This is a genomic window from Streptomyces sp. CB02056, from assembly GCF_001905545.1.
Taxonomy (GTDB): Bacteria; Actinomycetota; Actinomycetes; order Streptomycetales; family Streptomycetaceae; genus Kitasatospora.
Genome location: NZ_LIPD01000022.1, coordinates 57,672 through 115,342, shown reverse-complemented (window position 1 = coordinate 115,342; position 57,671 = coordinate 57,672). Strand labels below are relative to the sequence as shown.

Sequence of the window (57,671 nt, the reverse complement as noted above, 5' to 3'; positions counted from 1 at the left end):
CGTCGCCGTCGCCGAGAGCCACCCGCCGTACTTCCCGCCCGGGCAGGACTGGTACTACTCCAACACCGACTACATCCTGCTCGGCATGCTCATCGAGCGGACCACCGGCCGCAGTTGGCAGCAGGAGGTCGAACGCCGCATCATCCGGCCGCTCGGCCTGCACGAGACCACCATGCCGGAGAACGACCCCACCGTCCCCGGCCGCCACACCCGCGCCTACGCCAGCATGCCCGGCGGCCCGGTGGACATCACGCAGTTCAACCCGACCATCGCCGGCCCGTCCGGCGCCGGCATCTCCACCACCGCCGACCTCGCCACCTTCCTCTCCGCCCTGCTCGGCGGACGACTCCTCGGGCCTGCCGAACTCGCCGAGATGAAGCACACCACAGGCCTCGGACGCGGCGCCGACTACGGCCTCGGCCTGGAGCGCACCCCCACCCCGTGCGGAGTCTTCTGGGGCCACCGCGGCGACAGCATCGGCTACAGCAGCACCATGCTCGCCGACGACACCGGACAGCGCCAGGTCGTGCTCTCCCGCAATCCGTACGACCCTGCCGGGATGCCCGCCTCCGCGGCTGCCTTCAATGCCCTCGTCACCGCTGCGGCCTGCGCCGGCCGGACGGCCCAGGATTCCTGACAGGGCGTTGGCCCCGACGGTCCTCACATCCGGGCTTTCAGCGCGTCGACCTCGCAGCCCGGCGCGAAGGGGTCGAAGCCGTGCTCGATCAGCCAGCGGACCGCCAGCAGGCTCCGCAGCGACCACCACGCGTGGATCACGGCGAGGTCGACGTCGACATCGGTGCCATAGCCGGCGATGACGTCGTCGAGGTGCTCCTCGTGGCCGAGCGTGAAGGTGGCGAGGTCGTACAGGGCGTCGCCCTGCCCGGCCTCGGACCAGTCGATGATGCCCGTGACCTCGTCGCCGTCGACGAAGACGTGTGCGATCTGCAGGTCGCCGTGCGTGAACGCCGGGGTCCACGGCCGGAACGCGGCCTCGGCGACCCGGCGGTTGCGGGCGACCAGGTCGACGGGCAGGACACCGCTCGTCACCAACACCCCGCACTCCTCGTCGAGTTCAGCCTCCAGCGCGGCGACGCTCCGGCCCGCCCGGCCGGGCCGGGGCGGCAGTGGCGCGTCGTGCAGCTTCCGGATGGCGGCGCCCGCCGCCGCCCACGCGGCCGGTGACCCGGTCGACGGCCCGCCGAGGCGCCCGAGCGTCGTCCCGGGGACCGCGGCGAGCGCGAGTACGGGCGGCTTGTGCCACAGCACCTCGGGCGTCGGGACCGGCGCGAGGGACATCGCCTCGACCTCGCGGTCGATGCGCGTCTGATCGGCGTCCACCTTCAGGAACACGTCGCCGACGCGCAGGGTCGCGCGCTCGGAATGGGCGACGACGACTTCGACCTCATCCATGGGCGACCAGTATTCCGGGGATCACCGCCGCCGTCGCCGGATTTACCGTGTGTGATCCGCCAACACCAGCCCTGTTGGCCGAGTGTGACGTGCTGTCCGGAAGCGGCTCCGGACAGCGCATGCGGGCCGGGCCTCGATCCCTGTCAGCCTGTCGCGAGCGCGAACACGATCAACGCCAGGAACAGCGTCAGGACCAGCGCCGGCAGCGCCGCGATGCCCAGGAATACGTAAGCGGCCCGCTTGGCGGCAGGCGTGCCGTGCTCCCTCAGAGCGGCGAAGCAGACCAGCGCCACCGCGACCACCGGCACCGACCAGAACACGACGAACATCCCATCCGGCATCTCCACCCCTTGCCACGCCGATGCGGGCCGATCGTAGTGCGATCCTGCCGGGGCGGCATTGCGGTCTGGTGCTTGCCCGGAAGCGGGATTCGGTAGGACGTTGCCTGTGGCACGCTGGCAACTCACCGACGAGCAGTGGACGTTCATCGAGCCCGGGCGTGCATGACACAGAACGGCTGCCGGTGCACAAGTGCCCGGGGGGAGGGCCGGCCCCGACAAACCGGGACGGCCGGTCGATCTTCGGATCGACCGGCCGTTTCGTCTTCCGTGGATGCCGGTCAGGTGGCGACGACGGTGGCCGCGGCCCCGCCGCGGTCGAGCTCGGCGTCGTAGATGTGCACGACCACGTTCACCGAGGACCTGATCCACGTGTCACCGGGCGAGGTGACGCCCACCGGAATGGTCACGGTCTCCCCGCCGGTGCAGGGGAGCTGGACCGAGCCGACGCCCGACACGGCGGATTGCGTGGCCTGGACGGTGATCTTGACCCAGTCGAATATCGGGAGGCACCGGTAGGTGACGGAGACGTTCAGTATCCGCCCGGCATCCGCGACGGTGGCGCCGTTGACGCCTATGGAGAGTCCTCCGGCGCTCGCGGGCGCGGCTGCGAGGACCGTGCTCGCCATGGCAAGGGCGGGGACGGCCAGGAAGCGGGCGAACGTGGTACGGGTAGGTGCGCTCATGACAACCTTCTCTCCGGCAGTGGCAACGGACGGGATGGGGTGATCCAGGGGAGCTTCCGAGCCCCCCATGCTGCGGTTCGCCACTGACCCGGGAGTCAGAAGAGTTGTGGATGTCCGGAATGACACCGCGATGTGGCGTGGAGCCGCCCACAAGCTCAGGATGACTCGATGAACGTCCTTTGCTCGTCGGCGAGTTGATCACGGCATCAGACGGCCTGAGCCTCGATCGGTGCGGCCGACCTGGCGGCCTGCTCGATCTTCGCGAAGTAGGCCGCACGGGCTTGCCCGTCGATCTGCTTCGCGTGTTCGGGGCGCATGCCGGTCCGGCCGTCGAGGCTCTCGCGGAGGATGTCGGCGTGCCCGGCATGGCGGTTGGACTCGCCGAGGACATGGACCATGACGGCGAACAGGTTTGTGCCGGCATGAGGCTCCGGCCACCACGGCACGTGGCCCGGGGCGTCGAGGGGGAGTTCGTTGATCGTCGCGTCCGAGTGTTCCCATGTGCGCTGGTAGAACCTGATGATCTGATCGCGGGTCTCGTCCTCGGTCGCCCACAGATCGCCGCCGTCGGAGTCCTGCCACCGGGGCAGCGGTTCCGGGGAAGGGCGGTCGAAGACCTCGCCGAAGTACCTGGCCTCGACGGTGGCCACGTGTTTGACCAGGCCGAGGAGGTTGGTCCCGGACGCTGTCAGAGGTCGGCGGGCGTCGTATTCGGACAGGCCGTCGAGTTTCCAGAGCAGCGCCTCGCGGTCCCGCCGCAGTCGCCCGTGCAGGTTGTCCTTCGCGAATTCATCGATCATGCGCCATGAGGCTGCCATGGACTGCTCGTGGTCTCAAGATCCCGTACGCCCGGCAGCGCCGTGGCCTGGCCCTGGCCGCGGCCCTGACCTGCTGCAAGAAGCCCGCGAGACGTGCCACCTGAGACAATGTCCGTACATGCGGGACGGTCGTCGAACAGGCGGCGCGGAACGGCCGAGCTCGTCACCGTCATCGGCAGGCTCTCGGTCGACGACTCGGTCATCAACTACAGCGACACCTTCGTACTGGCGTACGTCGGAAAGGGTCTCGCCAACACCCAGCACATCTTCCGTACCGTCACGGCCTGAGACGACGGACGACGAGCCGGCGGGGTCCGGCCCGCCCCGGCTACCCCCCCCGCTGACGTACACCGTCGGCGGGAGCGACCTGCTGCCGCCCGTCTGACCCCGAGGGGAGCATCGGTGGGCGGGGGCGGAAACCGGGCACCGGCGTGGCGATGAGTTTTCCGGCTCCGGAAGGTCTACATCTCGACCGGGACGACCACCTCACCCCCGCCGGGAGCACAGACATGGGCCTCATCCAGATCGAACTGTTCGCGACCCTCGACCTCGTCGGGCAGGCGCCCGGCGGACCTGACGAGGACCCGGAGGGGTTCCCGTACGGCGGCTGGCAGGCACCCCTGCTGAACGAGGTCACCGGCGCGCAGATCCTCGCCGCGTACGAGGGCACGGACGCCCTCCTGCTCGGCCGGCGGACGTACGACCTCTTCGCCTCCTACTGGCCGCAGCAGAAGGAGGGCGAGATCGCCGAACTCTTCAACCGCGTCCCCAAGTACGTGGCCTCCCGGGGCACCCCCGAGCTCCCGTGGGCCGGATCCACGCTGCTCGGCCCGGACCTGGCCGGCGCGGTGCGCGAGGTCCGCGACCGGCACCGGAACGTGAAGGTCGTCGGGAGCCTGAACCTGGTGCAGACCCTCCTGCGCGAGAAGCTCTTCGACCGGCTCGACCTGTGGGTGCACCCCATCGTGCTCGGCGTCGGGAAGAAGGTCTTCGACGACGGCGCGGTGCCCACCAACCTCACGCTCCTCGAACCGCCGGTGGCGGGCGCGCAGGGCACCGTGTACCTGCGCTACGGGCTCGCCGAGGGCACGCCGAGGACCGGCGACATGAGCCTGCCCGACCGGGGCCTCGGGCACGACGACGACGCCCGGTGACCCGGGATGGCCACCGTCTCCGTCAACGGGACCGCCCTGGGCGTCGAGTCGTTCGGTGACGAGGGCGCGCCGCTCGTCCTGCTCGCGGGCGGGCCGACGATGCTCTCCTGGCCTGACGCGCTCTGCCGACGCCTCGCCGCCGGCGGGCGCCGCGCCGTGCGCTACGACCTGCGCGACAGCGGGGAGTCGACGACGACGGACCCGCGGGCACCCGGCTACACCCTGCGCGACCTCGCCGCCGACGCGGCGGCCCTCGCCCACGCGCTCGGCGGGGCGCCCGCGCACCTCGCCGGGACCGGCGTCGGCGGGATGGTCGCCCAGGTGGCCGCGCTCGACCACCCGGGCGCGTTCTCCGCGCTCACCCTGGTCAACACCCGCGCCGTCGCCCCCGGCCCGCCCGACGACGACCTCCCCGACCACGACCGGGCGACGATGAGCCGCCTGTTCGCCCGCCCGGCGCCCGACTGGAGCGACCGCGCGGCGGTCGCGGAGTTCGCCGCCACCGGCGCGGAGATCCTCGGCGACGACCCGATCACGGCCCGCGCCGTCGCCGCGCGTATCTGGGACCGCACGCCCGGCACCGCGCCCCCGGTCCAGACGGCCAACCACCTGGGCACCGTGTTCGCCGGGCTGGACTGCACACCCCGCTGGCGCGAGCGCCTGCCGGGGATCGGGGTACCCACCCTCGTCGTCCACGGCCGCCGCAACCGGTTCTTCCCCGTCGGCAACGGCGAGGCGACCGCGCGCGCCATCCCCGGGGCGCGGCTGCTCGTCCTCGACGGGGGTGCCACCGCGATCCCCGACGCGGCGGTCGGCACGGTCGCCGAGGCGATGCTCGCGCTCGGATAGCGGCAAGCGCCGGCGGTTGGTGGGCGGTGCACCCGCGGAGCGGCTGCGCCAGGCGCGGGAGGGGACCGGCGGGCCGATCGGCCGAGGCGGGCCGGAGGATCCGTACGGGCGCGCGTGGACGGCGGGCGCCGGAGCGATCAATCCCGGACGGAAGGGTGGGATGACGGCCCGTCGGGGGTGCTAGAACCGTCGACGGCTGTGAACGCCCACCGGCGAACGCCGCCCCCCGTACCGTGCAACTCCTCGACGAGGGAGAAGACATGTCCGTCGCACGAACCGTACGTACCGCACGCACCGCGCTGCTCGCCGCCTTCGCCGCGCTCACCCTGCTTCTCAGCGGGGCCGTCACCGCGGCACCGGCCACCGCCGCCACCACGGGGCTCGACGACACCTGGGCCTGCTCCGTCCCCTCCGGCTACGTCTACGAGGGGGTCGTCTTCAGCCGGACGTGTAGCGGCGGCGGCAGCTGGAACTCGCCGCAGTACCACCTGCGCACGCCCGTCGACGGCCTCACCGCCTGCTCGACCGCCCCGGGCTTCACCTACGACGCCGCCGGCTCGTCCACCACGTGCAGCCTGACCCAGGGCGTCCCGTCCACCACCTTCCACCTGCGCGTCCCGGTCAGCGGCATGTGGGCGTGCAGCGTCCCGAGCGGCTTCACCTACAGCGCCACCACATCGAACCTGGACTGCGCCACCGTCCGCAACGTGCCGACCACCAAGTTCCTCCTGGCCCGCTGACCCCAGGCCCGCCGACCGGCTGACCCGCCGACCCGGACCGCCCGTGGGTGGCGGTCCGTGCCGCACGTGCAAGAGGTGATCCGGTCGGCGAGGACGTGCTCTCGCCGACCGGATCACCTCAGTGGTGCGTGCTCAGTGGTCCGTGCTCAGGGGGCCGTGCTCAGTGCGGGGGCGGTCAGAAGATGAGCTTCCAGCCGTCGAGGTGGCCGGAGTCGCCGCGGTACGTGTCCTGCATGCGGAGGCGCCAGGTGCCCTTGGCGGGCTGGGCGGAGGCGTCCACCGTGTAGGTCTCGATGACGTTCTCGCCCGAGTCGCTGAAGCTGCCCTTCTTCAGCGAGTACACCGTGCCGTCCGGGCCGACCAGGTCGATGACCAGGTCGCCGCGCCAGGTGTGCTTGATGTCCACGCTCACCTTGAGGTCGCTCGGCGCCTGGCCCTGGAGCCGGTCGACGACGATGTCGGAGAAGACCGCCGGGCCGCCGTCCGGGATCGGCAGGGAGGTGCTGTTCGTGAAGATGCCCGGGGAGACCCGCCAGGTGAACGTCGTCGACGTCCTGCCGCGGTGGGAGCTCTGGGCGGTCACGGTGACCGTGTAGGTGCCCGGGAGGGCCGGGACGCCGGTGACGCGGCCGGTGACCGGGTGGAGCGTCAGGCCCAGGGGGAGGCCGGTCGCGTGGTAGGTGACGATGCCGGGGTTGAGGTTCGAGGCCTCGATCCCGAGGTCGGCGGAGGTGCCGATCGCGGTGATCTGGTTGGTGACGGGTTCCAGCAGGAGGCCGTCGACGACGCGCGGGCCGACGTTGATGGCCGCCCAGGCGTTGGCGGTGTTCTGGTACGTCGTGGTGTTCTTCCCGTACAGGTCGGCGGCGGCCTGGAGGGTGGCGGTGCGGGCGGCCGCGTAGTTGGTCGACGAGGTCATGTAGGTGGTGAGCGCCCGGTACCAGATCTTGGCCGCCGCGTCCCGGCCGATGCCGGTCACCGGCAGGCCGTCGGAGGTCGGGGAGTCGTAGGCCACGCCGTTGACGGTCTTGGCGCCGCTGCCCTCGGAGGCCAGGTAGAACCAGTGGTTGGCCGGGCCGGAGGAGTAGTGGACGTCGACGGAGCCGACGTCGGCCGACCAGTAGTCCCTGGAGCGGCCGTCCTTGGAGGGCTTGTCCATGTAGCGCAGCGGGCTGCCGTCGCCCCGGATGTCGATCTTCTCGCCGACCAGGTAGTCGCCCTTGTCCTCGGGGTTGTCGGCCCAGAACTCGATCGCGGCGGCCATGATGTCGGAGGTGGCCTCGTTCAGGCCGCCGGACTCGCCGCTGTAGACCAGCTTCGCGGTGGCGGAGGTGACGCCGTGGGTCATCTCGTGGGCGCCGACGTCGATCGAGGTCAGCGGCTTGACGTTGCCCGCGCCGTCGCCGTAGGTCATGCAGAAGCAGGCGTCGGACCAGAACGCGTTGACGTAGTTCTTGCCGTAGTGGACCCGGGTGTAGGCGCCTACGCCGTCGTCCTTGATGCCGTTGCGGCCGTGGACGTTCTTGTAGTAGTCCCAGGTGAGTTGGGCGCCGTAGGCGGCGTCGACGGCCGCGGTCTGCCGGTTGGCGACGGTGCCGTCGCCCCAGGTGTCGGTCGGGTTGGTGAACAGCGTCCTGGTGCCGCTGGTGCCGTTCAGGTCGTAGGTGCTGTGGCCGCCGCGGGTGTTGTCGGTCATCGCGAAGCCGCCGGCGACCGCCGAGGTGCCGATGGTGACCTGGCCCGAGTACTTGCTGGTGCCGACGCCGGTCTCGATGCCCTGGTACTCGAAGATCTTCTTGCCCGTGTCGGCGTCGGTGATGACGTGCAGTTCGGACGGCGTGCCGTCCTCCTGCGTGCCGGTGACCACCGTCTCCCAGGCGAGCCGCGGGGTGCCGGACGCGGCCCAGACCACCTTGCGGGCGTCGTCGGCCGCCGCCTCCGTGACCTTCGCGCTCCCGGCGCTGTCGAGCGCGAGGCCCTTCGCCGCGTCGGCGCTCTCCTTGGGAGTGGTGTCGACGGCGATGTCCGCCTCGGTGGCCTTGGTGACGCCCCTGGTGGTGCCGTCGGGGGCGGTGTGGACGACCAGGTCGCCGCCGAGCACCGGGAGTCCGTCGAAGGTCCGCTCGTAGCGGGTGTGCAGGCTGCCGTCCGCGTCCTTGGTGACGCCCTTGACGACCAGCGCCTCCTTCGCGTCCAGGTTCAGCGACCTCGCGGTCTTCGCCAGGGACGCGTCCGCGGAGGCCAGCAGCTCGCCGCGCTGCTCGGGCGACAGCTGCACCGGCATCGCGCCGGCGAAGGCTTGGACCCCGGCGGGGGCCTCGGCGGGAGTCCCGGCAGGAGTGTCGGCGGCGGCGACGCCGGGCGTCAGAGCGGCCACGACCATCGCGGCGCCGACTAGCAACGCGCCCGCGGCGGTGGACTTTCGGGGGGATCGAGTCACACGGAACTCCTTCTGCGACGGCCCGGGTACGGGGGGCCGGAGTCAGCCGGGCGGCCTGGGGTGACGCCGCCCGGTAGAGCTGGTGGTTCGAATGAGATGGGAAGGAACAGTGTCATTTTTGGTCTGAACGCGTCACCCTTTGTGCAACAAGTTGGCCGAATACCTTCGCCAATGACGTAATGGGGAGGTAATTCTTCGCCAGAAGGCGAGCAATGCGGGGGGAAAACCGGTGCACCGCGCTGTCGTGGGTACCGGCGCGACGCCGTGGCAGACTCGGCCCATGACGATCTCCCTGCCCGAGCCCGACCAGCAACTCTCCGACCCCAGCGAGCTGTTGCTCGACTACCTCGACTACTACCGCTCCGTGATCGGCGCCAAGACCGAGGGGATGTCCGACGCGGAGCTGCGCGCCAGCCGGCTCCCCTCCGGATGGACCATGCTCGAACTGCTGAAGCACCTCGTCCACATGGAGCAGCGCTGGCTGCGCTGGGGCTTCCGCGCCGAGCAGGTCCCGGCGCCCTGGGGCGACCGGGGCCCGGAGGACCGCTGGTACGTCGGACCGGAGGAAACGGCCGCCGAACTCCTCGCCGCGCTGCACGCGGGCGGCGAGCACACCCGGGCCGTCGTGTCGGGCACGCCCCTGTCCACCGTCGCCGCACCCGGCGGCCGCTTCCCCGACGACGGCACCCCGCGGCCCACCCTGGGCTGGATCCTGTTCCACGTCCTCCAGGAGTACGCCCGCCACGCGGGGCACCTGGACATCGTCCGCGAGCTCACCGACGGGGCCACCGGCTGACGCCCGCCACCGGCTGACAGTCGCAGCCGGCGGGCGGGGTGCGCCCGCCGGCTCAGCCGGCCAGGTGGGCGAGCAGCGCGTCGCCCGCCGGGTAGGGGCGTTCGGCGGGGAGGAGCTGCCGGGCGGCCTCCAACTCCCCGTCTCGCACCTGGTCGTGGACCGCGTGCGCGAGCGCGGTGACGTCCTCGACCGCGACGATCCACTCCTCCGCGTACCGCTCCGCCGCCTCCCCGGTCAGGCCGAGCTGGAGCGACCGGTGGGGCAGCGGCCGAAGGTGCAGATCGCGCTCCGGATCCCACTGCACCCGCGCCGGGGACCTCTTCAACCGGCGCTGCCAGGAGGCCCGGTCGGGGTGCAGCCCGCGCTCGTAGTGGGACAGGCAGCTGTTCCGCAGCGCCCATTCGAAGCCCTCGCGGGTGATCTCGACCGCCAGCACGGTCTCCTGGCCCTCCTTCCTCGCCCACCCGCAGCGGTACATCATCCAGAGGAACGACGGCTTGATCCACGTCATCCGGTCCCGCTTCCACGCCGCGGGGAAGTGGCCGTCCCGAGCGGCGGGCAGCCCGATCTCCGGCGCGTACGCCTGGTAGACGGTCACCGTCGAGTCGGTGTGGAGGGCACGGATCTGGTGCTTCGGTTCTGACACGGTGACCAGGGTCGGCCTTCAACGCACCTCGCGCCAGCGATTTTCCCAGCTCGGCGGGGGTGTGTGCCCGTCAACCGCCCGCCGCGTACGGCCAGTTCGCAAACTGATCTCTAGACGCAATCGGTTTGTCATGCAAACCTGGTCCTCATGGCGACTCAACCCGTTCAGCCCTCAAGCGACCCCCGGCACCTCCTGGCAGCGACCGGGGCCGTGATCCAGCGCGTCCGCCGTGAGCAACGCGGCGCGTGGTTCCCGCTCCTGGCCTTCGCCGCCGTGAGGTTCGGCGCGATACCGGTCGTGCGGTACGGCCAGGGCCCCTGCGACGCGCCCCGCTACGGCCTGGGCGGAGTCTGCGTCAACTCCCTTCCTCCCGCCATGTGGTACTGGCCGGTGGCGCTGCTGCTCTCCTACGCCGCGATCAGCTGGTTCTACCTCCGCCGGTCCGCCCGGCTCGGCCTGGGCACCCGGATCCGGCCGTACCTCGTGCTGGGCGTCGTCCTCGCCCTGCTCATGACCGCCGACCAGGTGTGGACGGTGTCCCACCCGGGCTTCCTCGCCGACCTGTACGGGCAGCCGGGACCGCTCTCCGCGGTCGCCGACACGCTGATGAGCCCGGCCGGCACGATCGGTCTGGCGCTGCTGCTGCTCGCCTGGATCGAGCGCAGCTGGCCGCTCCTCGCCGTGACCTGCGGATACCTGATCGCCATGCTCTCCTCCGACGACCTTCCCAGCTTGTCCCCGTGGTCCTTCCTCCCCGGCGTGCTGCTGGAAGGCGGCGTGCTGCTGCTCGGCGGCGTCGCCCTCGCCCTGCTGCACCACCGGGCCCAGGGACGGTCGGCCGCATGACCGAGCACCCCACCAGCGGCCTCGACGACGTCGTCCACCAGCGCGTCCGCCTGGGCATCCTCGCGGTCGCCAAGGAGGCCCGGCGGGTGGAGTTCACCTTCCTGCGCACCACCCTCGGCCTCACCGCCGGCAACCTCTCCCAGCACCTCGGCGTCCTGGAGAAGGCCGGCCTGGTCACGATCGACAAGGGCTACGAGGGCAAACGCGCCCGCACCTGGATCCAGCTCACCAAGGCCGGCAAGAAGGCCCTGCACGACGAGATCGCGGCACTCCGGAGCCTGATCCACCGCCTCGAAGGAGCCGAGGAACCCGACGGGGGAGCCGCCTCCGGCCCCGTGGCCGCCCCGGCGCCCCACTGAGATCACTCCGGGAGGCCCCCGGACGTGCCGCAGGGCGGCAGCACCGGTTCGGCCGGTGCTGCCGCCCTGCGTGTTTCCCGTCCGGTCAGCCGAGCGGGGTCAGCTCCACCTCGTAGCGGTAGAGCCGGTCGTTCACCCAGCACGCCAGGTCGGCGCCGGCGGTGTGCCGGGCGAGTTCGGCGAGCAGGCGCTCGGTGAACCCGTCCAGCTGCCGGGCGTCGACCGCGGCGGCGCCGGAGCGGGCCCCGGCGGCGAAGGGGAGTTCCTCCGCACGGGACGACACGGTGTAGGCCACCGAGTCACCCGCGTCCTCCGACGGGGCGAGGTGCCGGTTGGGCTCGTCCTCGGCGAAGACCAGCCCGGTGCCGGAGGCGGCGCGGTTGGCCGCCTCGACCAGGGAGAAGCCCGGTGCGGTCAGTGGAGCCTCGCTCCCGAGCCGCAGGTCGACGACACCTTCCGACAGCTCCGGGAGGATCCGGTAGCTGTAGGCGTCATCGACCTCGAACGCCGATTCCGCCTCCGGCCACGCGCCGTGCAGTTCGGCGACGAGGGACCGGCAGAACGCCCGCAGGGAACCGAGGCTGTCGTCGGTGTCCTCGGTCGTCCAGTAGATGGAGACGTGGATGAAGCAGTCGTAGTCACGCTGCCCGTCGCCGGGAGGCCCGGCGACGGCGGGCCCGGCGAGGTCACCGGGATCGGCGCTCAGCCGGATCCGGAACTTCGATCCGTCCGTGCCCACGCGGTGGTGCCACGGTGCCGTGAGCGGGTCGCTGACCGGCACCAGGACGTCGGCGATCTCCTGGGCGGTGAGAGCGGGACCGGACGGTCGTCTCACCAGGATGGCGGCATCAGTCGACACGGCTCAGCACCCGTGGCCCTTGCACTTGTAGTCGCCGCCGATCCTGCCGTCGATGTGCCAGCCCCCCGGGTCTCCGGCCGCCCAGATGTGGTACTCCTGGAAGTCCGAACTCCGTCTCCGCAGGTAGTCGTCCAGGCTTGCCATGGCCGTCTTGGCGGAGTAGTCGTCCGGCATCTTGATGTAGGTGCGTACGGCGCCCTTCCCGTTGGACTTCCTCATGTTGTCGTGGACCGCGGTCGGTCCGGGCTTGGTCTCCTTGAACTCGGACGGCACCCCGTCGACCCAGGCGTCGAAGCCCTTGCCGGACTTTCCGCCGTCGTCCAGCGTCGCCTTGACATGGGAGCCGCCTCGGGCCAGTTCGAAGGCTATCGCGTACTCGCTGTTGCTGAGCGACCAGGTGGTGAGGTTGCTCCCCTTCTTGGTCAGCGTCTTGAACCGCTGTTCGTCGAAGGGGGTTTCGGACTCGTCGATCCGGTCGGCGATGTCCTCGACGTAGTTCTTGTCGACGATGTCCTGGGCCAGGTTGGCCCACTGGCAGCCGTCCCGGGCCGAGCGGTGGCAGTACTTCTTGTTGATCTCCCGGATCTTCTCCAGGTACTCGCCGATGATCGGGTTGTCCGGCTGCATCAGCCAGGCCACCCGGGCCTCGTGCCACTTCTTGCGGTTCTCCGGGCTGCCCGAAGTGGTCTTGCTCGGGGACGTCGATCCGCCGCCGCCACCGCCGCCACCGCCGCCACGGGTACTGGGGGCCTCGTCGTCGTCACCGCCGTCGGTGCAGTTGGTGACGCACTGGTCGCCCATGGTCGGCTCGTGGAACGTGCCGTTCATGCCGACCCAGCCGTGCAGCGCCATGTCGTTGCCGGAGCAGTCGTCGGCGCACATCTTGCGGCCGTCGGGGTCGCTGGTGCTGGTCGGGTTGCCGCCCGAGTAGGCGTACCCGTTCAGCTCCTTGGGGCTGGCCGGGTCGAACACCGGGTCGATGCTGAGGAACCGGCCCAGGGACGGGTCGTAGTCACGCGCTCCGAGGTGGACCAGCCCGGTGGGCTCGGTGACACCGCCCAGGAAGCCGTGGCTGCCCGACCAGGTGGCCGGTGCCGCGCCGCGCTGTTCGCCGTACGGCGTGGTCCGCTTCTGGGCGACCGCGCCGGTGGAGGCGTCGACGTTCAGCTCGGCGGTGGAGTGATGGTCGGCGACCTGGAAGGCGACCTTGTTGTCGTCGGTCCGGACGGCCGAGGCCTGCCCCAGCGAGTAGTACCTGGTGGCGACGGGCTTGGCCGCGCCCTTGGTCAGGGTCAGCTCGGTGGTGCCGAGGTAGAGCGTCCAGTTCTCGGCGCCCGGGTTGGCGCTGTCCAGGACGTGCGAGGTCAGCCGGCTGCCGCTGGGGTCGTAGAGGTACTCCGTCGTCTTCGTGCTGGTGACGGGCCCGTTCTTGACGGTGTCGACGACCTTGCCGAGCTTGCCCTCGGCGTCCCAGGTCAGCGCCTGGTCGCTGGTGGCTCCGGCGGCGAGGTCCCGGTGGCGGGCGATGGTGTTGCCCGCCGGGTCGTAGCCGGCGGTCTCGGCGAGGACGCCGGTGCCGCTGGTGCCCTTCAGGGTGTGCGGCTGGGCGGCCGTCGCGCCGGGGTAGTTGTACTTGGTGGTGACGTCCTTGGCGGGGTCTCCGGTGGTGTCGTGCCGGGTCTGGGTGTCCCGGGTGCTGTCGGGGTTGAACTGCCAGCTGGTCCAGTACGGGGCCGGGCCGCCGAGCGCCTTGGCGTCGGGTGTGGCCGGGCAGCCGGTGCCGCTCGGGGTGAACGCCTCGGTGAGCCGGGCCAGGTAGTCGTACTGGAAGCACTGCCGGTCGGTGCCGGCGCGCGAGGTGTCGGTGATCGACGTGACGTTGCCGACCTGGTCGTAGGTGTAGGCGGCCGCGCGCAGCGGGCTCGCCACGCCGTACTGGTCGGTGCGGCTGGACGCCAGCCGCTGGGTGCCCCACTCGTAGGCGTTGGTGAGGTAGAGCTGCTTGTTCGCCGTCCCGTCGGACAGCGTGCTCTGCAGCGGCTTGCTGGTCAGGCTGTAGGTCTGGCCGGTGAGGTAGCTGCTCAGACCCTGGGCCGTGGTCATCCGGGTGAGGGCGTCGTAGCCGTAGGCCACCGACTCGGCGGCGAGGTTGCCGGCCGCCGGGTAGCTGACGCTCTGCTGCTTGCCGTCGAGCCGGTAGATCGTGCCGCTGACGTAGCTCCCGGCGAGGGCCTCCTGGCCGGGGACGGACGGAACGCTGAGCGTGGTCCGGGTCGGGCGGCCCAGCGCGTCGTACAGCGACCAGGTGGTCGTGTACGGGTAGGTGGTGCCGCCGACGGTGGAGTACCGGGTCGCCGAGGAGATCAGGCCCTTGTTGCCGGATGGGTCCCAGGTCTGCGAGGTGAGCAGCGGACCCGACACGGAGCCGGAGTGCAGCTCGGTCTGCCGGTCGAGGTTGTCGTAGGCGTACGCCAGGGTCTGGTTGTTGCCGTCCCGGCTGGTGGCCAGCCGGCCGCGGTCGTCGTAGGTCTTGACCGAGGTGCCGGAGTCGGGGTCAACGGTCTTGACCTGACGGCCCTGCTGGTCGTACGTCCAGTTCCACTGCGTCCCGTACTGGTCCGTCAGCTGGGTGGTGTGTCCGGCCGGGTCGTAGCCGTACCGGATGGTGTCGTAGGCGCCGCTGGGGGAGCCCCCGCGGTACTGGCGGATCTCGCTGGTCCGGCCGCGGGCGTCGGTGACGGTCGTCGCCGGCGTGCCGCCGGTGGGCGGGGTGACGGTGACCCGGTCGCCGCCGTACTCGGTGAGCGTGGTGGCGATCGGGGTGCCGACGCCGTTGCCCGCCAGGGTGGTGGACTTGACGACGCGGCCGAGGCCGTCGAAGGCGACGGCGGTCTGGGTCTCGACGCCGGTGGCGTCCTCGACCTTGAACAGGGTGCCGGAGGCCGCGCCGGTCGCGTAGTAGCCGGCGTAGGCGAGCGCGGCCTGCCCCTGCTCGTCGTAGAAGGTGTCGGTCAGGACCCGGCCGCCGTTGTCCCCGGGGGACTGGGTCTGACGGGCCCGGCCGAGACCGTCGTACAGGGTGTACGCGGTGGCCTGGGAGCCGTCGGCGTTGAGAGCCTTGGTGGAGACGACGCGGATCTGGCCGTCGTTGTCGGTGTAGCCGAACTCGTGGTTCGGGGTCTGGCCGGTCGACTTGGAGCGGTTCGGCAGCCAGACCTTGAGGGTGCGGCCGAGCGCGTCGTACAGGCTGTCGGTGCGGCGGTTGTTGGCGTCGACGGTGTCGACGGCCTGGCCGCGCAGCAGGTCGAGGTCGGTGACGGAGACCATGGCGGTGGCGGGGTTGCCCGCGACCACCGGAGGCCCGGTCGTGGTGACCTTGGTCGGCCGGCCGTTCGCCGGGGCGAAGCCGGTGGTGGTGGTCTGCGCCAGCGGGCTGGCGGTGGTCACCGGTCCCGTGGCGCCCGTGGTGTCGAACACCGTGGTGGACGCCAGCTTGGTGGTGCTGTCGGCACGGCCGTAGGCGTCGTAGTGGGTCGTCCCGTCCAGGTAGGTGGCGCGGTTGCCGGAGCGGGACTTCAGGGTGTGCACGGTGGTGGCGTCGCCCTTGACGGGAGCCGCGCCGTAGGCCTGGCCGTCGTAGCGGGTGCGGATGTCCGACAGCACCGCGGAGGTGCCGTCCGCCTGGGTGTCGCGGTTCACGGCCGCCGAGCAGTTGGCGGCGACCATCTCGATCTGGATGCTGCCGGTGAGGATCCAGGCCGCGGTGTTGTCCGCGTACGTCGTGCGGGTGCAGGTGTCGTCGGTGCCGACCGCGACGTCGCCCAGGTCCTCGGTCTGCGTCGTACGGCCGTAGCCGTCGAACGAGGTCGCGGTGCGGGTCTCGCGCCAGGAGGCTCCGGCGCCCTTGTCGAGCGAGGTGAAGGACCGGGTCGCCTGGGTGCCGGTGAGGTTGGCGGTGGTGGTACCCCAGTCGTTGGAGCGCTTGGCGGTCTCCTTCTTCCACGGGGTGCTGACGGACTTGGAGAGGATCACGCCGCCGGGCTTGTCGTACTGCTCGCTGCGGTACTCGTAGCCGGCCCAGGCCTGGTCGTCGGTCAGGACGGTGCCCTGGCCGTCGTCCACGGTGACGCCGCGCTTGCTGTTCTTGTCACCGGGGTTGTCGCGGTCCTGGTCCATGCCGCGCAGGAAGTAGTGGTCGGCCTGGGTGGTCATGCCGGTGACGCCGCCGGTCTCGACCCGGGCGTGGGCGTAGCCGCGCCACTGGGACCAGGTCTTGAGCTTGGCCGGGGTCAGGCCGTCCTCGTCGTCGAAGTGCCAGGCGGCGTCGCCGAGGTAGCTGTAGTGGGTGACCATGTCGGGCGCGCCGCCGGTGCGGTCGGTGGCGATGACCGCTTCGACGACGTACTTGTTGAACCACTCCGTGGTCACCGGCACGTCGTTGGACGGCTGGTACATCTGCGGGAAGCAGCGGGTGGTGTTGGACTGCGGCGTGGGCAGGGCGTTCCAGTCACACGCGGCAGCGGAGTAGTTGACGTCGAGCTGGCCGCCCTGCTCGTCGGTGACGGTGCCCAGGCGCTGCTTGATGAACGGCATGCGGCCGTCACCGACCTTGTCGAGCCGGTTCGCCAACTGCTTGTAGGCGAAGCCGGTCTTCGGCAGGGTGATCGCCGGGGCGGCGGACGACCCGGTGTGCTGGATGGAGTCCAGCAGCAGCTGGTAGTCGAAGTCGGCGGTGCCCCACTTGTGGTTCAGGGTCCACGTGTCGACCGCGGCGTAGTTCCCGTCGGCCTGGAGCGTCCTGGCGGTGACGGAGGTCAGCCGGGTCCGGGTGAAGTAGGTCGGCGAGGACTGGCCGGTGCAGTCGGTGCCGTCCTTGCAGTTCTGGTCCCACGGGGTGTCGTACCAGTACTGCCGGTTGGCGTCGATCTTCGCCGGGTCGCAGAGCGCGGCGTTGGTCTCCAGGCAGCGTTCGGCGGTGCCGAAGTCGACCCGGCCCATCGGCTTGACGGTGGCCGAGTGGATGTCCTGCTGCTGCTGGCCGTACTCGATGTGGTCCAGACGGCCGCCCCGGATGTAGGGGGTGCGGTCGGAGGCCTTCAGGTTGCGGCCGTAGTTGTTGGTCTCGGGGGTGTACCAGTAGGTGATGTCGTTGCCGTGGGCGTCGACCACCAGGTCCAGGTTCCACCGCCAGCCCTGCTGGCACCAGGAGGACGCGAAGTCGGCGCCGTTGCACGGCTCGCCCGCGTTGTTGCCGTACACCGGCACGGTGTAGACGGACTTGGTCTCCGGCTTGCCCGCCGACCAGTTCGGCAGGCGGTTGTAGCCGAAGTAGTAGTTCGTGCCGTCGGCGGTGGTGGCGCGGAAGTACTCGCCGTCGTTGTCGCCGTTGCCCCGGCCGGTGTCGCGCAGGCGGGTGACCTTGGTGTTGTCGTCGCCCTTGATCCGCCACTCGTCGCCGGAGACCGGGATCAGCTCGCCGGAGTGGCCGCCGAAGCTGATGGTGCCGTTGTCGGTGCCCCAGCACAGGTCGCCCGGGCTGTTGGTGCCGGTCTTGGGCGCGCCGTCGTCCGCGCAGGCCTTGTAGCTGCGCTCGACGAAGCCGGGGGAGAGCTCGAAGCCGTCACCGGCCCAGGAGGCCTGGTTGTTGCTGTTGGCCGTCCGGCCGTCGATCGCGCCGGAGTTGTAGGACAGGCCGATCTTCGGGGTCAGCCCGCCGGGCATCGTGGTCAGCGGCATGTCGTACGACCAGCTGAACGACCCGCTGTTCAGCGAGGTCGACCAGGAGGACGCCGGGGTCAGCGGCGTGGCCTTGTAGTCGCCGCTCGGACCGGCGCTGCCGGCCGTGGCGGCCAGCACCATCGCGCCCGGCGCGGACGCCAGCCGCATTGACCCGGCCGGGGCCGTGGTCAGGGCGTCCGCGGCGACGGTCTGCTTCGCCACGTCGTTGCCGCCCGGCAGCGGGGTCTGCACCCGGCACTCGGGCAGGTCGGGCGTGGTCAGCGCGCACTCGGGCAGCCGGACCAGCTTCAGCCGGGAGCCGAAGCCGGCGCCGGCGGCCTGGGCGAAGGACGAGTAGTCGACGGCCAGGCCGCTGTTCTCGTCGGCGCCGGAGACGGTCAGCAGCAGGCCGTTGATCCCGGCCTTGGCGGCGGCGTCCTGGCCGAGCAGCTCGACCTTCGCCTTGCCCGCCGCGCCGGCGGAGGAGAGGGCGACGGGCAGCTTGCCGGCCTTGACGGCCTTGCCCTTCTCACCGGGGACATCGAGGGTGGCGCTGCCCGCGCCGGGCAGGGCGCCGTGCTTGCCGTCGACCGTGCTGACGGTGGTGTCGGCCTTGCGGCCCTTGGTCTTCGCGTCCGAGCCCTTGACGGGCTTCTCGGGCGAGACCGCCGAGGGCTTGGTGTACGGTTCCGCGGCCGCCGCGACGGCGGCCAGCGGCAGTGCCGGCAGCAGCGACCCGACCAGCGTGCCCGCGATGACCGCGGACACCCTGGTGCGGGTCGGCCTCGGCACCGACCTCTTCCTGCTCATGTGGGGAACAACTCCTCAGGGGAAAACGGGTGTGACGGACCGTGGGCCGGGCGGCAGGAAGCCGCCCGGCCCACGGAAGGTTGGGGAATCAGACGCCGGTGGAGGTGCCCAGCTCGACGTTGTAGTCGGCCAGTTTGGCGATCTGCGCGGGGCTCAGCACGCCCTGGTACAGCCAGACATCGTCCAGCTCACCGGAGAAGTACTCGCCCCAGGCGCCGGACGCCTTGGTACGGCCGAACTGCACGCCGCCGCCCGCCTCGTAGGGCTGCGGGGCGCCCGTCCAGGAGATGTGCGGGGTGCAGGACTTGTCGCCATCCGCGCAGCCCTGGTTCTCCACCTGGCCGTTGACGTACAGGGCGAGCCGGTCCGCGAAGGCGTCGTAGCTGACCGCCAGGTGCGTCCAGTTCTCCATGACGGAGGTGGCCGGAGTGTGGGTCGTCAGGGTGCGCGCCGCGCCGTTGGCGTCGGAGTCGCGGACCTCGGCCTGCCACTGACCGGTCGGCTGGCCGTTGGCGTCGTTGCCCAGGGGGTGCCAGCGCAGGGTGACCGCGCTGTTGTTGGCGCCGGCCACGGACAGCACCGTCATGTCCCGGGTCGGGACGCCCGCCGTGTTCGCCCAGCCGGCCAGGGTGAAGCTCTGGCCGGTGTGCAGCGGGACGGAGCCGGTGGCCGCGTAGCCGGTGGAGCCGTTCAGCAGCAGGGTGCCGGGGGTCTGGAACAGGCCGCCGTCGGCCTTGATCGAGGCGCCGCCGCCGAGCTGGGCGCCGGCCTTGGCCGGGCCCTCGTCGGGGGTGACGGCCGGGGCATCGGCCGGGGTGCTGGTGGCGGTGTTGAGCTTCCAGCGGCCGGCCAGCTGCGGGCGCTGCTGGACCATGGCGCCGGCCTCGGGGCCGGTGACGACGCGGTCGTAGATCCGCACGTCGTCGATCTCGCCGCCGAAGAACTCGCCGTTGACGCCCTCGCGGTTGACGGCGCCGATCTGGATCGGGCCGGGGTTGGCCCACGGCGCGTTCTGGGTGTAGTCGGACTGGCCGACGAGGAAGCCGTTGATGTAGAAGCGCAGCTTCTTCGCGGCGGTGTCGGAGACGCCCAGCAGGTGGGTCCACTCACCGGTGGTGCCGGTGAAGCACGGCACGCCGTTGATCTGGCTGCCCGCGGTGCAGGCGTCCTGCCAGGTGCGCACCAGGGTGTCGGCGGAGCTGTCCTCCTTGTAGCGCCCGAAGATCCAGCGGCCCCAGTAGGGCGAGTAGTACAGCGAGAACTCGTTGTTGTGCTGGCCGATCTGGGTGACCGCCATCTTCGGGGTGGTGTCGCCCGGCGTCGGTGCGGGCAGCTTCACCCACGCGGAGACCGAGAAGTCCCGGCTGCCGTCGACCTGCGGGCGGGTGCCGCGCAGGTAGTCGTCCGTGCCGTCCAGGTGGATCGCCTTGTCGGCGATGCCGGGGCGGCCGAGCGCGACGCCGTTGTAGGCGGTCAGGTTGTCGGTCTCGGTGGTGCCGACGGGCTTGGCGGAGCTGCCGTCCAGGTGCCAGACCGCCTTCGCGGGGCGGCCGGTGGCGAGCTGCTTGTCGGCGGCCACGTCGGCGGCCTCGGCCTTGCTCAGGGAGCGGTCCCAGAGCCGGACCTCGTCGACCGAGCCCGTCCACGGGTCGGTCCAGTTGCCGTGCCACTTGGAGCGGCCGAACTCCAGCGGGCCACGCGCGTCCCAGGCGGCGGTGACGGCCACCGGGGTGCCGGGCACGCCGTTGACGTACAGGGTGCTGGTCCTGGCGGTCGGGTCGTAGACGCCGACCAGATGGGTCCACTGGCCGAGCACGACCGGGGTGTCCGAGCTCGCGGGCTCCACGGTGTAGACGGCGTTGGTGTCCTGGGTGGAGGTCCACATCGTCCACTTGCCGTTCATCAGCCCGAGGGCGAAGCGGGCGGCCCAGTTGCCGTTCTCACTGACCGCGACCCGGTTGCGGGTGGTGTCGCCGGTGAGGTTGACCCAGGCGGAGACGGCGAAGCCGCGGGTGGTGTCCAGCACGTTGCCCTGGGTCTCGGCGTAGCCGTTGGCGGTGCCGTCGAGGGCGAGGCCCTCGGCGAGGTGGCCGGGGGCCCCCGCGGTGGCGCCGGAGCCGAGGGTCGCCTCGAAGCCGCCGCCGGTGCCGGTGACGCTGGTGCCGCTCGGGTCGTCCATCGACCAGCCGGTGCGCTGGGCCTGCCCGGTGAGCACGTTGAAGTAGTACGTCTCGGGCTGGGAGGCGTTGCCCGCGCCGTCGACAGCCCGGGCGGAGATGAAGTGGACGCCGGCGGTCTGCGGCTGGATGCGGACGGTCTGGCCGGCGCCGCCGCTGGTGGCGACCTCGTTCGCCGCGGACGGCGAGGTGTCCAGGCCCCACTGGTACTTGACCACGTCGGTGGCGGCGGACTTCAGGGTGAACTGGCCGCTCTTGCCGACGCCGTCGGTCCACGGGAGCGCCGCGGTGGCGTCCTTGGAACCCGGGTAGGCGTCCGAGGTGATCGCCGGGCCGTCCGGTGCGGAGGTGTCGACGATGAAGTAGCAGCCGGTCGGGTCACCGTCGGAGGACCACGGCCCCCACTGCGCGCCGTCCCAGGCGCGGGCCTCCCAGTCGAGCTGGAGGTTCTTCGGCAGGTCGGTCGGCAGCGGCCAGGAGAAGATCGAGCCGGAGGCCTTGAAGGTGTTGCCCCCCGGTGCGGCGTCCTCCGAGCCGGTGGACCACCAGCGCCGGCGCAGGCCGGTGCCGTCGTCCCAGCCGACCGCGAACTGCACGCCGATGGCCTCGCCGTCCGGGTCGGTGGCCCGGGTGGTGACCTGCGGCATCTTGTTGATCTTGATGCCCGGGTACTGGCAGACCGAGCCCGGCGACATCGTCATGTCGGACATCGGGATCTGGTTCGGCCGCAGGTTGTAGTACACCTGCAGGTAGGCGTCGTCGGTGAAGCGCTTCCAGGCGAGGGTGTCGCCCTCGTTCTGGGCCTTCAGACCGAAGGTGATGGTCGGCCAGCCCCAGTTGGCGGCGTCCTGGACGAGGTTCTTCACCGCGCCGGTCTCGCCGTACTCCAGCCAGCCGCCGGGGCAGTTGCCGCTCCAGCCCTTGGCGGTGTTGATGGTCTGCAGGTAGCGGCTCCAGAACCCGGAGGCGTTCTGGGCGTTCCAGTTCAGGCCGGGGGAGATGTAGCCGGTGCTCCACAGCTCGACGGGCCGGGCGTCGCAGGAGTACGACCAGCTCTCGTAGGTGCCGAAGGTGGCGCCGAGGATCTGCTTGCCGACGAACGGGTTGGACACCTGGAAGAAGGCGCGCTTCACGTCGGTCGGCGCGCAGCGGGAGGTGTCGCCGCAGTAGCCGACGCCCCAGTCGTGGACGTAGCTGCTGTTGTACGTGAAGTGCCAGTACGCCTGGTTCGGGTAGGTGCGCGAGACGCCCGCCCAGTCGCCGGCGTGCGGGGTGTTCCACGCCGGGTCGATCATCACCGGGTAGACCGTGTCCGGGGCGTCCAGCATCGCCTGGTCGGGCGAGAGCAGCAGGGCGTCCTTGGGCAGCTCGACCTTGAGGCGGGTCATCTTGGCGCCCTCGCCGGGCAGGTCGCCGTAGCCGGCGACGGCCGGGTCGGTCGGCGCGGGAGCAGCGGGAGCAGCGGGAGCGGCGGGAGCGGCGGGGGCGGCGGGGGCCGCGGCCTCGGCTTGCGGTGCCGCCTGCGGGGCGGCCTTGAACGCCTTCGGCGCGGCGGGTGCGGCGGGCGCGGCGGCCGGGGCACTCGGAGCGGGCGCGGCGCCGGCCGGCTTGGAGGAGTCCCACATCACCGGGACGGGCGCCTCGAAGACGGTGCCGCCGCCGGAGGGGTCCTTGGCCTTGAGGGTGCCGTCCGCCTCCTGGCCGACCGTCAGGCCGTTGCCCTGGAGGCCGAGCCGGAGCTGGTCCAGCTCGGGGTTCTTGGCGGCCTCGGCGGTGTGCACCACGATGACCTGGGTGAACCCGGTCTTGGTGGCGGACAGCTTCAGGTCGACGTCCGGCAGGATCGACGCGTACTCGGCGGTGGCGCCGTTGACGGTCGGCTTGGGCAGCGGCTTGGGCCAGCTGAGCTTCAGCTCCTTGCCGGCCCGGGCCATGGTGACCAGCGGTGCGGTGCCGCCGCCGGAGAACGTCAGGTCGGCGGTGGAGCCCTTGGGGGCGATCGCGCCGCCGGGCAGCGTCCGGAGGGTGGGGTCGAGGTCGACCCAGGCGCCGTTCTTGCGCACCCGCTTGGGCTGGACGTAGGTGGTGGTCTTCAGCTTGCCGTCGGGCTGGGCGACGGTGTCGCTGGTCTCGCCGCGCTTGGCGAGCACCTCGACCGGCTGGCCGGTGCGGGCGGCCTCCTGGACGGCCAGGGTCTCGGCGGTGTCCTGGGGCTCCGTCACGCCGGGGGGAGGTGTCCCTCCGGCGGCGGCGGCGGGCACCACCGCGGTCGCGGCGAGCGCGACCGCGGCGAGTGCCGCGGCGAGCATGCTGCCCGACCGTCTTGCTGCTGTTCTCACTGTGCGTAAGCTCCGACTTCCGGAATGTGGGCGAAGTTTGAGCGGATCTTTATGGACACCTAAAAGAGCTGTCAACGCTTCATCAGAAATGCATGAGAAAAGAGCCCTTGCTGCGGCCCTGTCAGACGGGGGGCAGCTCGGGTGAAAACGGATGAACCGACCACTAGGGTGTGAGGTAAATCACGCCCCGAAGGGCGGTCGCCAGCCTGCCTCCGAGGCACGTCCGGCGGTCGCGAACGGTGACGCACGGCACCGGGGCGCCGCTCCGGCCGCCGGATCGACGACGCTCCGCCGGGCAATCTCCGCTGGTCACCACGGGTATCGCGGCGGGATCCGGGCGGCGGGCGCGAGGCGGGACGCTCGGCGGGGCCGTACGGTTCCCGGGATCCGAAAGGTCGTTCTTGCGAGGTTCGGCGCGGGAAATCCGATTCCTGCTGGCTGGCCGTCAGGTCGGATAACCAGGCTTCACCGCAGTCGAGTTGTCGGAGAAATGGGCAGAAGAATTGCCAACTCCGGCTTTCCGAAAGCGCAGAGGTGCCCCCGGAGTCTCGAACACCCGGGGGCACCTGAGGAGTTGATCGCGGCAATTCGGCCGTCGCGGCGCTACACGGCTCTCACTCGTGCAGCGCCCGCGCGCTGCCGTCGACCCGGACGCTGCCCGGCAGGGCGATGAGTTCGGGCTTGAACAGCGGCTGGGTGTCCATCGCGGGCTCCCAGGTCGCCAGCTTCTCGTCCTGGGGCACCTCGATCCGCCGGTCGGCGGCGAGGTCGTCGACCACCTTCAGCAGCAGTCGCACGCCGAGCGGCGCCAGGTGGTCGCGCCACAGGCTCTGGGCGGTCGAGCCCGGGGGCACGAGCAGGTGCTCCTGGGCGGCGAGCGGGCCGCCGTCGGTGCGCTCGGTGAGGTGGTAGACGCTCCCGCCCGTCACCTTGTCGCCGTCGCGGATGGTCCATCGGATCGCGTCCCGGCCGCGGTGCAGCGGCAGCAGGCTGGGGTGGTAGCCGATGGTGGCGAGGCCGGCCCGGGCGCGGGTCCGCCGGCCGAGGAAGGCGTGCGAGTGCGCGGCGAGGATGACGTCCACCCCGTCCGGGATGTGCATCGCCCGCAGTTCGAGCGAGTCCGTCCAGGGGATGTCCCGGGGGAACGCCCAGGCGCGCAGGCGGTCCCAGGACATCGCGTCGCTCTCGTCGGTCCTGCCCTTGCGCAGCCGGGGCGCGGCCGCGCCGACGATCTTGTGCCCCTTGTCCAGGAGGGCTTCCGCGACCTGGACCGCGAACGCCCCCTGTCCTGACATGTAGATGTTCATCCGCACTCTCTCAGTCCGGAGTGGTCGGGCGTGAAGCGCACCGGCATGGTGGAGAACCCGGTCAGGAAGTTGGACCGGATCGGCAGCGCCTCCTCGGTCTGCTCGAACCCGAGGGTGAAGTCCCGCAGGGCCTTGAGCAGTTCGGCGATCTCCACCTTGGCCAGGTACGAGCCGACGCAGAAGTGCGGGCCGTAGCCGAAGGCCAGGTGCTTGTTGGGGGTGCGGCCGAGGTCGAACTCCCCGGGCCGGGCGAAGACCCGTTCGTCCCGGTTGCCGGAGGCGTGCCAGAGCGTGACGATGTCGCCCGGCCGCAGCCGTACGCCGTGCAGTTCGGTCTCCCGCTCGACGCTGCGCCCGAAGTGCATGGTGGGCGACGCCCAGCGCAGCACCTCGTCCACGGCCGTCTCGATCGCGACCTCGCCCCGCTTGAGCCGGCGCCACTGCTCGGGGTGGGCCGCGAGGGTGCGGACGCAGTCGATCATCGTCAGCCGGCTGGTCTCGTCGCCCCCGATGATCAGGCTGTAGCAGTTGAGCACGACGTCCTCGTCGGACAGCGGCACACCGTCGACGGCGCTGCCGATCAGCATGCTGATCACGTCGTCGCCGGGTGCCTCGCGCCGCTCCTCGACGATGTCCATGAAGTACATCAGGATCTCGTTGCGGGCCATCTCGGAGTCGACCTCGTCGACGTCCTCGTCGTCCGCGGACAGCGCGGTCTTGGTGAGGCTGAGCAGGTAGTCCCGGTCCCGTTCGGGGACGCCGAGCAGGTTGGAGATGGTGGTCATCGGGATCCGCGAGGCGATCTGCTCCGCGAAGTCGCAGCCGCCGGAGCCGACGGCCTCGCGGATCCACTGCCGGGTGTTGACCCGGACGGTCCGCGCGACCTCGTCGAGCACCCGCGGCGAGAGCACGCGCTGGAGGATCTTGCGCAGCTCCAGGTGCCGGGGCCCGTCGGTGACGGCCAGCATCCGGCCGGCCCCGGCGTCGCCGCCCTCCAGGAGGGTGACGAGCACGTTGCCGCGCTGGGACGTGAAGTTCACGTTGTCCCGGTAGGTGGCCATGATGTCGTCGTAGCGGGAGAGCACCCAGAACCCCCGGCGGCCGTCGACCGGCGGGTTCCAGTGCATCGGCGCGGTGTCCCGCAGGGTGCGCCAGAACCCGTCGAGGTCGTGGTCGGCGAAGGTGGCCGGGTCGCCCAGGTCCACGGTGTCCAGTGCCGGTGTGCTCATGCCTACCAGTCCGTCCGCCAGAACCGGCGGGGCTGGAAGGGGTAGGCGGGCAGCGGCACGCGGCGGCCGGCCCCGTCCCGGTGCAGGGCGTCGAAGTCCACCTGGAGGCCGCTCACCCAGGCGGCGGCCAGGTCGGTCAGGGCCGGCGCGTCCTGGCCGGACGGCACGATCCCGTCGTCGGTGCGGGAGAAGGAGCCCGGGTCCGTGCGCGGGGCGGCGGCGGTCGAGGCGACCGGGCCGCGGGCGTCGTCGGACAGCGCCGCGATCAGCTCCTCGCGGCTGCGGACCACGGCCGCCCAGCGGCGGCCCATCACCTTGCGGCCGAGGTTGAGGGTGAAGCAGACGTCGTCCAGGCGCAGCTCCGGGCGGGCCTCCAGCCACTCCCGGAGCCGGGTGCGCTGACGGGCCAGCGCGTCGTCGTCCATCGCGGACAGGGTGGCCAGCCGGGGGCGGCCCGCCTCCTCGGGGGCGCGTCCGGCCGGTGCCGGCGGCTCCTCCAGCACCAGGTGGGCGTTGTAGCCGCCGCCGCCGAGGGAGGTGATGCCCGCGCGGCGGATGCCGGCCTCCGGCTCCCAGGCCGCGCCCTCGATCTGCGGCACGAAGGGGGTGCTGGGGAAGTCGAGGTCCTGGTTGACCTCGGTCAGGTTGATGGTGGCCGGGAGTGTCCGGTGGTACAGCGCCAGCGCGGCCTTGACCGCGCCGAAGCCGCCGGACACCACGCCGCCGTGGCCCACGTTGCCCTTGACCCCGCCGATCGAGGCGGTCGCGGTCCGCTTCCCGAACGCCATGGTCGCCGCGTGGACTTCGAGCTCGTCGGTCACCGGCAGGCCGAGGCCGTTGGCCTCGTACATGGACACGGTGTCCGGGCTGACGCCGCCCACCTCCATCGCCGCGGCGATGCACGCGCTCAGCCGCTCGGGCTGGGCCAGGCCGTACGCCATCGCGCTGACGCCGTTGTTGTTGACGGCCGAGCCCCGGACGACGGCGTAGACGTGGTCGCGGTCGGCGACGGCCCGGCCGAGCGGCTTCAGCAGCAGGGTGACGACACCGCTGGACAGCGCGCTGCCGGTGCCGTTGGCGTCGAACGGACGGCAGTGGCCGTCCTTCGACAGGATGCGGTTCTCCTCCCACAGGTGCCCGCGCGGGTGCGGCAGGCGGACCATCGCGCCGCCGGCGATCGCCATGTCGCTCTGGCCGAGCAGCAGCGACTGGCAGGCCAGGTGCACCGCGTAGTGGAAGCCCGCGCAGACGGCGGCGACCGTGACGGCCTCGCCGGTGAGCCCCATGTAGTACAGGGCGTTGGAGGTCATGCTGTCCGGCGACCATGCCAGGCTGGCCTCGATCGCTTCGGGGCCGACCGACGCCCGGTCCGGCGGGGAGCTGTAGAGCGCGGCGGTCTGCGGGTTGTTGGCGCCGTACATGCCGATCTCGGCGGTGAGCCGGTCCGGGTCGTAGCCGCCGTCCTCCAGGGACTCCCAGGCGCTCTCCAGGTAGAGCCGGTTCTCCGGGGTCATCGCGGCGGCCATCCGGTCGCTGATGCCGAACACCGACGGGTCGAACCTGTCGTACGTGTCGAGGACGCCGCAGGCCCGGACGTAGGACGGGTTGTGGATCAGGGTCTCGTCGACGTGGATGTCCTCCTTGGCCAGGAACGACACGGTCTCCCGGCCGTGGACGAGGACGTCCCAGAACTGCTCCTTGGTGCGGGCGCCGGGCGCCCGCAGGGACATGCCGATGACGGCCACGTCACCCGGGTCGTACTCCTGCTCGGGGCTGTCGGTCATGGAAGGCTCCTGCTTCGTGTGCTTCGTGTGCTTCGTGTCGGGTGGAGGTGACTCGGGTGGCTATCGGCCGGTGCCGCCGGCGCCGCGGCCGCGCAGGGCGGCGCGGCGGGCGCCGGCGCGCTGGCGGGCCGACTCGACCACCTCGGGGGTGGCGCCGCTGTCGTCGTCGAGCCAGCGGGCGAGGGAGGCGATGTCGCGGAAGCTGAACAGGTCGGGCACCCGGACGCGGCGGTCGAAGCGACGGGTCATCAGCCGGGCGAGACGGATCAGCAGCAGCGAGTCGCCGCCGAGGTCGTAGAAGGCGGACTGCACGTCGATGCCCGACGGATCGAGGTCGAGCAGCTCGCCCCAGATCTCCGCCAGCGCCACCTCGGTCGGCGTGCCGGCGGCCGACCGCGGCCCGTCGGTGCCGGCGGCCGGCGGCTCGGGCAGCGCGTCGCGGTCGAGCTTGCCGCCCGGGCCCAGCGGGAGGGCGGGCAGGAAGACGAGCGTCGCGGGCACCAGGTAGTCGGGCACCTCGGTGGCGAGCCGGCCGGTGATCGCGCCCTGGAGGGCCGGGTCCAGCCGGGGGCCGTCCTGCGGTGCGCCCTCGCCGGCGGGGACGACGTAGCCGACCAGCCGGTTGCCCCGGACGGCGGCGGCGGCCTCCCGGACCTCGGGGCAGCCGGTCAGCCGGGCCTCGACCTCCTCCAGCTCGATCCGGTAGCCGCGCAGCTTGACCTGGTGGTCGGAGCGGCCGAGGAACCGGAGTTCGCCGTCCTCGGTGAACCTGACGACGTCCCCGGTGCGGTACATCCGCTCGCCGTCGCGGAACGGGTCCGGCACGAACCGCTCGGCGGTGGTGCCGGGCCGGTTGACGTAGCCGTGCGCGAGGCCGACGCCGCCGAGGTAGAGCTCGCCGGACTCGCCGGCCGGGAGCGGCCGCAGCTCGTCGTCGAGCACGTAGACCAGGTCGGTGGTGGTCGGCGGGCCGATGGTCGGCTCGTCCGTCCCGTTCTCGGGCACCAGCCCGAACGAGCAGAAGACGGTGCCCTCGGTGGGGCCGTAGGCGTTGAACACCCGGGTGGCGCCCGTCTCCCGGTAGGCCCGGTCGGCCAGCTTGCGGCGCAGCGCCTCGCCGCCGAAGACGATCGACCGCACGTTCGGGGGCAGGGCGCCGGCGTCGAGCAGGCCGTTCATGACCGACGGGACGACGGACAGGTGGGTGATCCGGTCCGCGTACCGGCTCTCCGTCAGGTGGACGGCGCTCTCGACGAGCACGACGGCGCCGCCGCGGCACAGCGCGTTGAAGACCTCCATCACGGACAGGTCGAAGCAGACCGAGCTGGCCGCCGAGACGCCGCTCAGGTCGCAGCCCTCCAGGACCCGGTCCATCTCGGCGAGCATCGCCACGGCGCCGGCGTGCCGGACGGCCACGCCCTTGGGCCTGCCGGTGGAGCCCGAGGTGTAGATGACGTACGCGGTGTCCTCGGGCACGACCGCCACGGGCTCGGCGCCGGGCTCGGTGGCCGTGGTCCCGCCGAGCACGACCACGGTCGGGCCGGGCGGGCAACTGGCCCGGGAGGCGGGCGTGGTGAGCAGCAGCCGGGTCCCGCTGTCCTGGACCATGAAGGCCAGCCGGTCGGCGGGGTAGTTCGGGTCCAGCGGCAGGTAGCAGGATCCGGTGCGCAGGGCCGCCAGGACGGCGACGAGCAGGTCGGGGGTGCGCTCGACGCAGATGCCGACCGGGACGCCCGGGCCCGCGCCGTCGGCGAGGAGCCGCTCGGCCAGCTCGCGGGACCGCTCGTTCAGCTCGCCGTAGGTCAGCACGCCGGCGTCGGAGTAGACCGCGGTCGCGTCGGGGTTCTTGACCGCCTGGGCGATGAACTCGGAGTGCAGGGTTTCGGTCACTGCTCTGTCTCCTTGGGGAGGCCGGCCGGCGCGATGTCGCCGAGGGCCTGGTCGGGTCGGGCGATCGAGTCGAAGAGCACGGTGCGGTACAGCGCGAGCAGGGCCGTCACGGTCTGCCTCTCCAGGTAGCCCGGTTTGAACTGGACGTGGCCGGCCACCCGGCCGTCGATGTCGGCCATCGAGATCTCCAGGTCGAACTTGGCGAGGTGCCTGCGCACCTGGAGCGGTTCGAGCGGCAGCGCGGCGTCCGGGGAGAGCGTCTCGCCGACGCCGTGGAAGAGCTTGACGGAGCGGGGGAAGGCGTCCGAGGAGAGCCAGTTCACCACCACGTCGAACCACGGGGAGCGGCCCTCGGCGCGCGGCGGCTTCAGCTGGGCGGCCAGCAGGTCGAGGGGGTAGTTCATGTGCTCCAGGAGGCCGAGCGAGAAGGCGTGGACCTCGCGCAGCAGCTCGCGGAAGCTGCGGTCCCCGGCGGGGTTCGCCCGGACCAGCACGGTGTTGAGGTAGTAGCCGATCGCGGACTCCCAGCCGGGCTCGGCCCGTTGGGCGATCGCGGTGGCCAGCACCGAGTCCTCCGTCCCGGCCGCGCGGTTGAGCGTGGCGAAGAACCCGGCCAGCACGACGGTGCTGATCGACACGCCCTCGCGCACCGCGAACTCCCGCAGCAGGCGGGTCTCCTCGGTGCTCCAGCGGAACGCGAGGTCGCGGCCCTCGTAGGTGACGCCCGGCGGCCGCTCCTTGCTGGACAGGTCCAGGTGGGCGGGCGGGTCGGCGAGCTTCTCCGACCACCAGTCCAGCGCCGCCTCCGCGGCCGGCCCGGCCAGCCACTGCCGCTCCCACTCGACGAACTCGGTGTACGGGGCGACCGGCGTGCGGCCGGCCGGGTCGGCGCCCTCGTAGAACTCCTGGAGCTCGCGGATCATGATGTCGGCCGAGGCCGCGTCCGAGGCGATGTGGTGGACCAGCACCATCAGGAAGTGGTCGGACGGGCCGCGCCGCATCAGGACGACCCGCACCAGCGGACCGTTGTCCATGTCCAGCGGCTCGTGCCCGTACCGGGCCAGTTCCTCGCGGGCCTCCTCGTCGTCCAGGTCGGCGGTGTCCACCACGAGGAACTCGTACACCGGCTCGTCCAGGACGACCTGGTACGGGCGGCCGCCCGCCTCCACGTAGAGGGTGCGCAGCGCGGGGTGCCGGTCGAGCACGGCCAGGACGGCGCGCTCCAGGGCGTCCTCGTCGACCGCCGTCCGGATCCGGGCGGTCACCATGTAGTTGTAGGGCACGGCGTCCGGCGCGATCATCTGCATGAACCAGAGCGAGGCCTGGCCGTGCGAGGCCGGCGCCAGTTCGAGGCCGAGGCCTTCGGCGCGCAGCTGCTCCGGCGCCGGCGCGTCGGTGGCCTCCAGCAGGCCGCGCGCGTCCAGCTCCTCCAGCAGCTCCTCGGCGTCCAGTTCGGACAGGTCCTCCAGGAAGGACCGCGCAGGCTCGGGCTTGGGCGTGGGCGCCTGGACGGCCTGGACGGCCTGGACCGCCTGGGGCGCCTGGACCGCCTGGGGCGGCTGCGGGGCGGGAGCGGCCGGTCCGTCGGCGAGCCCGACGAAGTGGCCGACCACCTCGGCGATGGAGCGCCCGTCCAGGAACACCACCGGCGAGACCCGGTGCCCGAGGACCGCCTGCATCCGGTTGACGAGGCGGATCGCGAGCATCGAGTCGAGGCCGAAGTCGCGCAGGCCGGCGCCGGCGTCGAACCGGCCCGCCGGTACGCCCAGCGCGTCGGCGAGTTCGGCGAGGACGACCTCCGCCACCGGCCGCTCCGCCACCGTGGCCTGCGCTGGCCGCGCCGCGACCGGTTCGGCGACGGCGGCGACGGCGGCGACGGCGGCGGCCGCGACCGGGGCGGGCTCGCGGCGGGGCTCGGAGTCGATCCAGTAGCGCTCCTTCTGCCACTGGACGAGCGGGGTCTCCACCACCTCGACGTCGTCGCCGAACAGCGGGTCGAAGGTCAGCGGCAGGCCCCTGACGAACAGTTCGGCGGCGGCGCCCAGCAGGCAGCGGAGGTCGCTCTCCCCGCGCCGCATCGAGTTGACCGCGTGCACCCGGACGCCCCGGGACAGTCCGGTCTCCTCGACCGCGCCGCGCAGCGTCTCGTGCGGGCCGATCTCGATGAAGGTGGAGACGCCCCGGTCGACGAGCGCGGCGGTCGCCTCGGCGAACCGGACCCGGTCGCGCAGGTTGCGCACCCAGTAGTCGGCGTCGACGACCGGGTTCACCGCGCCGGCCAGGGCGGTGGAGTGGAAGTCGAGGCCGGGCGCCAGCGGGGCGATGTCCTTGAGACGCTCACGCAGCGGGCCGGTCAGCGCGTCCATGCCGGGGCTGTGCATCGGCCGTTCGACCCGGAGCCGCCGAGCCGGGATCCCGTCCCGGCCGAGGTCGGCCGCCAGGGCGTCGAGGGCCTCGCGCGGGCCGGAGACCACCGTGCTGGTGGGGCTGTTGACCGCCGCGACGGCCGCCTGCCCCGCGTAGGCGGCGAGCCGGGGCAGCAGCTCCGGCTCCGGCAGGTCGACCGAGAGCATCGCGCCCGCGGCGGCCTCGTGTTCGAGCAGCTGCGAGCGGGCGACCACGACCCTGGCGGCGTCCTCCAGGGACAGCGCGCCGGCCACGCAGGCGGCCGCGACCTCGCCCAGGCTGTGCCCGACCACGGCGGCCGGCTCGACGCCGAGTCCGAGCCAGACCTTCGCCAGCGAGACCTGGAGGGCGAACAGCACCGGCTGCTGGACGTCCAGTTCCTCGTACCGGGCCTGCCCGTCCGGGGCGGTGAGCCGGTCGAGCACCGAGCCGCCGCCGGCCGCGCGCACGGCGTCGTCGCAGGCGTGCATCCACTGCCGGAAGCCGGCGTGCGAGCGCAGCAGTTCGCGGCCCATGCCGGCCCAGTGGGTGCCGGTGCCGGAGAACACCAGCGCCACCCGCCGGTCGGCGGTGCCGGAGACCGTGCCGGTGACGACGTCGGGGTGCGGCCGGCCGTCGGCGATCCGGGCGAGCCCGTCCAGGACGTCCTGCCGGTCGCGGGCGAACAGGGCGATCCGGTGGGCGTGGTGGGTGCGTCGGGCGGCGAGGGTGTAGGCGAGGTCGGAGACCCGCAGGGCCGGGTCGCGTTCGACGTGGTTGGACAGCGCGCGGCAGGTGTCGGCCAGCGCGTCCGCGGTCCGGGCCGTGACGGGGACCAGGTGCACCCGGTCGGCCGCCGCGGCCTCGCCGCCGCCCGGTACGGCGTGCCGTCCGCGGTCGCCCGCGAGGAAGGGGTGGGCGGCGACGGGGAGTCCGGCCGCGTAGAGGGCGCCGAGCGAGCCGAGCAGGGTGGCGGCCTCGTCGGCGCCGCGCCGCAGCGAGGGCAGGGTGGTGACGGCCGGCAGGATCTCCGACACCGACTTGAGCAGCAGGGGGTGGGGGCTGAGCTCGACCACCGCGTCGACGTCGTGGTCGCGCAGCCTGGTCAGGGCGTCGACCACCCGGATCTCCCGGCGCAGGTTGTCCGCCCAGTAGTCCGGCCCGAGCTCCGCGCCGTCGACCGGCTCGCCGGTGACCGTCGAGATCATCGGGACGCGGGCGGTGCGCGGCCTGATGCCGTCCAGCTCGGCCTTCAGCGGGGCGAGGACGTGGTCGACCAGCGGCGAGTGCGGGGCGTGGCCCATCCGCACCCGGTGGTTGACGACGCCGGCGTCGGTCAGCCGCCGGACGAGGTCGTCGATCTCCTGCGGGGTGCCGGTGACCAGGGTGGAGCTCAGGCCGTTGTGGCCGGAGAGGGTGAGCCCGCCGGTCAGGTGCGGCCGGACCTCGTCCGCGGGGGTCATCACCACGATGCCCTCGCCGCGGCCGACGGCCAGCTGCTGGAGGAGCCGGCCGTGGTGGGCGGCCAGCCGGGAGGCGTCCTCGAAGTCGAGCGCGCCGGCGATGTGCGCGGCGGCGAACTCGCCGACGCTCTGCCCCACCACGACGTCCGGCTCCACGCCCAGCGAGCGCCAGGTCTCGGCCAGCGCGACCTGGAGGGAGAACAGCAGCGGCTGGAAGACGTCCATGTCGTCGAGGCGGCCGTCGGGGTCCATCAGCTGTTCCACGAGCGAGAAGCCCAGCAGCTCCCGCATCCGCCGGTCGGACCTCGTCATGGAGCGGCGGAACACGGGTCGGCCGGCGAGCAGTTGGCGGCCCATGCCGACCCACTGCGAGCCGTTGCCGGAGAACAGGAACGCCACCCGCGGCCGGCCGGGCCGCTCCCCGACCTCCCCGACGCTCAGGCCGGGGGCCGTGGTTCCGGCGGCGAAGGCGTCCAGGCTGCTGCGGAGTTCGGCCATGTCGCGGGCGGTGGCCGCGAGCCGGAACGGGCCGTCGCCGGGCGTGCGGCGGCAGAGCGCGCGCAGGTCGGTCGCGTCCCGCGACTCCAGGGCCCGCTCGGCCAGCTCCGCGGGGGAGTCCGCGGCCAGCAGCAGCAGCGAGGCCTCGGGGCGCGGCAGTTCCTCGACGGCGATGTGGCAGATCGCGCCGCCGAAGCCGAAGGAGCTGACGCCGCCCCGGCGGGCGTCGGAGCGGCGCGGCCACGGCGTCAGCCGGTCCTGGACGGTGAGGTTGTACGCGTCGAACAGGATCTGCGGGTTGGGCGCGCTGTAGTGCAGGCTCGGCGGCAGGACGCCGTTGCGCATCGACAGCGCGAGCTTGGCCAGGCCGACGATGCCGGCCGCCGCCTCCAGGTGCCCGACGTTGGACTTGACGGAGCCGATCCTCAGCGGAGCCGCGCGGTCGGCGCCGCCCAGGACCGCGCCGACGGCGTTGGCCTCGATCGGGTCGCCGAGGGGCGTCGCGGTGCCGTGGCACTCGATGTAGTCCACGAGGTCCGGGGCGATGCCCGCCCGCTGGTACGCGGTGCGGAGCATCTTCTCCTGCGCCTGCGGGTTGGGCGCCGTCATCCCGTTGCTGGGACCGTCGTTGTTGGAGGAGCTGCCCTTGATGAGGCAGTACACCGGCAGGTCGCGCTCCAGTGCCACGCTCAGCGGGGCGAGCACGACGACGCCGGCGCCCTCGCCGCGGGTGGTGCCGTTGGCCCGGGCGTCGAAGGTCTTGCAGCGGCCGTCGGGGGAGATCGCGCCCAGCTGGTCCATGGCGGTGTAGTAGTCGGGGACGAAGCTGAGGTTGACGCCGCCGGCCAGCACCAGGTCGCTCTCGCCCAGCTGGATCGACTGGCACCCGACGTGCACCGAGACCAGGGATCCGGCGCAGGCGGCGTCGATCGCCATGCTGGGGCCCTGGAGGCCGAGGACGTAGGAGACGCGGTTGGCGATGATGCCGTCGTGGATGCCGGTCGCGGTGTGCGGGGTGATCTGGGCGTCGGGGCCGCGGTAGTGCGCCAGCGCGGCGTAGTCGTTCCAGCAGGAGGCCATGAACACGCCGGTGTCGCTGCCGACGAGGCTGTGCGGCGCGATGCCCGCGTCCTCCAGCGCCTCCCAGCACAGCTCCAGGACGAGGCGCTGCTGAGGGTCCATCTGGACGGCCTCGCGGGGCGAGATGCCGAAGAACAGCGGGTCGAACCGGTCGATGCCGTCGATGAACCCGCCCCAGCGCACCCGGTCGCCCAGCAGCTCGCGGCGGGCGGCCGGCACCGGTCCGACGGCGTCGCCGCCCTCGACCAGCAGCCGCCAGAACGAGGACGGGTCCGGTCCGCCGGGGAAGCGGCAGCCGATGCCCACGACCGCGACCGGCTCGTGCGCGGGCTTGCGGCGCTCGGCGCCGGGGGCGGGCCCGGCGGAGCGGGGGCCGTCGACGAGGGCGCGGGCCAGTCCGTCCAGGGTCGGGTACTGCCACATCCAGGTGGCCGGGACCTGCCAGCCGAGGTACTCGGACAGGGAGGCCGCGAGGTTCACCGACTTCAACGAGTCCAGCCCGTACCGGTGCATGGGCGCCCGGAGGTCCACCGAGGCCGCGGACACGTCCGACAGCTCGGCGAAGCGGGACAGCAGGAAATCCGTGACGTCGGTGATGTCTCGCGCTGCGCGCTCGTGGGGCATGGCGACTCCCTCAGCAGGGCGGATGGAATGGAGGACGGGGCTTCGCGGCCGGCCGGTCGGGGGGGACGCCGATTTCAGGGCAGCCGGGAACAGGGGGGCGGGGCACGGCGGGATCCGTCCTCCGCGCCGGGGGCCGTCGCGGAATCGGCGGGGCGGCGTGCGGACGGTGCCGGTGTTTCCGGAGTTCGCGCTCGACGTGAACGGGAAGTCCGGTGAAGTGAACGGGAAATCCGGTGGAGCGAACGAAAAGCGGGGCGGGGCGGAGTGGAGGGTGGGCGGCGTCGGGGCAGCGCCGGTCAGCCTGCCGGCATGGTAGTAGGTCTGTACATGACATGCATGGACGTGCGGTCGGGCAGCGCTGCTCCTCTCGTGACAGGAGGAAGGACTCGGGGTGCCGACCGCGCGGCGCGGCAGGACGGGGTGAGGGTCGGGTCTTCGGGGGTGCTTGAGTGGTCGCCGTTCAGCGGCTCACTGATCAGCGGCACACTGTGGAATTCTGGCCGACGCGTTCGGCTCCTGCCGGTCGGGCTGCCGGCCACTTCCGCTGCTGAGAATTCCGCAGCGCGGGTATGTTCATCCGCCCTCGGGGTGCGGAGAGATGTGTCGACTACGCGTTCATCGATTCAAGGATCGCGTATTTCGACGGCCGGATGAAGCGCTGGCGGGATTTGATCGACAAAGTGTCCGATTCGATCTCCTCGATGCAACAGATGTACGAATGTGTGATGGGTGCCGCCGTCGGGTAGAGGTCGACGGAAATCGAATGACCTGGGGAAGGGCCGACTGCCGGTACCATGCGCGCCGGGCGGGGTGGACAGCGGATGAGCGATCAATGCAAGCTGACCGCATGGCAGTTGAGAATCTTGATGCATCGTCAGCCAGTGCCGACAGCTCCTTAGTAAGGTCCCTCCCGCGGCGCCGTGCGCTCGGCCGCGAGCTCCCGGGCGGGCCCGCATGACCGCCACCGTGGTCGAGTCGGCCCGCCGGCCGGGGCTGGCGCTCGGCGTGCTGGCCGGGGCGTTCGCCCTGGACGTGAGCGGTCTCGGCGTGCTCAACGCCGCCCTGCCGTCCGTCGGAGAGCGCTTCGACCTGGGGGAGACCACGCTCCAGTGGGTGATGACCGCCTACGCCGTCACCTTCGCCGGCTTCCTGCTGGTGGGCGGCCGGCTGGCCGACGTCCTCGGGCGGCGGCGGGTGTTCGAGGTCGGCGTCGCCCTGTTCACCGTGTCCGCGCTGGTCGGGGCGGTGGCCCCGAACACCGTGACGCTGCTGGGCGCGCGCGCCGTCCAGGGCATCGGCGCCGCCCTGTCGGGGCCGGCCGCGCTGGGCCTGCTCACCGCGCTCTTCCCGGTCGGCCCGGCCCGCAACCGGGCGATCAGCGTGTACACGGCCGTCGGCGCCGTGAGCTTCAGCGGCGGAGTGCTGCTGGGCGGCGTCCTGACCCAGTTCTTCGGCTGGCGTTCGGTGCTCTGGTTCTCGGTGCTGATCGGGGTCGGCGTGCTGGCCGCGACCCGCGTCGGACTGCCCGACGGCGCCGGTCACCGCGGCCGGCTGGACCTGCCCGGCGCGATCACCGGCACCCTCGGCCTCACCCTGCTCGTGGTCGGCGTGAGCAGCAGCGGCGCGACGGCGTGGACCGTCCTGGCCGCCGCGGCGGTCTCCCTGGTGCTGTTCGTCGTCCGGGAGCACCGCACCGCCGACCCGGTGCTCCCGCTCGGCCTCTTCCGGATCGCCTCGGTGCGGGACGCGAGCCTGTCGGCGTTCCTCCAGTACACGGGCTCGATCGGGATGCTGTTCTTCGCCCCGCTGTACCTCCAGGGGATGCTGCACTACTCGCCCTCCGAGTCCGGCCTGGCGCTGGTGCCGATGTCCCTGGCGGTGTTCCTCACCGCCAACTTCGTCACCGGCCGGCTGCTGGCCACGTACTCCCCGCGGACGCTGATGGCCGTCGGCCTGGTCCTGATCGGCGTCGGCACCGGGCTGTGGCTGGGCACGCCGCAGGACGGGAACTACGTGCTGCACGTGCTGCCCGGCCTGGTGGTCAGCGGCATCGGCCAGGGGCTGAACTTCCCCTCGATGACCACGGCCGGGCTCTCCGGCGTCCCGGAGCAGCAGCACGCCGTCGCGGGCGCGGTGAACGTCGTGACGCAGCAGATCGGCGCCAGCGCGGGCGTGGCGGTGATGGTCCTGGTCGCGGGGACCAGCTCGGACCAGCTCGGCGGCTACCACCTCGCCTACGTCACCGCGGCCGTCGCCTGCGTGCTGGGCGCGGCCGTCATCGCGGTGCGGCGGAAGGCCTGAAGGGTCCCGCCCGGTCGAAGGCCGGAGCGGTTCGCCGAGGGGCGGCCCCGGGGTGCGCGCCGCACACCGGGGCCGCCCCTCGCCCGCTCAGGCGTTCGCGTCCGTGGAGGAGCGCACCACCAGCTGCGGCGCGAAGCGCTCCACCCGCTCCGACCGTTCACGGGCCGGGGACTGAAGGAGGGTCAGGGCGCGCTCGGCCATGGCGGTGAGCGGGTGGCGGATCGAGGTGATGGGCGGGTCGAGGAGTTCGAGCATCTCGGTGTCGTCGAAGCCGGTGACGGCGATCCGGCCGGGGACGGGGATCGCCGAGCGCTGCAGGGTGCTGACCAGCCCGACCGCGAGGACGTCCGCCCCGCAGACCACGGCGTCGATCCCGGCGTGCCGCTCGGCGATCCGGCGGCCCGCGGTGCGCCCGGCGTCGGTGGTGAAGCTGGGCAGCAGGACGGTGGTGGCGTCGGCGCCGCGGGCCCCGGTGAAGGCGGCGAGGCGCTCCGCGCCGGAGGAGGACGCCTGGTCGGCGGCGACCAGGGCGATCCGGTGGCGGCCGAGGCCTTCGAGGTGGTCGAGGAGCAGCCGCATCGCGGCGGTGTTGTCGAGGGTGACGGCCACGGTGCCGGAGCCGGTGGCCCAGCGGTCGAACAGGACGACCGGGGTCCGCTGGGCGGCGGCCCGGACGGCGGGGCCGGACGCGCCGGCGGAGACCGGGACGACGAGCAGCCCGTCGACCCGGCCGCCGAGCAGGGTCTCGATCTGCTCGGCCTCGACGGCGGTGTCGTTGGCGGCGTCGGAGACCACCAACTGCCCGCCGGCGGCGCGGACTTGCTGGGCGAGGGCGTCGGCGAGCTGGACGAAGTACGGGTTGGCGAGCGAGGGGACGACCACGCCGATGGTGCCCGTGGTGCCGGTGCGCAGCGCCCGGGCGGAGTGGTTGGTGCGGTAGCCGAGGTGCCGGGCGGCCTCCTCGACGCGGCGGGCGAGTTCGGGGTCGACGTTGCGCTGGGTGCCGGCCAGGACGCGTGAGGCGGTCGCGCGGGAGACACCGGCGGCCGCGGCCACGTCGAGGAGTCGGGGCGCTGTCACGTGGGGCGGTCCTTCGCGGTCGGGAACGGGCTCGGCTGAGCTCGCGGAATACGCAGCACGAGGGTACTTGACGGTTCCGGGGGCCTGGTCCACAGTGTGGGAGATCGATCTCCCAAGGAGTGCAGATGCCGCCCATCACCGTCGTCGGTTCGATCAACCGCGACCTCGTCCTGACCGTCGAGGACCTGCCGCGACCCGGCGAGACCGTGCTCGCGCGGGGCTTCGTGGAGGGCGTCGGCGGCAAGGGCGCCAACCAGGCCGTCGCGGCGGCCCGGCTCGGCTCGCGGGTGCGGATGGTCGCCCGGGTCGGCCCCGACGCCGACGCCATCCTGCGGGCGCTCGCCGCCGAAGGGGTGGACGTCGGGGCGGTGCGCCCGGCACCGCAGAGCACCACCGGGATCGCCTCGGTGGTGGTCGACCGGGCCGGCGAGAACACCATCGTGGTCAACCCGGGCGCCAACGCCGAACTGTCCGTCGCGGACCTGCCGCAGCGGCTGGCCCGGTCCGCGGGCGAGGTGGTCCTGGTGCAGCACGAGATCTCCGCCGAGGTGGTCGCCGCCGCCGTGCTGCGGGCCCGGGAGCAGGGCGGCACCGTCGTCCTCAATCCGGCCCCGGCCCGCCCGGTCGCCCCGGAGGTGCTCGCCGCCGTCGACGTCCTCGTCCCCAACCTCGGCGAACTCGCCGCCCTGCTCGGCGCGCGGCCGCCCGCCGGCCCCGACGGGGCGCGCGAACTGCTGGAGCGGGCCGCCCTGCCCTGCCGGGCGGTCGTGGTGACGCTCGGCGCGGACGGGGCGCTGGTCAAACAGCCCGGCCGTCCCGCCGTGCACCTGCCGGCCCCCGTCGTGGACGCCGTCGACACCGTCGGCGCCGGCGACACCTTCTGCGGAGCCCTCGCCGACTCCCTCGCCCGGGGCGCCGACCTGCTCGCCGCCGCCGAACGGGCCGTCCGCGCGGCCTCGTTGGCCGTCACCGGGCTCGGCGCCCAGTCCGCCATGCCGTCCGCGGCGCAGCTCGACGCGGCCGCCGGCCCCCTCGGCGCACCCGCCCCGCTCCCCGACGCGACCGGCGCGGTCCTCGACGCCCCCGCCGTTCCCGTAGCACCCTGACGGTCCCCGGCCCCCACGCCCGGTCCGCTCAGCACCCAGGTTCCCCCGCACCACCAGTTCAACGGAGAACACCCCATGCGCAACCTCAAGCTCGGACTGTTCGAGAACGCCCAGACCAACGCGAGCGGCACCGCCACCTGGCGCCACCCCGACAGCCGCCGGCACCTGTTCGACACCCTCGGGTACTGGCGCGACATCGCGCGGATCTGCGAGGACGCCAAGCTTGACTTCCTGTTCCTCGCCGACGCCTGGGGCTGGTCGGAGATCGGCGGGGTGCGCCCGCCGATCGCCACCGAGGAGACCCTCGACCTGCCGCGCCTGGACCCGTTCGTGATCGCCTCGGCCCTGCTGGCCAGCACCACCGACCTCGGCCTGGTGGTGACCGGCTCGGTGCTGGTCGAGCCGCCGTACGCCTTCGCCCGCCGACTGGCCACCCTGGACCAGCTCTCCGGCGGCCGGCTCGGCTGGAACATCGTCACCACCGGCACCGCCGACACCGCCGTCAAGGCCTTCGGGATGGACATGGTGGCGCACGACGACCGGTACCGGATGGCCGAGGACTTCCTCGACCTGGTCTACAAGTACTGGGAGGGCTCCTGGGAGCCCGACGCCCTGGAGAAGGACAAGGCCGGCCGCTTCGCCGACCCGGCCAAGGTCCACCTGGTCGAGCACGACGGCCCGTACTTCCGCTCGCAGGGCTACGGCAACACCGCCCGCTCCCCGCAGGGCACCCCGGTGCTGTTCCAGGCCGGCGCCTCCCCGGCCGGGCGCCGCGTCGGCGGGCGGCACGGCGAGTGCATGTTCGTCGGCAGCGGCACCGTCCAACAGCTCGCCGGGCACACCGCGGCGATCCGCGAGGAGGCCGTCCGGGCCGGCCGCGGCGCCGACGAGGTCAAGGTGATGTCGGCGTTCTCCTGCGTGATCGGTGCCACCACCGCGGACGCCGAACGCCGCTGGCAGCGCGTCCTGGACGCCCAGCGCCCGGAGGTCACCGTCGCCAGCTACGCCATGTTCACCGGCCTCGACCTGTCCTCGTACGCGCCGGACACCCCGATGGCGGAGCTGTCCACCGAGATGTCGCAGACCCAGGTCGCCCGGTTCGCCGACAAGACCGTCGGCGACGTGCTCGCCGACTGGCACACCCACGGCGTCGGCGCCCGCCCGGTGGTCGGCACCGCCGAGGAGATCGCCGACGAGATCTGCGCCCTGGCGGAGGGCGCCGACCTGGACGGCTTCCTGCTCTCGCCGACCGTCCAGCCCGCCTCCACCGTCGAGTTCGTCGAGTCGGTGCTGCCGATCCTGCGCGCCCGCGGCGTCTTCCGCGGCGAGTACGCGGAGGGCGAGTCGCTGCGCGAGCGGCTGACCGGCGCGTCCGACCGGGCCCTGCCGGCCAGCCACCCGGCCGCGCGGTACCGGCACTGACCCCCCGCACCGGCGACGAGAGGACGGCGACGACCATGGTCACTCCCGCCCACCACCCGACCGCGGCCGCGGCGAGCGCCGCGGAGCGGCCCGACCGGGCCGAGCTGGACGGCGCGGCGCTGCGCCAGGCGTTCGGGGCCTACCCCACCGGGGTGGTCGCGCTCGGCGCGCTGCGCGACGGCGAACCGGTCGGGCTCGCGGTCAGCTCCTTCGTGTCGATCTCGCTGGAGCCGCCGATGGTCGCGGTCAGCGTGGCCCGCACCTCCACCACCTGGCCCCGGCTGACGGAGGCTCCGGAGCTGGGGCTGAGCGTGCTCAGCCGCGGCCAGGGCGCGCTCTGCCGGCGGCTCGCCTCCCGCGCGGGCGACCGCTTCGACGGCACCGGCTGGCAGGCCACGCCGGACGGCGCGGTGCTGATCCACGACGCGGCGCTCTGGCTGACCGCCCGGATGCACGCGGTGTACGACGGCGGCGACCACGAGATCGTCCTGCTGGAACTGCTCACCGTCGAGCTGTTCCCCGGAGTGGAGCCGCTGGTCTTCCACACCAGCCAGTTCCGTGAGCTCACCCCCCATGGCTGACACCCCGACGGCCCCCCTGTCCGGCACCGTGGTGCACGGTGCCGGCCGGGGGAGGGGGCTGGGCTTCCCCACCGCCAACATCGCCCCCGACCCCGGCACCCCCGCCCCGCCGCCCGCGATCTACAGCGGCTGGCTGGCCCGCCGCGCGAGCGGCACCGTGCACCGCGCGACGATCAGCGTCGGCACCAACCCCACCTTCTGCGACACCTCCGAGATCCACACCGAGGTGTACTGCCACGACACCCCGGGCGACCTGTACGGCGAGCGCGTCGAGCTCTGGTTCGTCGCCCGGATCCGGGGCACCGAGCGGTTCGCCTCCGTCGACGAGCTGCTGCTCGCCGCCCGGGAGGACGTCCGCCGCTCCGAGGCCCTGCTGGACTCCGAGCACGGACGGCACGTGCTCGCCGTCCTCTCCTGAAGCGCCTCTCCGGAACCGTTCTCTCCGGAACCCTTCTCTCCGGAACCGTTCTCTTCTGAACCGTTCTCTTCTGATCCGCCCGCACCACCTCTTCGCACCGTCCTTCACCTGCCCGGCGCGCGCCCCCGCTTCCCCCGCGACCCCGCGTCCCGCGCCACGAGCCCGGTCGGCCCCGCACCCCCCGCTTCGGCGGGGCCGACCGCCCCTTCCCCCACCTCGCTCCGTACGAACAAAGGTGTGAGTCATGAGCGCGTTCCACTGGTTGAACGAGCAGTTCGACTTCTTCGGCCTCCCCGTCTACTGGTCCGACTTCCTGGGCAACATCCTGGCGCTCGCCACCGTCTGGCTCGCCCTGCGGCGCTCGCTGGTGGCCTGGCCGGTGCAGATCCTCGGCTCGGTGCTGCTGCTGATCGCCAGCCTGAACGTGCACCTCGGCGGCAACGCCGCCCGGCAGATCGTCATCATCGTCTCGGCCTCCTGGGGCTGGGCGACCTGGAAGCGCAGCCGCGAGCAGGAAGGCACCATCAACGTCCGCTGGGCGTCGTGGCAGGAACGCGCCGTGCTGGCGGCCGCGATGGTGGCGGGGACGGCCGCGTTCGGCGCGGTGCTGAAGGGGACGGACGCCTCGTTCTACCCCGGGGCACCGTGGTGGATGGTCCTCGCGGACGCCTGGATCTTCGTCGGCTCGATCCTCGCCATGTACAGCCAGGCCCGCCGCTACGTGGAGTTCTGGTTCGTCTGGCTGGCCGTCGACCTGGTGGGCGTGCCGCTCGCGGTCCACTCCGAGCTGTACTTCTCCGGCATCGTCTACGGGATCTTCTTCGTGATGGTGGTGCTCGGCATCCGCGACTGGGCGTCCCGCAGCAGGCCGCAGGAGATCGCCTCGCCGCTGGAGCCCGCCGTCCTGGTCGAGGGCCGGGAGGAAGCCCGCGCGGGTGAAGGAGCCAACTCCAAGGTCAACAAGACCAACTGATGGTTCGTTATGAACCTGTACGCGACTGCCCGGCCCGGGCTGCACCCCGTGAGGTGCGACCCGGGCCGGGCAGTCGACGGTCAGGCGCCGGCGGAGGCCAGGCGGGCGTGGCGGCGGGCGGTCGCCTCGGCCGGGTCCAGGACCGGGACGGCGGCCAACAGGCCCTTGGTGTAGGCGTGCTGGGGGGAGTCGTACACCGTGTCGGCGTCGCCCTGTTCCACGATCCGCCCGGCCCGCATCACCGCGACCCGGTCGCTCACCTGCCGGACCACGGCGAGGTCGTGGGCGATGAAGACCAGCGCGAGGCCGAGGTCGCGCTGCAACTCGCCCAGCAGCTCGACCACCTGGGCCTGGGTGGTGACGTCCAGCGCGGAGACCGGTTCGTCGCAGACGATCAGCCGCGGTCGGGGCGCCAGCGCGCGGGCGATGCCGACCCGCTGCCGCTGCCCGCCGGAGAACTCGTGCGGGTAGCGGTGGTACCAGTCGGCGTCGAGCCCCACGCGTTCGAGGAGTTCGCCGACCCGGCTGCGGATGCGGCGCTCGTCGCTCTCCCCGGCGATGCGCAGCGGGTCGGCGATGGACTCGCCGATGCTGCGGCGCGGGTTGAGCGAGGACACCGGGTCCTGGAAGACCATCTGCAACTCCCGCCGGATCGGGCGCAGTTCCTTCTCCCCGAGCGCTCCGATGTCCCGGCCGCGGTAGTGCAGCCGGCCGCCGGTCGGCTCCAGCAGCCGGACGAGCATCCGCCCGAGCGTGGTCTTCCCGGAACCGGACTCGCCGACCACGCCCAGCGTCTCGCCGGCCCGTACGGTGAGCGAGACGCCGTCCACGGCGGTCACCGGGCCGGTGCGCCGGGTGAGGCCGCCGCGGGTGGCGAACTCCCGGCGCAGGTCGACGGCTTCGAGCAGGACCTCGTCCCCGGCGGGCCCAGCCGGCTTTGCCGCCTCGGCCGGACCGGCGGGCGCGTCGACCCGGGGCACCGCCGACAGCAGCGCGCGGGTGTACGGCTCGCGCGGAGCGCCCAGCACCTCGGCGACCGGCCCGTGCTCCACGGCCCGGCCGTCCTTCATCACCAGCACCCGGTCGACGCTCCCGGCGACCACGCCCAGGTCGTGGGTGACCAGGACCAGCCCGGCGCCGGTCTCGGCCCGCAACTCGTGCAGCAGGTCGAGGATCTGGGCCTGGACGGTGACGTCCAGCGCGGTCGTCGGCTCGTCGGCGACCAGCAGCCGCGGCTCGCAGGCCAGGGCCATCGCGATCAGCACCCGCTGGCGCATGCCGCCGCTGAACTCGTGCGGACGCGACCGCGAGCGCCGCGCGGCGTCGGCGATGCCCACCCGGTCGAGCACCTCGACGGCCCGGGCCCGGGCGGCCCGGCGGGAGACGTCCCGGTGCACCCGTACGACCTCGGCGATCTGGTCGCCCACCGCGTAGTACGGGTCGAGGGCGGAGAGCGGGTCCTGGAACACCATGGCGGCCAACCCGCCGCGCAGGCGCCGGAGTTCGTCGCCCTCGGCGGTGACGGCGTCGACCCCGGCGACCCGCACCGAGCCGCCGATCCGGGCGCCGGTGCCGCGGTGCAGGCCGAGCAGCCCGTAGGCGACGGTGCTCTTGCCGGAGCCGGACTCGCCGACGATGCCGAGCGCCTGCCCGGCCTCCAGGGTGAAGCCCACGCCGTCGACGGCGCGGACGTGGCCGTCGCCGACCGGGAAGTCGACGACCAGGTCCCGGACGTCGACCAGGGCCTCGCCCCGGGCTTCGACGGCCAGGGGTTCGGGTCCCCGGGGGCCGGGGCTCAGGGGCTCCGGGCTCAGGGTTCCGGCGCTCACGTCAGGACCACCCTTCGGTCGGTCACCGCGTAGAGCACGTCCGCGATGACGTTGGCGAGGACCACGAAGAACCCGGTGACGAGGGTGAGGCCGACGACGGTCGGCAGGTCGATCAGGCCGACCGAGGTGACCAGCAGCTTGCCGAGCCCCGGGAGGCCGAAGAGCGACTCGGTCAGCACGGCGGACCCGAACATCGTCCCGAGGTCGATGGCGGTCAGCGCGATCACCGGGGTGAGCGCGCCGCGCAGCGCGTGCCTGGTCACCAGGTGCCGCTCGCTGACGCCGTACGCCCGGAAGGTCCGGATGTGGTCGTCGGCGAGGGTCTCCAGCATGGAGGAGCGGGTCAGCCGGGCGTACTTCGCGGACTCGATGAGCGCGAGCGAGACCCAGGGCAGCAGCAGTCCCCAGAACCACTGCTGCGGGTCCTCGGTGAGGGGCACGTAGCTCGGGAACGGCAGCCACTGGAGCTGGGCGCACAGGACGATGAGCAGCACCAGGCCGATGACGAACACCGGGATGGAGCTGCCGGCCAGCGTCAGCGCGGTCAGCAGCCGCTCGCTGAGCCGGCCCCGGCGCAGCGCGGAGACCAGCCCGGTGCCGACCCCGAGGACCAGCCAGAGCACCATCGCGCCGAGCGCCAGCGAGGCCGTCACCGGGAGCCGGGCGGTGATCATGTCGGTGACCTGCTCGCCGCTGCGGTAGGAGATGCCCAGGCAGGGCGCCTGGCAGTGCAGCAGGCCCGTCCCGGCGCTGAAGTCGCGGCCGGCGACGACGCCCTGGAGGAAGTGGGCGTACTGGAGGTAGACGGGCGCGTCGAGGCCGAGCCGTTCGCGCACCTGGGCGACCTGGGCGGGGCTGCACTTCTCGCCGCAGGCCAGCTGGGCCGGGTCGCCGGGGGCGATGTAGAAGACCGCGTAGACGACCAGGGAGAGGACGAGCAGGACGCCGAGCATGCCGACGGCCTTGCGGAGCAGGAAGCGGGTCATGCGGTGGCCTCCTCGGAGGGGCCCCGGCCCGCGCTCGACGGACCGGCGTTCGACGGACCGGCACCCGAGGGGCCGGCCTTCGACGGAACGGCACCCGAGGGGCCGGCCTTCGACGGACCGGAGCCGCCGCGCGCCGTACCGACCCGCAGCCGGGAGGCCGCACGGGGGTCGAGCTCGGTGCGGACGGCGTCGCCGAGCACGGTGAAGGCGAGCACGGTGGTGAACAGCAGCGCGGAGGGGAGCAGCACGTACATCGGGTCCGCGCGGAACCAGGTGGTCGCCCCGGAGAGCATCTGGCCCCACGAGGAGGTCGGCGGCTTGACGCCCACGCCGAGGAAGGAGAGCCCGGCCTCGGCGACCACGTTGGACGGCAGCAGCACCGCCGCGTAGGTGATGACCGGCGCGGCCAGGGACGGCAGCAGCTCCCGGCGGGCGATCCGCCACCGGGTGGCGCCGGCGAGCCGGGCCGCGGCCACGTAGTCGAGCTGCCGGAGGCTGAGCGTCTGCGCCCGGACCACCCGTGCGGTGCCGGCCCAGCCCAGCAGCCCGATGACCAGGGTCAGCAGCAGCGGGCGGGGGAAGCCGGGGGGCACGACCGCCATCAGCGAGATGGCGAAGACCAGCGTGGGCAGCGCGAGCATCACCTCGGTGGTGTTGCCGATCAGCTGGTCGAGCCACCGGTTGCCGAGGCCCGCGGCGAGGCCGAGCAGGACGCCGATCGCGACCTGGACGAGGGTGGCGCCGACGGCGACGAGCAGCGAGATCCGGGCGCCGTGCACCAGTCGGGCGAACACGTCCCGTCCGGTGCCGGGTTCGACGCCGAGCCAGTGCTCGGCGCTGACGCCGCCGAAGGAGCCGGTGGGCACCCCGCCGGCCGCCGAGTCGAGCAGGTCGTTGTGGTAGCCGGTGGGGTCCTGGCCCTCGATCGCGCTGAGCAGCGGTGCCGCCGCGGCGATCAGGACGAGCAGGACGATGACGAGGCCGGCGGTGAGGGCGGCGCGCCGCGCGAGCAGCCGCCGCCACACCTGTGGTCCCCCGGCGGCCGGGGAGGCCGCGGGGGCCTCCCCGGCTCGGGGTTGCTGTGGAGCCATGGTTGTCCGATCGATCCGTCCGGTCCCGTCCGCTACTTGACCGCGACCTGGGAGATGTCGAGGACGCCGGTCCAGTCGCTGATGACGATGTTGCGGACGTCCTTGCCGGACAGCCGCTTGTAGACGGGGTGGAACAGCGGGACGGTGAGGGCCTGGTCGCCGATCCGCTTGTCCAGGGCGCCCCAGCGCTTGGCGGCCTCGGCGTGGTCGGTGATCTTGTTGATCTGGTCGATCTCGTCGTTCACCGAAGGGTCGTCCAGCTGCGCGGAGTTGAAGTTGTAGCCGTCGGTGACGATCTGCCGGCCGTCGAAGATCGGGGCCAGGAACGGGCCGCCGGACGGCCAGTCGGCGCCCCAGCCGGAGAGGAAGAGGCCGGGCTCGGTGCCGACGGTGTGGATCGTCTTGGAGTACCGGGTGGAGTCCAGGGCCTCCAGCTGGACGGTGATCCCGGCGGCCTTCAGACCGTCCTGGACGGCGGCGGCCAGGTCCGGGCCGTAGCCCTTGCCGGTGGCGCTGGAGTGGGTGAGCGTGATGGTCAGGCCGTCCGGGTAACCGGCCTCCTTCAGCAGCTCCCTGGCCTTCGCCGGGTTGCCCGTGGCACCGGCCGGGAACGGGTCGTACGGCGTGTACCCGAAGGTCTCCTGGGCGGGCAGGTAGGTGGTGGCGGCCTCGGCGAGCGAGGAGCCGCCGGCCGCGTTGACGACCGAGGTGCGGTTGATCGCGTAGGCGACGGCCTGCCGGACCTTGGGGTCGTCGAAGGGCTTGACCTTCGGGTTGAACGCCAGGTAGTTGACGTAGCCGAAGTGGCCGGTGCCGACGCGCGCGGCGAGCGACTTGTCGTCCTTCACCTGGGCGAGCTCGGAGGGGCCGAGGTTGGTGTCGGTGGTGACGGCGGCCGCGTCGGCGCCGGTGCCGGCGGAGAGCCGCTGGTTGATCACCGCCGGGTCGAGCCCGGACTGCACGTCGATGGTGTCCGGGTACGCCTTGCGCTGGTCGTCCGTCGCCGCCGACCAGTTGGGGTTGCGCTTGAGGACGAGGTGGGCGCCGTCGTTCTCGTTCTTGACGACCTGGTAGGGGCCGGAGGAGACGGGGTGCTCCTGGTACTTCGTCCCGGTGTCCTTGGCCTTCGGGACGGGGGCGAACTGCGTCTGGGTGGCGAGGTACGGGAAGTCGCCCTCGGGCTTGTTGAGGCGGAAGACGATGGTCTTCTCGTCCGGCGTCTCGATGGCGTCCAGACCGCGCGTGTCCTTGTACGGGCCCTGGTAGTCCGCGGCGCCGACCAGCCAGTCCCTCAGGAACGGTGCACCGCCCGAGAGTTCGGGGGCGAATGACCTTTCGATGCCGTACTTGATATCGGCCGTGGTGATCGGCGAACCGTCCTCGAACGTCAGGCCGTCCTTGAGGTGGTACGTCCACACCGTCGCGCCCTCCGACGGGGTGCCGGTGTCTGTGGCGAGGTCCGGGACGACCTTGGTGCCGGCCGCGCCGTCGGCCCGGTTGCGGGTGGTGAGGGTGCGGAAGACCAGGGAGGGGACGTTGCCGCCGCCGGAGGTGTAGAGCCGCGCGGGGTCGAACTGGTCCTGCGGGTTCTGGTTGAGGACGGTGAGGGTGCCGCCCTGCTGCGGCGCGGCGTCCTTGCCGGAGCCTCCACCGCCGTCGGCCTTCGGTCCGCACGCCGCCAGCCCGACGACCAGTGCGACGGTGACGGTCGCCGTGGCGAGGCGGCGAGGGGTGAAGGTGGTGGTTCGAGACATCGGAAAGGGGGCCTTTCGCTACCGATGGTGTACGGAGGAAGGCGGGCGACAGTGAGGCCTGGGGAAGTGAGCGGCACCGCGCCCGCAGCAGGGGGCGACGCCCCGACGCGGCGATCACCGCTAAACGCGTCGGGACAGGGCGGATTCAGCGACAGAGATTGTCGGAAACGCAGTGCGCGGCCACGCCGATCAGCGCCAGCTCGATGGCGGCGCACGTGATCGGGTGACGGTCAGACATGACGAGAAGAATGTATGACGATAAGGAGGATGTCAAAAAGCCCGACCATCATTCGGACAACACGTGAACACCGCGAACACCGGGGGCACCGGGAACACCACGAACACCGCGAACACCGGGAATGTCCGCGACGTATCGGTGGGATGGCCGATGTGCGCGGGTGGGGGGCGTGGCCGGTTCCCATTTCGCCGTCGACGCCCCCACCCGGGCCCGCGGCCCTCGGCTCGAGGACGCCGACGGCCCTGCCGCGCCCGCCGTCGCGCCCCGGCCGATCAGATCTCGGAGCGGGCGGTGGCCGTCAGCGGGGCGAAGGTCTGGCGGAGGTCGACGACGGTGGTCGGGCCCTTCACCCAGGCGAGCGGGGCGTGGTGCACCCGCACCCCGGCCGGCTCCTGGAGCAGCGCCTCCCCGGCCGCGTTCCGCGGCCACTCCACCGACCCGGTGGCGGTCCGGGCGGGGACCAGCCAGTAGTCCCCCCGGGTGTAGGCGCCGCCCGGCCGGAAGTACACCTGGACGCCGTCCTCCAGGTCGAGCCAGGCGCCCTCCGCGAGCTGGAGGGCGCCGCCGGCCAGGGGCAGGGCGTCCCGGCCGCGGGCCTCCCGGTGGTCCCAGCGGCGCAGGAAGGGGTGGAGCTCGGACAGCCGCCCGACCCCCGGGACCGGCTCGGCGGACAGCCGCACCCGGCGGCCCGGCAGGTCGATCTCCTCCACCTGGAGCAGGTTCGCCGCCTCGTCCCGGCTGACGTACGCGCTGTCCGCGACCTCGACCCGGTCGCCCATCGAGAGGCCGAGCTTGTCGTCGTCGCCCAGCGTGTCCAGGGCGACCCAGACGCCCTCGACCGAGGCGATCGGGAGGACGACCGAGCCGTTCTCCCGGGACCACTTGAAGGTGGCGCCGCCCTCCGCCGAACCGCCGTGGTGGACCTCCACCCGGTACAGCTGGTTCTCCGGGCCCCGGTAGCCGGCCTCGGGGTGCGCCAGGCACGGGTCCTCGCCGGCCCGCTCCGGCCGCCGGGCCCGCGCGGCCAGCCAGGAGGAGGGCCGCTCGCGGGGCGCGGCCCAGGCGTCGAAGGCCTCCAGCACCCGGGACGGACCGCCGTCCGGCACGTTCAACTCCGAGGCGGGAAGGGCCAGTACCTGCCAGACGACCTTGGCCCGGGCCGCCGTGTCGGGCATCGCCGCGCCGAGCGCGACCTCGCGGATCTCCGGGTCCTCCACGGCGGTGACACTGCGCTCCCAGACCTTCAGGTAGACCAGGAACGGGAACGCGTCGGGCAGCCGGTCGCCGGGGCGCTCCTGGTCCCGGTAGGCGTCCGGCTGGTCCCAGTACGTCCAGCCGGCGGGCTCCTCCCGGGCCTCGGCGCCCCAGACGCCGTCGTCGGGCACGGCGGTGCCGGGCCCGGGCCGGTCGGCCTCGCACAGGACGCCGTCCACGTAGTACCGGCCGCCGCCGATGGCGAGGTCGTCCAGGTCGTGGTTGCCCGGCAGGTAGCCGATCGCGAACCCGGCCGCGCCGGCGGGCCCGCCGCGCCGGCCGATCAGGTCGGTGGCGAGCGTGCGCAGCTGGTAGCGCTCGATCGCGGCCTGCTCGTTGGCGTCGGCGTCGAGCTGGACCCGGCCCTGCTGGGTCAGCACCGCGGAGTAGTGCCTGCCGGGCCGGAAGGTCAGGCGCGAGAAGTCTGCGTGCACGGGGTCCCTCTCACAGTCAACGGTCTTCAGTCGGTTGGGAGTTGGTCAGGGGTCGGTCAGGTGGCGAAGAAGAGGCCGGCGTCGGTGCCGGCCGGGGTGTACTCGGCCAGCCGCGCCCGCAGGTTGTCCTCGCGCTGGGGCTGGAACAGGTCGTGGAAGGCGCCCAGTTCGGAGCGGTCCTCGGCGCCGCGGGTGATCTCCGGCGCGCAACCGGCGGCCGGCCGGCCGTAGCCGGGCGTGCCGTACCGGAGGCTGGTGAAGAGCGGGCGCACCCGCTGCGCCTCGGTCTCGCGCAGCCGCTCGGCCCGCGCCGGGTCCAGCTCGCCGCGCTCGACCAGCTCGGTCACCGCCGAGCGCACCCGGTCGGGCTGGCACTCGTACCGGCGGGGGGTGCGCGAGCCCGGGGGCACGTAGCAGAACCGCAGGCAGCCGAGCGAGCGGCGGGCCACCCGCATCCGGCCGGTGAAGACGCTGTCCTCGGCGATCCGCACCGCGTGGGTGTGCACCTCGCCGACCACCGTGGAGCGGTGCGCGTGCAGCACCGCGTAGGCGTGCTCGCAGTCGGGCCCGGAGAGCGCCGGGCGGTCCGGCCCGGTGGCGTCCAGGATGCTGTCGGCCAGGTGGATCTCCAGCGGGTCGTCGTCCACCTCGTCGCCGACGACCTGGATCGTGCCCAGGATGCTGCGCTCGATCCGGACACAGGCCGTGGTGTGGTCCAGCACCAGGCTGGGCTCCTGCGGCGCGTGCGGTTCGCAGTGCGGCTCCAGGGACCAGCCCGGCACCAGGGTGCAGTGCCGCAGGGTGACGGAGGCGAGCGGCCCGGTGACGTTGACCCCGCGACCGGTGACCAGCAGGCCGTCCAGGACGAGCCGCCCGCCCGCGCAGGTGCCCCGGACGTTGAGCGCGTCCGGCCGGTTGCTGTACCAGTCGAGCAGCCGGATCACCGGCCGGGTGCCCTCGGCGGCGCGCAGTTCGAGCCGGTCGTCGGCCTCCAGGTCGAAGTCCAACTGCTCCTGGTAGGCACCGCTGTGGGTGATCTCGATGACGGCGGAGCCGCCCGCGGTGCCGTCCCGCTGGTCGGCGCGCCACTGCTCGTACGCGTCGTTGATCCGCTCGAACGGCCGGCCGGGGCCGACCTGGTAGAGCGTCCGGTGCCGGGCCTCCGGGCGGTCGCGCGGGTACTCGCCGCCGCCGGTGTCGTCGCCGAACGCGTAGTGGTAGTCGACCCAGACGCCGCGGCGCGGGGCGGAGCGGGCGCCGAAGGCGATCCGGCCGAGCAGCGGGTCGACGGCGACCTGGCCGCGCTTGGGCCGGTACGTCCAGTCGGTCAGGTCGGCCACCACGATCTCGGCGGGCGGGACGGGCTCCTGGGAGCCGTCGCGCCAGATGGCGAAGCTCTTGCCGGGCCCGTAGTAGTCGGCCGTGCGCTCGGCCAGCTGTCGGCGCCGGATCGGGGCCGGCACGGTGTCGGCCGTCGCGGGGTGCGCGCCGGCCGGCCCCGGCTCGGGCCGGGTGACCAGCGGGGCGTCGTTGCCGAGGACGGAGAAGGTGAAGAGGTTCCTGGCCCGGTCGACGCAGTAGGCCGGCGCCCGGGTCACCGGGTACGGCTTCAGCCGCCACACGGACAGGGCGACACCGGCCGGGGTGTAGCCGCCCTGGCGGCGCGGGGAGGCGGCCCGGCGGACGTCGACGGTGTGCGCCTGGCCGTCGAAGGGCCCGCCGAGCAGGTCCAGCGCCGCGCCGCGCCGGACGTCGACCAGCCGGCCCCGGCCCAGCCGCTGCCGGTCGGCCGGCTCCTCGTCCGGGCGCAGCAGCCGCACCGGCTGGGTGCCGGCGAGCAGCCGGGAGAGCTCCACGGCGCGGGCCGGCCAGTCGGCGACCGAGGCGGACAGCTCCTCCAGCAGGGCGAGGGTGCCCTTGCGGCGGCGGTTGGCGACCGTGTTCGCGACGTCCTGGCGGGGCGCCAGCCGGGCGGCGAGCCGGTCGCGGGCCGCGATCCGCTCGGCGGAGGCCTCGCCGTGCAGGCCGGTGGCGAGCACCTCCTCGTAGCCGGGCAGGATCCGGTAGCCGACCAGGTCGCCGAGGTAGGCGACGGCCCAGTCGGCGGCGGTCTCCACGAACCAGTCCTGGTAGCCCTGGTCGACGCCGCCGCGGACGACGTCGACCTGTTCGGCGATGACGGCCAGCAGGGCGCGCAGCGGCTCGCCCGCGTCGGCGTCCCGCAGCCGGTGCCACTGGGGCAGCAGTTCCAGCAGCTCGTCCGGGTCCCTGGTCATGCCCACCTCCGATGGATGCGCTGGTTCATCCGCGGATCTCCTTGAGGATCAACGTGTCGGGCAGGTCCGGTGCCAGTACGGCGAGTTGGGCCGGTCGGATGCCGCGGAACACCGTCACCACGCGGCCGGCCGGCAGCGGGCGGGTGTCGGTGACGGCCGGGTTGAGGCGCAGCAGTTCCGCGAGCGGGACGCCGTTGCGGGCGGCGATGTCGGTGAGCGTCTCACCGGCGGCGTCCCGCACCCGGTAGCGCTGCTCCTCGTAGCGGGCGAGCCGGGCCGGGACCGTCGGCTGCGGCCGCGCGAGCCGGGCGGCGAGGTTCTCCAGGCCGTCCGGGGTGAGGCTGCCGGGCACGCCGGTGAAGGCGTCGACGTCCACCCGGTCCACGCCGGGGACGGCCTGGGCGGCGGCGAGCACCTCGGACAGGTGGGCGGGCTGGCCGAGTTGGCGTCCGGCGTAGCCGAGCCGGTCGAGCAGGGCGCGGCGCACGGCCGGTTCGACGAGGTCCCAGGAGTGGTCCGGGGCGACCTTGACGCCCGCGGCGACGACCAGCAGGACGAGCTCGCGCACGGCGACCCGGACGGGCAGCCGCGGGTCGCCGTAGGCGGTGAGCGAGGACCGCAGGGTGCGGAGCAGGTCGGAGTCGGCGGCGAGCGGGATGTCGTCCACCCCGGCGACCGTGACGTGGACGAGCTCGCGCCGGCCGTCCGAGAGCCGGGTGGCGCTGGCGCGCCCGATGCCGGCCCGGGCGCGGGTGAAGTCCTCGTAGTCGGGCACCGAGACCAGCCGGTCCAGGGCGGTGACGGCGAGCGGGATGGTGCGCCTGGCCAGGCCCGGTCCGTCCGGTCCGGCGCCGCCGGTGGCGGGCAGCGGGTTGACGACGGCGGAGACGCCGAGCGGGCGGGTGGTGAGCTGGGTGATCCGGCCGGCGCCGACGTTGCCGCTCTCGCCGATGCCGATCCGGTAGCGGGCGCGGACGTTCTCCCGGCCGGTGGCCAGGCGCGAGCCGTGCACGCCGTCGCCGAAGGTGACGGTGGTGCGGCCGTCGGCGGCGGTCGCGGTGACGTAGACCCGTTCGTCCGGGCCGCGTCCGGTGAGGCTGTCGACCTCGTGCCAGAGCACCCCGTCGACCCGGACCTCCAGGGTGCTGCGCGCGCCCCCGGGGGTGTCGGCGGCCAGCCAGGTGAGCGGCGACTGCCAGAGGGTGAAGCGCTGGCCGGGGACGCCCGCGTCGCCGCTGCCGATCGCCTCGTCGCGGGTGGCGCCCTGGGTGGCGCGGACGACATTGCCGAGGACCTGGACGGTGTCGCGCCGGTAGCGGAAGGCGAGCGGGGCGCTGAGCGTGACGGTGGTGCGGACGGTGTCCCCGGGCAGGAGCGGGTCGACGCCCTGCTCGACGCCGGCGATCATGGCCAGCTCGGTGCCGCGGACGCCGGTGGTGTGCGGGAGGTCGGTCCGCTCGCCGCCGACCGCGATCCACCGGCCGGGGGTCAACCCGTCGTAGAGCCGGGCGAGTTCGATCCGGTCGCCGCGGACGTCCTCGGTGACGGGCTCGTCGGCGAGCCGCAGCGCCTCGCCGCGGGCGTAGACGGTGGCGTCCCGCAGGTGCGAGAGCTGGGTGTCCTGGTCGTCCAACCAGGGCTGCTGGAGGGAGAGTTCGGTCACCTTCCCGGTGATGCCGAAGTCGGCGCGGGAGACCACGCGCACGTCGGTGACCCGGGTGATGACCTCGGCGAGGTCGCGGCTGCCCGGGATGCCGCCGTCGAGGCCCTTGCGGGGCCGCTGGATCACCACCCAACTGCCGGGCGCGATCTGGTCGTACACGGCGTCGAGGGTGAGCACCGTGCCGGATACCGGCTGCAGCTTGGTGGTGAGGGCCACCTCGACGGCCGGCGCCGACTGGTCGGTGCCGGCGTAGCGGTGCACCCGGACGTTCAGCTCGCCGGACTCGCCGGTCCGTTCCTGGCCCGGGTCGAGCTGGTAGTCGAGCGCGGGGCCGGGCCCGCCCTCGACCTTCACGTGGACGCGGCCGTCGGCCTGGGGGCGGGACACGAAGACCGTGCGCTCCGGCAGTTCGGCCAGCAGCTGGGCGCTGACGCCGGGCTCCGGGGCGGGCGCGGGTACGGCGGTCCGCAGGGCGGACGGCGGCGGTACGGGCGGTGCCGTCGGCTCGGTGGTGACGATCTTGACCTGGCCGGGCCCGAACGGGAAGGTGTGGTCCCACGGCAGCGAGAAGCCGCTGTGCACCAGGCTGCCCGCCTCGACGTACGTGAAGTCGGCGGTCTTCGGGACGGCGCCGGCGTCGTCGAAGGCGATCCGGACGCTGACCAGCGTGCTGCCGGAGAGCGGCCAGTCCACGTAGCGGTCGATCCGGCCGTCGGTGCCGTAGACGGGCTTGAGCGGCGCGGTGGCGCCGAACGGGGTGGCGACCACCCGCATCGCCTGGATCTCGTGCACGGCCAGCGGCGCCGTCAGGTCGACCTGCCGCCAGGCGGGGTAGAGGCCGTCGCGCAGCCGGGGGTCGAGCGCGGACAGCAGCTGCGCGCCGAGGTCCGAGCCGGGCGCGAACAGGCGCTGCGGGTCGCGGGCGAGGTCCCGCGCGCTGAGCGGGGGCCGGGTGGGGGCGGTGCGCAGCGCGGCCAGCAGCGAGCCGAGTCCGCGGACGGCCGGGTCGGCGGTGCCGGGGCCGGGGGGCCCGGGCTTGTCGGGGGCCTGCGGCGGCTCCAGCTGGTGGGCGCGGTCCCGCAGGCCGGTGAGCTCATCGCCGAGGTGCCCGAACCAGTCGGCCACCGGCTGCTGGGCGTGGGCCAGTTCGGCGGCCTCGGCGGCCCGGTCGACCACCGGGGCGAGCCGGTCGGCGAACTCGGCCGGGGTGCCCAGCGGGCCGGACGGCCGGTCGAGGTCGGCGCGCAGCGGGGCGAGCACCTGCTCGTCGAAGTCCCGGATGATCCGGCTGTGCCCGGGCCTCGGGTTCGGGGCGGACTCGGAGACGGTGATCCAGTCGGCGAGTTCGGCGCGCAGGTCCTTGAGGGTGCGCAGGTCCCGGGGCAGCCCGATCACCGTGACGTCGTTGTCGCGGTCGAGCCGCACCTCGGGCACCAGCCGCAGCATCCGGTGGACCGGGTCGGCGGCCTTGTCGGCGCTGAAGACGAACAGCAGCCGGTCGCCGGGCCGCAGGTTGTTCGCGGTGCCGGCGGCGAACAGCTCGGCGCGTCCGCCGGGGTTCAGCTGGCCGGGCGTCAGCTGGTACGGGCGGCGGCGCAGCACGGCCAGTTCGTTCCAGGCCGAGCGGGCGGCGAGGTCCTCGGCGGTCTCGAAGGACTGCGGGTCCTCGCCGGGGCCGGGGACGCTCTGGCTGCGGGCGCCGCGCGGGATCACCACGGTCGGGTCCTCGGCCGCCCGCGGGTCGTGGTCGAGGGAGTAGGCGAGGTAGGTGTCGGCGGCCACGCCGGGCCGGGGCCGGTGCCCGACCAGCCGGCCGAGCAGGGCGAGCGAGTCCTCCTCGGTGGCGGTGCGCAGGTAGCCCTCGTTGGCGATCCGCTCCGAGTAGAAGGTGAGCAGGTCGGCGAGCACGGCCCAGGCGTCCAGCAGCGCGATCGCCGGGTCGTCCGGGGTGCGGACGGTCAGGTCGCGCAGCGCCGGGTAGGCGGGGCCGGACAGCCGGGCGAGCAGGCTGTCGAGGAACTCCCCGTAGCGGCCGACCCGGTAGCCGATGGCGTCCAGTCCGGGCGGGTTGAACACCGGGACCGGGGTCGCGGTGGCGGTGCCCGCGCAGCCGCAGGTGCACTGGCCGCTCATCGGCCACCTCCGAGGACGATCGAGAGCCGGCCGTTCTCCGGCCGGTCGGGGTCGTTGTCGCACGCGGCGATCTCCAGCGCGCCGAGCCGCAGCAGCCCGTCGTCCAGCTCGCCGTCGTCCCGTCCGAACTGCCGCCGCAGCCTGGTCACTTCAGCACTGACGACGCCCGGCACGGCGGCCGCCGCGGCCACCAGCCTGGAGACCCGCACCGGTTCGCCGAAGCCCAGCGCGTCCGGGTGGAAGAAGCCGAGCCGGCCGTCCGGCAGGGCGCGGTTGCCCAGCACCCGGCGCAACTCGGCCAGGACGTGGCCGCGTTGGTAGCCGGCGGCGGCGCAGACCCGCAGTTCGAGGTCGATCGGCACCAGCAGGGCGGGCCGGACGACCAGGTCGTGGCCGATCCGGCGGTACGCCTCCAGACCGTGCCCGACCGCCTCCAGCAGGGCCGGGCCGGCCACCGCCTGCCCGAACGGCTCGACGGCGACGTGCACCTCCTGCACACTGCCCGTCCAGCGGAGCGCGGCCGCGGCCCGCCGGACGCCCGGCAGGGCGGCGGCCAGCTCCGCGTAGTCGGCGGCCGTGACGGCGCGCAGCCTGGTGCGGCCCAGGGCCAGCGGGGCGAGCCGGCGGACCTGGTCGAGCGGTTCGGGCTCGACCCCGCCGGTCGCGGGCAGCGGGTTGCGGACCAGCCGCACCGCGTCCTGCGGCCGGGCGGCGGCGCCGCGCCGGTTCGCCTGGGGCGGCCGGTCCCGGCAGACCACCAGGTGGTTGACGGCCTCCGCGCCCACGTTCCCGGCCGTGCCGTTGCCGATCCGGTAGGCGACCTCCAGCGTGCCGCCGGGTGCGGGCGGCAGGCCGTGGCGGCCGTCGCCGAAGCGCAGCGCGAG

At 73.0% G+C, this 57,671-nt stretch carries 38 protein-coding genes (2 of these 38 cut by a window edge); 14 read left to right on the top strand and 24 right to left on the bottom strand.

Going from position 1 to position 57,671, the window contains the following annotated elements; genetic code table 11:
- On the top strand, positions 1–637 hold the 3' portion of the coding sequence (locus tag AMK13_RS37640; protein WP_143204730.1) for a serine hydrolase domain-containing protein. Its footprint begins 527 nt before the window's first position; only the last 637 of its 1,164 coding nucleotides appear in the window; its start codon lies beyond the left edge, outside the window; the stop codon is at positions 635–637.
- 23 nt (positions 638–660) lie between these two features.
- On the opposite strand, the gene AMK13_RS37635 is transcribed toward AMK13_RS37640, so the two are convergent.
- The 4 genes from AMK13_RS37635 to AMK13_RS37620 all read right to left on the bottom strand — a co-directional run bounded on the left by AMK13_RS37635 (position 661) and on the right by AMK13_RS37620 (position 3,237).
- Positions 661–1,413 (bottom strand): phosphotransferase family protein, encoded by a 753-nt coding sequence (locus tag AMK13_RS37635; protein WP_074006058.1) that lies wholly within the window; start codon positions 1,411–1,413, stop codon positions 661–663.
- 143 nt (positions 1,414–1,556) lie between these two features.
- A complete protein-coding gene (locus AMK13_RS37630; protein ID WP_074006057.1) occupies positions 1,557–1,742 on the bottom strand; it encodes a hypothetical protein in 186 nt (61 codons plus the stop codon).
- A gap of 290 nt (positions 1,743–2,032) precedes the next feature.
- Entirely contained in the window at positions 2,033–2,437 is a 405-nt protein-coding gene (locus AMK13_RS37625) for a hypothetical protein (RefSeq protein ID WP_074006056.1), read from the bottom strand.
- Between the two features lie 206 nt (positions 2,438–2,643).
- A complete protein-coding gene (locus AMK13_RS37620; RefSeq protein WP_074006055.1) occupies positions 2,644–3,237 on the bottom strand; it encodes a DinB family protein in 594 nt (197 codons plus the stop codon).
- A gap of 126 nt (positions 3,238–3,363) precedes the next feature.
- Between AMK13_RS37620 and AMK13_RS37615 the strand changes: the two genes are divergently transcribed.
- The 4 genes from AMK13_RS37615 (at position 3,364) to AMK13_RS37600 (ending at position 5,998) form a co-directional block, all read left to right on the top strand.
- Entirely contained in the window at positions 3,364–3,543 is a 180-nt protein-coding gene (locus tag AMK13_RS37615) for a hypothetical protein (RefSeq protein ID WP_074006054.1), read from the top strand.
- A gap of 221 nt (positions 3,544–3,764) precedes the next feature.
- Positions 3,765–4,409: a dihydrofolate reductase family protein gene (locus AMK13_RS37610; protein WP_074006053.1), complete on the top strand. Its 645-nt coding sequence runs from the start codon at positions 3,765–3,767 to the stop codon at positions 4,407–4,409.
- A 6-nt stretch (positions 4,410–4,415) separates the two neighbouring features.
- Positions 4,416–5,258: an alpha/beta fold hydrolase gene (locus AMK13_RS37605; protein ID WP_074006052.1), complete on the top strand. Its 843-nt coding sequence runs from the start codon at positions 4,416–4,418 to the stop codon at positions 5,256–5,258.
- A 260-nt stretch (positions 5,259–5,518) separates the two neighbouring features.
- Complete coding sequence (locus AMK13_RS37600) at positions 5,519–5,998, top strand: hypothetical protein (RefSeq protein ID WP_074006051.1); 480 nt, start codon at positions 5,519–5,521, stop codon at positions 5,996–5,998.
- Positions 5,999–6,173: 175 nt separating this feature from the next.
- Here the strand turns inward: AMK13_RS37600 and AMK13_RS37595 are convergent, their stop codons facing one another.
- Entirely contained in the window at positions 6,174–8,381 is a 2,208-nt protein-coding gene (locus AMK13_RS37595) for a M4 family metallopeptidase (RefSeq protein ID WP_198959510.1), read from the bottom strand.
- Positions 8,382–8,718: 337 nt separating this feature from the next.
- Here AMK13_RS37595 and AMK13_RS37590 point away from each other — a divergent pair, with 337 nt between their 5' ends.
- Positions 8,719–9,234 carry a DinB family protein gene (locus tag AMK13_RS37590; protein ID WP_074006049.1) on the top strand — a complete coding sequence of 172 codons (516 nt, stop codon included), beginning with the start codon at positions 8,719–8,721 and terminating at the stop codon, positions 9,232–9,234.
- Between the two features lie 52 nt (positions 9,235–9,286).
- On the opposite strand, the gene AMK13_RS37585 is transcribed toward AMK13_RS37590, so the two are convergent.
- On the bottom strand, positions 9,287–9,880 hold the full coding sequence (locus tag AMK13_RS37585; protein ID WP_074006048.1) for a DUF4291 domain-containing protein: 594 nt from the start codon (positions 9,878–9,880) through the stop codon (positions 9,287–9,289).
- A gap of 210 nt (positions 9,881–10,090) precedes the next feature.
- Between AMK13_RS37585 and AMK13_RS37580 the strand changes: the two genes are divergently transcribed.
- Together AMK13_RS37580 and AMK13_RS37575 are read left to right on the top strand one after the other, a co-directional pair.
- Positions 10,091–10,726, top strand: a complete 636-nt coding sequence (locus tag AMK13_RS37580) for a hypothetical protein (protein WP_074006047.1) — start codon at positions 10,091–10,093, stop codon at positions 10,724–10,726.
- The gene (locus AMK13_RS37575; RefSeq protein ID WP_074006046.1) at positions 10,723–11,085 is read left to right on the top strand and encodes a winged helix-turn-helix domain-containing protein; all 363 of its coding nucleotides are present in this window, start codon (positions 10,723–10,725) and stop codon (positions 11,083–11,085) included. The genes AMK13_RS37580 and AMK13_RS37575 overlap by 4 nt, the downstream gene beginning before the upstream one ends.
- Before the next feature lie 85 nt (positions 11,086–11,170).
- Here the strand turns inward: AMK13_RS37575 and AMK13_RS37570 are convergent, their stop codons facing one another.
- The 8 genes from AMK13_RS37570 to AMK13_RS37535 form a co-directional block, all read right to left on the bottom strand.
- The gene (locus AMK13_RS37570; protein ID WP_143204729.1) at positions 11,171–11,944 is read right to left on the bottom strand and encodes a hypothetical protein; all 774 of its coding nucleotides are present in this window, start codon (positions 11,942–11,944) and stop codon (positions 11,171–11,173) included.
- A gap of 3 nt (positions 11,945–11,947) precedes the next feature.
- Positions 11,948–18,472, bottom strand: a complete 6,525-nt coding sequence (locus tag AMK13_RS46205; protein WP_143204728.1) for an RHS repeat domain-containing protein — start codon at positions 18,470–18,472, stop codon at positions 11,948–11,950.
- 88 nt (positions 18,473–18,560) lie between these two features.
- On the bottom strand, positions 18,561–22,958 hold the full coding sequence (locus AMK13_RS37560; RefSeq protein ID WP_074006043.1) for a LamG-like jellyroll fold domain-containing protein: 4,398 nt from the start codon (positions 22,956–22,958) through the stop codon (positions 18,561–18,563).
- A 644-nt stretch (positions 22,959–23,602) separates the two neighbouring features.
- Positions 23,603–24,295: a formyltransferase family protein gene (locus AMK13_RS37555; protein WP_049651695.1), complete on the bottom strand. Its 693-nt coding sequence runs from the start codon at positions 24,293–24,295 to the stop codon at positions 23,603–23,605.
- The gene (locus AMK13_RS37550; RefSeq protein ID WP_074006042.1) at positions 24,292–25,524 is read right to left on the bottom strand and encodes a cytochrome P450; all 1,233 of its coding nucleotides are present in this window, start codon (positions 25,522–25,524) and stop codon (positions 24,292–24,294) included. Before AMK13_RS37550 ends, AMK13_RS37555 begins: the two co-directional genes overlap by 4 nt.
- A 2-nt stretch (positions 25,525–25,526) precedes the next feature.
- Positions 25,527–27,308 (bottom strand): beta-ketoacyl synthase N-terminal-like domain-containing protein, encoded by a 1,782-nt coding sequence (locus AMK13_RS37545; protein WP_074006041.1) that lies wholly within the window; start codon positions 27,306–27,308, stop codon positions 25,527–25,529.
- Positions 27,309–27,368: 60 nt separating this feature from the next.
- Positions 27,369–29,198, bottom strand: coding sequence for a non-ribosomal peptide synthetase (locus AMK13_RS37540; RefSeq protein ID WP_074006040.1), 1,830 nt, complete (start codon positions 29,196–29,198; stop codon positions 27,369–27,371).
- On the bottom strand, positions 29,195–35,248 hold the full coding sequence (locus AMK13_RS37535; protein ID WP_074006039.1) for a type I polyketide synthase: 6,054 nt from the start codon (positions 35,246–35,248) through the stop codon (positions 29,195–29,197). The genes AMK13_RS37540 and AMK13_RS37535 overlap by 4 nt, the downstream gene beginning before the upstream one ends.
- Before the next feature lie 954 nt (positions 35,249–36,202).
- Here AMK13_RS37535 and AMK13_RS37530 point away from each other — a divergent pair.
- Positions 36,203–37,549, top strand: coding sequence for an MFS transporter (locus AMK13_RS37530; RefSeq protein ID WP_049651517.1), 1,347 nt, complete (start codon positions 36,203–36,205; stop codon positions 37,547–37,549).
- Between the two features lie 87 nt (positions 37,550–37,636).
- Here AMK13_RS37530 and AMK13_RS37525 read toward each other — a convergent pair whose 3' ends face one another.
- Positions 37,637–38,629: a LacI family DNA-binding transcriptional regulator gene (locus AMK13_RS37525; protein WP_074006038.1), complete on the bottom strand. Its 993-nt coding sequence runs from the start codon at positions 38,627–38,629 to the stop codon at positions 37,637–37,639.
- A gap of 125 nt (positions 38,630–38,754) precedes the next feature.
- Here AMK13_RS37525 and AMK13_RS37520 point away from each other — a divergent pair, with 125 nt between their 5' ends.
- From AMK13_RS37520 to AMK13_RS37500, 5 genes are all read left to right on the top strand, one after another.
- Complete coding sequence (locus AMK13_RS37520) at positions 38,755–39,735, top strand: ribokinase (RefSeq protein WP_079272875.1); 981 nt, start codon at positions 38,755–38,757, stop codon at positions 39,733–39,735.
- A gap of 75 nt (positions 39,736–39,810) precedes the next feature.
- Positions 39,811–41,157, top strand: a complete 1,347-nt coding sequence (locus AMK13_RS37515) for an NtaA/DmoA family FMN-dependent monooxygenase (RefSeq protein WP_074006037.1) — start codon at positions 39,811–39,813, stop codon at positions 41,155–41,157.
- 35 nt (positions 41,158–41,192) lie between these two features.
- The gene (locus AMK13_RS37510; RefSeq protein WP_079272874.1) at positions 41,193–41,738 is read left to right on the top strand and encodes a flavin reductase family protein; all 546 of its coding nucleotides are present in this window, start codon (positions 41,193–41,195) and stop codon (positions 41,736–41,738) included.
- A complete protein-coding gene (locus AMK13_RS37505) occupies positions 41,731–42,156 on the top strand; it encodes a riboflavin kinase (RefSeq protein ID WP_074006036.1) in 426 nt (141 codons plus the stop codon). Before AMK13_RS37510 ends, AMK13_RS37505 begins: the two co-directional genes overlap by 8 nt.
- Positions 42,157–42,400: 244 nt before the next feature.
- On the top strand, positions 42,401–43,129 hold the full coding sequence (locus tag AMK13_RS37500; RefSeq protein ID WP_074006035.1) for a nicotinamide mononucleotide transporter family protein: 729 nt from the start codon (positions 42,401–42,403) through the stop codon (positions 43,127–43,129).
- A gap of 80 nt (positions 43,130–43,209) precedes the next feature.
- On the opposite strand, the gene AMK13_RS37495 is transcribed toward AMK13_RS37500, so the two are convergent.
- The 9 genes from AMK13_RS37495 to AMK13_RS37460 all read right to left on the bottom strand — a co-directional run.
- Positions 43,210–44,898, bottom strand: a complete 1,689-nt coding sequence (locus tag AMK13_RS37495) for an ABC transporter ATP-binding protein (RefSeq protein WP_074006072.1) — start codon at positions 44,896–44,898, stop codon at positions 43,210–43,212.
- Between the two features lie 56 nt (positions 44,899–44,954).
- Complete coding sequence (locus AMK13_RS37490; RefSeq protein WP_049651523.1) at positions 44,955–45,944, bottom strand: ABC transporter permease; 990 nt, start codon at positions 45,942–45,944, stop codon at positions 44,955–44,957.
- The gene (locus AMK13_RS37485) at positions 45,941–47,035 is read right to left on the bottom strand and encodes an ABC transporter permease (RefSeq protein ID WP_079272873.1); all 1,095 of its coding nucleotides are present in this window, start codon (positions 47,033–47,035) and stop codon (positions 45,941–45,943) included. The genes AMK13_RS37490 and AMK13_RS37485 overlap by 4 nt, the downstream gene beginning before the upstream one ends.
- Before the next feature lie 32 nt (positions 47,036–47,067).
- Entirely contained in the window at positions 47,068–48,789 is a 1,722-nt protein-coding gene (locus tag AMK13_RS37480) for an ABC transporter substrate-binding protein (protein WP_074006034.1), read from the bottom strand.
- Positions 48,790–48,934: 145 nt separating this feature from the next.
- Complete coding sequence (locus AMK13_RS46360) at positions 48,935–49,027, bottom strand: Ms4533A family Cys-rich leader peptide (protein WP_310593099.1); 93 nt, start codon at positions 49,025–49,027, stop codon at positions 48,935–48,937.
- Between the two features lie 272 nt (positions 49,028–49,299).
- Positions 49,300–50,715 carry a DUF6519 domain-containing protein gene (locus AMK13_RS37475; RefSeq protein WP_074006033.1) on the bottom strand — a complete coding sequence of 472 codons (1,416 nt, stop codon included), beginning with the start codon at positions 50,713–50,715 and terminating at the stop codon, positions 49,300–49,302.
- Positions 50,716–50,771: 56 nt separating this feature from the next.
- Positions 50,772–52,991, bottom strand: a complete 2,220-nt coding sequence (locus AMK13_RS37470; protein WP_074006071.1) for a hypothetical protein — start codon at positions 52,989–52,991, stop codon at positions 50,772–50,774.
- 25 nt (positions 52,992–53,016) lie between these two features.
- Entirely contained in the window at positions 53,017–56,787 is a 3,771-nt protein-coding gene (locus AMK13_RS37465) for a putative baseplate assembly protein (RefSeq protein ID WP_074006032.1), read from the bottom strand.
- A protein-coding gene (locus AMK13_RS37460; protein WP_074006031.1) for a putative baseplate assembly protein crosses the window boundary here: on the bottom strand, positions 56,784–57,671 show its 3' portion. The gene runs 2,400 nt beyond the window's last position; the window shows 888 of its 3,288 coding nt (coding positions 2,401–3,288); its start codon lies beyond the right edge, outside the window; its stop codon occupies positions 56,784–56,786. The genes AMK13_RS37465 and AMK13_RS37460 overlap by 4 nt, the downstream gene beginning before the upstream one ends.

Bases quoted from the DNA above. Each gene is read 5' to 3' on its own strand.
- AMK13_RS37550 (WP_074006042.1), bottom strand. From the start codon at position 25,524: ATGAGCACACCGGCACTGGACACCGTGGACCTGGGCGACCCGGCCACC.
- AMK13_RS37535 (WP_074006039.1), bottom strand. From the start codon at position 35,248: ATGCCCCACGAGCGCGCAGCGCGAGACATCACCGACGTCACGGATTTC.
- AMK13_RS37630 (WP_074006057.1), bottom strand. From the start codon at position 1,742: ATGTTCGTCGTGTTCTGGTCGGTGCCGGTGGTCGCGGTGGCGCTGGTC.
- AMK13_RS37590 (WP_074006049.1), top strand. From the start codon at position 8,719: ATGACGATCTCCCTGCCCGAGCCCGACCAGCAACTCTCCGACCCCAGC.
- AMK13_RS37595 (WP_198959510.1), bottom strand. From the start codon at position 8,381: ATGGTCGTGGCCGCTCTGACGCCCGGCGTCGCCGCCGCCGACACTCCT.
- AMK13_RS37600 (WP_074006051.1), top strand. From the start codon at position 5,519: ATGTCCGTCGCACGAACCGTACGTACCGCACGCACCGCGCTGCTCGCC.
- AMK13_RS37520 (WP_079272875.1), top strand. From the start codon at position 38,755: ATGCCGCCCATCACCGTCGTCGGTTCGATCAACCGCGACCTCGTCCTG.
- AMK13_RS37625 (WP_074006056.1), bottom strand. From the start codon at position 2,437: ATGAGCGCACCTACCCGTACCACGTTCGCCCGCTTCCTGGCCGTCCCC.
- AMK13_RS37610 (WP_074006053.1), top strand. From the start codon at position 3,765: ATGGGCCTCATCCAGATCGAACTGTTCGCGACCCTCGACCTCGTCGGG.
- AMK13_RS37615 (WP_074006054.1), top strand. From the start codon at position 3,364: ATGTCCGTACATGCGGGACGGTCGTCGAACAGGCGGCGCGGAACGGCC.
- AMK13_RS37575 (WP_074006046.1), top strand. From the start codon at position 10,723: ATGACCGAGCACCCCACCAGCGGCCTCGACGACGTCGTCCACCAGCGC.
- AMK13_RS46205 (WP_143204728.1), bottom strand. From the start codon at position 18,472: ATGAGCAGGAAGAGGTCGGTGCCGAGGCCGACCCGCACCAGGGTGTCC.
- AMK13_RS37470 (WP_074006071.1), bottom strand. From the start codon at position 52,991: ATGACCAGGGACCCGGACGAGCTGCTGGAACTGCTGCCCCAGTGGCAC.
- AMK13_RS37555 (WP_049651695.1), bottom strand. From the start codon at position 24,295: ATGAACATCTACATGTCAGGACAGGGGGCGTTCGCGGTCCAGGTCGCG.
- AMK13_RS37545 (WP_074006041.1), bottom strand. From the start codon at position 27,308: ATGACCGACAGCCCCGAGCAGGAGTACGACCCGGGTGACGTGGCCGTC.
- AMK13_RS37510 (WP_079272874.1), top strand. From the start codon at position 41,193: ATGGTCACTCCCGCCCACCACCCGACCGCGGCCGCGGCGAGCGCCGCG.
- AMK13_RS37560 (WP_074006043.1), bottom strand. From the start codon at position 22,958: ATGCTCGCCGCGGCACTCGCCGCGGTCGCGCTCGCCGCGACCGCGGTG.
- AMK13_RS37480 (WP_074006034.1), bottom strand. From the start codon at position 48,789: ATGTCTCGAACCACCACCTTCACCCCTCGCCGCCTCGCCACGGCGACC.
- AMK13_RS37485 (WP_079272873.1), bottom strand. From the start codon at position 47,035: ATGGCTCCACAGCAACCCCGAGCCGGGGAGGCCCCCGCGGCCTCCCCG.
- AMK13_RS37465 (WP_074006032.1), bottom strand. From the start codon at position 56,787: ATGAGCGGCCAGTGCACCTGCGGCTGCGCGGGCACCGCCACCGCGACC.
- AMK13_RS37505 (WP_074006036.1), top strand. From the start codon at position 41,731: ATGGCTGACACCCCGACGGCCCCCCTGTCCGGCACCGTGGTGCACGGT.
- AMK13_RS37530 (WP_049651517.1), top strand. From the start codon at position 36,203: ATGACCGCCACCGTGGTCGAGTCGGCCCGCCGGCCGGGGCTGGCGCTC.
- AMK13_RS37490 (WP_049651523.1), bottom strand. From the start codon at position 45,944: ATGACCCGCTTCCTGCTCCGCAAGGCCGTCGGCATGCTCGGCGTCCTG.
- AMK13_RS37635 (WP_074006058.1), bottom strand. From the start codon at position 1,413: ATGGATGAGGTCGAAGTCGTCGTCGCCCATTCCGAGCGCGCGACCCTG.
- AMK13_RS37605 (WP_074006052.1), top strand. From the start codon at position 4,416: ATGGCCACCGTCTCCGTCAACGGGACCGCCCTGGGCGTCGAGTCGTTC.
- AMK13_RS46360 (WP_310593099.1), bottom strand. From the start codon at position 49,027: ATGTCTGACCGTCACCCGATCACGTGCGCCGCCATCGAGCTGGCGCTG.
- AMK13_RS37500 (WP_074006035.1), top strand. From the start codon at position 42,401: ATGAGCGCGTTCCACTGGTTGAACGAGCAGTTCGACTTCTTCGGCCTC.
- AMK13_RS37620 (WP_074006055.1), bottom strand. From the start codon at position 3,237: ATGATCGATGAATTCGCGAAGGACAACCTGCACGGGCGACTGCGGCGG.
- AMK13_RS37515 (WP_074006037.1), top strand. From the start codon at position 39,811: ATGCGCAACCTCAAGCTCGGACTGTTCGAGAACGCCCAGACCAACGCG.